Origin of the sequence: Actinacidiphila cocklensis (genome assembly GCF_907177275.1) — a bacterium.
GTDB classification, from domain to species: Bacteria; Actinomycetota; Actinomycetes; order Streptomycetales; family Streptomycetaceae; genus Actinacidiphila; species Actinacidiphila cocklensis.
In genome coordinates, this window is the sequence record NZ_CAJSLV010000093.1 from 1 (window position 1) to 40,534 (window position 40,534).

The 40,534-nt window shown below is 71.5% G+C and carries 30 protein-coding genes; 13 read left to right on the forward strand and 17 right to left on the reverse strand.

Annotated features, from left to right (window positions below):
* The coding region (locus tag NFU81_RS33580) for a DUF4349 domain-containing protein (protein ID WP_251498809.1) at window positions 1–1,002 on the forward strand (1,002 nt) is incomplete at its 5' end.
* A gap of 16 nt (window positions 1,003–1,018) precedes the next feature.
* Here NFU81_RS33580 and hemE read toward each other — a convergent pair.
* Window positions 1,019–2,068, reverse strand: coding sequence for a uroporphyrinogen decarboxylase (gene hemE, locus NFU81_RS33585; protein WP_251498812.1), 1,050 nt, complete (start codon window positions 2,066–2,068; stop codon window positions 1,019–1,021).
* 95 nt (window positions 2,069–2,163) lie between these two features.
* On the opposite strand from hemE, the gene NFU81_RS33590 reads away from it, so the two are divergent.
* From NFU81_RS33590 to NFU81_RS33610, 5 genes are all read left to right on the forward strand, one after another.
* Entirely contained in the window at window positions 2,164–2,793 is a 630-nt protein-coding gene (locus NFU81_RS33590; RefSeq protein WP_251498815.1) for a DUF3000 domain-containing protein, read from the forward strand.
* A gap of 191 nt (window positions 2,794–2,984) precedes the next feature.
* Window positions 2,985–3,653: a response regulator transcription factor gene (locus NFU81_RS33595; RefSeq protein ID WP_033177087.1), complete on the forward strand. Its 669-nt coding sequence runs from the start codon at window positions 2,985–2,987 to the stop codon at window positions 3,651–3,653.
* Window positions 3,654–3,803: 150 nt separating this feature from the next.
* Entirely contained in the window at window positions 3,804–5,057 is a 1,254-nt protein-coding gene (locus tag NFU81_RS33600) for an HRDC domain-containing protein (protein WP_251498818.1), read from the forward strand.
* A gap of 281 nt (window positions 5,058–5,338) precedes the next feature.
* A complete protein-coding gene (locus tag NFU81_RS33605; protein WP_251498821.1) occupies window positions 5,339–6,559 on the forward strand; it encodes a thiolase family protein in 1,221 nt (406 codons plus the stop codon).
* Entirely contained in the window at window positions 6,556–8,682 is a 2,127-nt protein-coding gene (locus NFU81_RS33610) for a 3-hydroxyacyl-CoA dehydrogenase NAD-binding domain-containing protein (RefSeq protein WP_251498823.1), read from the forward strand. Before NFU81_RS33605 ends, NFU81_RS33610 begins: the two co-directional genes overlap by 4 nt.
* Before the next feature lie 55 nt (window positions 8,683–8,737).
* On the opposite strand, the gene NFU81_RS33615 is transcribed toward NFU81_RS33610, so the two are convergent.
* From NFU81_RS33615 to acnA, 12 genes are all read right to left on the reverse strand, one after another.
* Window positions 8,738–9,886 (reverse strand): SPFH domain-containing protein, encoded by a 1,149-nt coding sequence (locus NFU81_RS33615; RefSeq protein ID WP_251498826.1) that lies wholly within the window; start codon window positions 9,884–9,886, stop codon window positions 8,738–8,740.
* Window positions 9,883–10,179, reverse strand: coding sequence for a hypothetical protein (locus tag NFU81_RS33620; RefSeq protein ID WP_251498829.1), 297 nt, complete (start codon window positions 10,177–10,179; stop codon window positions 9,883–9,885). The genes NFU81_RS33615 and NFU81_RS33620 overlap by 4 nt, the downstream gene beginning before the upstream one ends.
* 139 nt (window positions 10,180–10,318) lie before the next feature.
* Window positions 10,319–11,182 carry a thioredoxin domain-containing protein gene (locus NFU81_RS33625; protein WP_251498831.1) on the reverse strand — a complete coding sequence of 288 codons (864 nt, stop codon included), beginning with the start codon at window positions 11,180–11,182 and terminating at the stop codon, window positions 10,319–10,321.
* Between the two features lie 117 nt (window positions 11,183–11,299).
* The gene (gene dxs / locus NFU81_RS33630) at window positions 11,300–13,252 is read right to left on the reverse strand and encodes a 1-deoxy-D-xylulose-5-phosphate synthase (protein ID WP_251498833.1); all 1,953 of its coding nucleotides are present in this window, start codon (window positions 13,250–13,252) and stop codon (window positions 11,300–11,302) included.
* Window positions 13,253–13,485: 233 nt separating this feature from the next.
* On the reverse strand, window positions 13,486–14,751 hold the full coding sequence (locus NFU81_RS33635; RefSeq protein WP_251498891.1) for a sugar ABC transporter permease: 1,266 nt from the start codon (window positions 14,749–14,751) through the stop codon (window positions 13,486–13,488).
* Between the two features lie 14 nt (window positions 14,752–14,765).
* Window positions 14,766–15,554 carry an ATP-binding cassette domain-containing protein gene (locus tag NFU81_RS33640; RefSeq protein WP_251498835.1) on the reverse strand — a complete coding sequence of 263 codons (789 nt, stop codon included), beginning with the start codon at window positions 15,552–15,554 and terminating at the stop codon, window positions 14,766–14,768.
* 246 nt (window positions 15,555–15,800) lie between these two features.
* Window positions 15,801–16,898 (reverse strand): sugar ABC transporter substrate-binding protein, encoded by a 1,098-nt coding sequence (locus NFU81_RS33645; RefSeq protein WP_251498837.1) that lies wholly within the window; start codon window positions 16,896–16,898, stop codon window positions 15,801–15,803.
* A 138-nt stretch (window positions 16,899–17,036) separates the two neighbouring features.
* Complete coding sequence (locus NFU81_RS33650) at window positions 17,037–18,239, reverse strand: ROK family transcriptional regulator (protein ID WP_251498839.1); 1,203 nt, start codon at window positions 18,237–18,239, stop codon at window positions 17,037–17,039.
* A 282-nt stretch (window positions 18,240–18,521) separates the two neighbouring features.
* Entirely contained in the window at window positions 18,522–19,448 is a 927-nt protein-coding gene (locus tag NFU81_RS33655; protein WP_251498841.1) for a carbohydrate ABC transporter permease, read from the reverse strand.
* 10 nt (window positions 19,449–19,458) lie between these two features.
* Complete coding sequence (locus NFU81_RS33660) at window positions 19,459–20,379, reverse strand: carbohydrate ABC transporter permease (protein WP_251498844.1); 921 nt, start codon at window positions 20,377–20,379, stop codon at window positions 19,459–19,461.
* Between the two features lie 43 nt (window positions 20,380–20,422).
* Window positions 20,423–21,847 carry an N-acetylglucosamine/diacetylchitobiose ABC transporter substrate-binding protein gene (gene ngcE / locus NFU81_RS33665; protein WP_251498846.1) on the reverse strand — a complete coding sequence of 475 codons (1,425 nt, stop codon included), beginning with the start codon at window positions 21,845–21,847 and terminating at the stop codon, window positions 20,423–20,425.
* 416 nt (window positions 21,848–22,263) lie between these two features.
* Window positions 22,264–24,978: an aconitate hydratase AcnA gene (acnA, locus tag NFU81_RS33670; protein WP_251498849.1), complete on the reverse strand. Its 2,715-nt coding sequence runs from the start codon at window positions 24,976–24,978 to the stop codon at window positions 22,264–22,266.
* Window positions 24,979–25,361: 383 nt separating this feature from the next.
* Here acnA and NFU81_RS33675 point away from each other — a divergent pair, with 383 nt between their 5' ends.
* The 7 genes from NFU81_RS33675 (at window position 25,362) to NFU81_RS33705 (ending at window position 33,763) form a co-directional block, all read left to right on the forward strand.
* Window positions 25,362–26,177, forward strand: coding sequence for a class I SAM-dependent methyltransferase (locus NFU81_RS33675; RefSeq protein ID WP_251498852.1), 816 nt, complete (start codon window positions 25,362–25,364; stop codon window positions 26,175–26,177).
* The gene (locus tag NFU81_RS33680) at window positions 26,174–27,373 is read left to right on the forward strand and encodes a hypothetical protein (RefSeq protein ID WP_251498855.1); all 1,200 of its coding nucleotides are present in this window, start codon (window positions 26,174–26,176) and stop codon (window positions 27,371–27,373) included. The genes NFU81_RS33675 and NFU81_RS33680 overlap by 4 nt, the downstream gene beginning before the upstream one ends.
* Before the next feature lie 165 nt (window positions 27,374–27,538).
* Window positions 27,539–29,068, forward strand: a complete 1,530-nt coding sequence (locus NFU81_RS33685) for a helix-turn-helix domain-containing protein (RefSeq protein WP_251498858.1) — start codon at window positions 27,539–27,541, stop codon at window positions 29,066–29,068.
* A gap of 428 nt (window positions 29,069–29,496) precedes the next feature.
* Window positions 29,497–30,360 carry a LysR family transcriptional regulator gene (locus tag NFU81_RS33690; protein WP_251498861.1) on the forward strand — a complete coding sequence of 288 codons (864 nt, stop codon included), beginning with the start codon at window positions 29,497–29,499 and terminating at the stop codon, window positions 30,358–30,360.
* Complete coding sequence (locus tag NFU81_RS33695; protein WP_251498864.1) at window positions 30,357–31,271, forward strand: serine hydrolase; 915 nt, start codon at window positions 30,357–30,359, stop codon at window positions 31,269–31,271. Before NFU81_RS33690 ends, NFU81_RS33695 begins: the two co-directional genes overlap by 4 nt.
* A gap of 456 nt (window positions 31,272–31,727) precedes the next feature.
* Window positions 31,728–32,777, forward strand: coding sequence for a family 2 encapsulin nanocompartment cargo protein terpene cyclase (locus NFU81_RS33700; protein WP_251498866.1), 1,050 nt, complete (start codon window positions 31,728–31,730; stop codon window positions 32,775–32,777).
* A gap of 80 nt (window positions 32,778–32,857) precedes the next feature.
* Window positions 32,858–33,763 carry a geranyl diphosphate 2-C-methyltransferase gene (locus NFU81_RS33705; RefSeq protein ID WP_422665358.1) on the forward strand — a complete coding sequence of 302 codons (906 nt, stop codon included), beginning with the start codon at window positions 32,858–32,860 and terminating at the stop codon, window positions 33,761–33,763.
* A 67-nt stretch (window positions 33,764–33,830) separates the two neighbouring features.
* Here NFU81_RS33705 and argF read toward each other — a convergent pair whose 3' ends face one another.
* The 4 genes from argF to NFU81_RS33725 form a co-directional block, all read right to left on the reverse strand.
* On the reverse strand, window positions 33,831–34,844 hold the full coding sequence (argF, locus tag NFU81_RS33710) for an ornithine carbamoyltransferase (RefSeq protein WP_251498872.1): 1,014 nt from the start codon (window positions 34,842–34,844) through the stop codon (window positions 33,831–33,833).
* 140 nt (window positions 34,845–34,984) lie between these two features.
* A complete protein-coding gene (locus tag NFU81_RS33715) occupies window positions 34,985–36,208 on the reverse strand; it encodes an arginine deiminase (RefSeq protein ID WP_251498875.1) in 1,224 nt (407 codons plus the stop codon).
* Window positions 36,209–36,282: 74 nt separating this feature from the next.
* The gene (locus NFU81_RS33720) at window positions 36,283–38,856 is read right to left on the reverse strand and encodes a polynucleotide kinase-phosphatase (RefSeq protein ID WP_251498878.1); all 2,574 of its coding nucleotides are present in this window, start codon (window positions 38,854–38,856) and stop codon (window positions 36,283–36,285) included.
* A complete protein-coding gene (locus NFU81_RS33725; RefSeq protein ID WP_251498881.1) occupies window positions 38,853–40,370 on the reverse strand; it encodes a 3' terminal RNA ribose 2'-O-methyltransferase Hen1 in 1,518 nt (505 codons plus the stop codon). The genes NFU81_RS33720 and NFU81_RS33725 overlap by 4 nt, the downstream gene beginning before the upstream one ends.
* Between the last annotated feature and the right edge of the window lie 164 nt (window positions 40,371–40,534).

The window sequence follows — 40,534 nt, forward strand, 5'->3', positions numbered from 1 at the left end:
GGCTCGGACGGCGGCGCGGACGCCGGCGACGGCGCCGCCGCGGAGGGCAGCGGCGGTACGGCGCCGAGCGCGCCGTCCGCGGGGAGCGGGGGCAGCAGCAGCGGCGCGAAGACCCCGCGGCTGGCCCCGACGTATCTGGTGCGGACCGCGGAGCTGAGCGTCCGCACCCCGCACGTCGAGGACGCGCTGCTGCGGGCCAGGACGCTGGCGGCCGCCGCGGGCGGCTACGCGGGCGACGAGGACACGGCCGTGGACGCGCAGGGCCACGCCACGTCCACGATCCAGCTGCGGGTGCCGCCCGCGGCGTACGACGGGCTGCTCGACGACCTCGCCCGGCTCGGCACCCTGCTGGGGCGCAAGGTCAGCGTGGACGACGTCACCAGCCAGGTGGTGGACGCGCAGAGCCGGATCAAGTCGCAGCAGGCCAGCGTCGACCGGGTCCGCAAGCTGATGGACCAGGCCTCGGGGCTCAGCGACGTGGTGTCGCTGGAGAGCGAACTGAGCACCCGGGAGTCCGCGTTGGAGGCGCTGGAGGCCCAGCAGGCGTCGCTGCGGGCGCAGGCGGACCTGGCGACGGTGACGCTGCGGCTGAGCGAGCCGCCGGTGAAGGCCGCGGTGCACAAGGAGCCGGAGAAGAAGAAGGACGGTTTCTGGAAGACGGTCGGCGGCGCCCTGAGCGACGGCTGGCACGCCTTCTACGTGACGGTGCGGGCCGTGCTCGTGGCGGTCTCCGCGGTCCTGCCCTTCCTGGCGCTGGCGGCGATCGTCGTGGTGGCCTGGCGGCTGCTGCGCCGGTGGCGGCCACGGACCGTGCCGGCCGGGCGTCCGCCGGCGATGCCGCGGACGGCCGCCCCGCTGCCCAAGCACCCGTCGGTGCCGGGGCCGCGCGGCGGGGCGGACCTGCACCAGGATGCCGCGCAGGACCCGTGGACGGAGCCGCCCGCGGCGCCGCCCGTGCCTCCGGCGAAGCCGTCGGACGGCGAGCAGGGGCCGTCCGACTGACCCCGGGGCCGGAGCCTCAGACCGCCTCGGTGGAGCTGTGGACGAAGTCCACGAGGCGGCTGAGGGCGTCCGGGTCGGTGGTGGGCAGGACGCCGTGGCCGAGGTTGAAGATGTGGCCGGTGCCGGCCGCGGCCGCGGCGTCCAGCACCTCGCGGGTCTTCGCCTCGACGGCCGCGGTCGGGGCGAAGAGCACCGCGGGGTCGAGGTTGCCCTGCAGGGCCTTGCCGGGGCCGACCCGCCGGGCGGCCTCGTCCAGCGGCACCCGCCAGTCGACGCCCATGACGTCGGCGCCGGCCTCGCTCATCAGGCCGAGCAGCTCGCCGGTGCCGACGCCGAAGTGGATGCGGGGCACCCCGTAGCCGGCGACGGCGTCGAAGACCTTCGCGGAGGCCGGCATCACATACCGTCGGTAGTCGGCGGGCGACAGCGCGCCGACCCAGGAGTCGAACACCTGCACCGCGCTCGCGCCCGCCTCGATCTGCACCTTCAGGAAGGCGGTGGTGATGTCGGCGAGCCGGTCGAGCAGGTCGCGCCACAGCTCGGGGTCGCCGTACATCAGCGCCTTGGTGCGCTCGTGGTTGCGGGACGGCCCGCCCTCGACGAGGTAGCTGGCCAGGGTGAAGGGGGCGCCGGCGAAGCCGATCAGCGGGGTGCTGCCCAGCTCGGCGGTGAGCAGGCCGACGGCCTCGGTGACGTAGCCGACGTCGGAGGGGTCCAGGTCGCGCAGCCGGGCCAGGTCCTGCCGATTGCGGATCGGGTCGGCGACGACGGGGCCGACGCCCGGCTTGATCTCCACGTCGAGGCCGATGGCCTTGAGCGGCACCACGATGTCGCTGAAGTAGACGGCCGCGTCCACGCCGTGCCGCCTGACCGGCTGGAGGGTGATCTCGGTGATCAGCTCGGGCCGCATGCACGACTCCAGCATCGGGACGCCCTCGCGCAGCTTCAGGTACTCGGGCAGTGACCGCCCGGCCTGCCGCATGAACCACACGGGGGTGTGCTGCACCGGTTCGTTCCGGCAGGCACGGATGAAGGGGGAAGCAGCGGTCTGCTGGTGCGCACTCACATCGGGCATCCTCCCACGGCGGGACAGGGCACCAGTTCCGGGGCCTCGGGTGTTGTTGCGCACGCAACGGGCGTCAGCGGCCTAGTCTTCCGGGCATGGCAGCGGTGCATGGGCAGCTCGGCGAGGACGACGGGGTCCCCTTTCCCTTTCAGCATGCGGTGGACGCCCTGCGGGGGGCGCGGGTGCGGTCCGAGGTGCGGATCGAGGAGGTGACGGCGCCGCGCCGGCTGGCCTCGTACGCCTACGCGCTGGAGGCCACGGTGGTGGCCGACGGCGAGGAGCTGGCCGACGGGCGGGTGGTGCTGCTGCACGAGCCGGCCGGGCACGACGCCTGGCACGGCACCTTCCGGCTGGTGACGCTGGCCAGGGCCGACCTGGAGCCGGAGATGGCCGGCGACCCGCTGCTGCCCGAGGTGAGCTGGTCCTGGCTGACCGGGGCACTGGCCGCGCACGGCGCCGACCACGGCGAGCCGAGCGGTACGGTCTCGCGCGCGTCGTCGCACTTCTTCGGGGGCCTGGCCGACCGGCCGGACGAGACCAGGATCGAGCTGCGGGCCTCGTGGTCGCCGCGGGAGCGGCCCGGCGGGACGATCGACGTCGCGGCGCACCTGGCGGCCTGGTGCGACCTGCTGTGCACGTTCGCGGGCCTGCCGCCCGCCGAGGGTCCCGACGCCTCCCTGCGTGGCACGGCCGGCGTGGTGCCGCTGCCCAAGCGGCGCACCTGACGCTGCGACAGCACCGGGCACCGCACGGCGGTGTCCGGCGCACAGCCGTGCCCTGCCTGCTCTGGCGTTCGATCGGTCGTCCGATTTGCCGGAATTGATGCTCAATAAATCGTGATCTTTCCCTAAAGGCCGGAGCAATTGCTGCCGAAGGAGACTGTGACCGTTCCAGTCCCCTTTTCACAGGAGGCCCGGTGTCCGTTCTTCTCGAGCAGCCCACGAGCCTGGTCGCCTACCGCCCCAGCAAGCCGACGGCCATGGTCGTCGTAGCCGACCCCCGCGTCCGCTCCACTGTCACCCGACACCTGTGGGCTCTCGGGGTTCGCGATGTGATCGAGGCCTCGTCGATCGCCGAGGCCCGACCCCGGGTCGGTAATCCCCGCGACATCTGCGTCGCCGACGTCCATCTCCCCGACGGCTCCGGCCTGACCCTGCTCGCCGAGACCCGTGCGGCAGGCTGGCCCAACGGCCTGGCGCTCTCCGCCGCCGACGACATCGGCGCGGTGCGCAACGCCCTGGCGGGCGGCGTCAAGGGCTACGTCGTCACCGGCACCCGCAACAGCCCCGGCTCCATGGCGGGCCGTCCGGGGCTCGCCCCGCTCGGCGCCACCGCCGCCCGCATGCAGCGCCGCCCGCCAGGCGCGTCCGGCCACCCCGGAAGCGGCTACCGCGAGCTGTCGGGGCGCGAGGTGGAGGTGCTGCGCCTCGTCGCCGAGGGCCAGTCCAACAAGGCGATCGGCGTCTCGATGGGCCTGTCGGCCCTGACCGTCAAGAGCCACCTCGCCCGGATCGCCCGGAAGCTCGGCACAGGGGATCGCGCCGGCATGGTCGCCGTCGCGCTCCGCACCGGCATCATCCACTGATCCGCCTCCCGCGCGGCAGGGGGCGGAACGTTACGCCGCCTGCCGCAGCCGGGGTGTCGCGCCCCGGCCTCCCCCGACGGAGGCCGGGGCGCGGCACCCCGGCAGGGACGAGCGAACCCCCGGAGGGCCAGGCACGGCTACCCTTGACAGGTGACCGACGCCAGAGACACCGCAACCCCGGAAGATGACGTCACGGCGCCGGTCCCGCTGCTGGACCCGCGCGAGGGCATCCCGCCGGTGACCGCGGACCCCGAGGCCCTCAAGGAAGTCGTCGCGGCCTTCGCCGCGGGTTCGGGACCGGTCGCCGTCGACGCCGAGCGCGCCTCCGGCTACCGCTACGGGCAGCGGGCCTACCTGGTCCAGCTGCGCCGTGCCGGAGCAGGGACCGCGCTGATCGACCCCGTGGGGTGCCCCGACCTGTCCACCCTGGACGCCGCACTGAGCGGCACCGAGTGGGTACTGCACGCCGCCACCCAGGATCTTCCGTGCCTGACCGAGCTGGGCATGCGCCCGACCTCGCTGTTCGACACCGAGCTGGCCGGGCGGCTGGCCGGCTTCCCGCGGGTCGGGCTCGGGGCGATGGTCGAGCAGGTGCTCGGCTTCGCCCTGGAGAAGGGCCACTCCGCGGTCGACTGGTCCACCCGCCCGCTGCCCGAGCCCTGGCTGCGCTATGCCGCGCTGGACGTGGAGCTGCTGGTCGACCTGCGCGACGCGCTGGAGGAGGAGCTGCGCACCCAGGGCAAGCTGGAGTGGGCGCTGCAGGAGTTCGCGGCGATCGCCGCCGCCCCGCCGCCGGCCCCCCGGGTGGACCCGTGGCGCCGGACCTCGGGCATGCACAAGGTCCGCAGGCGGCGCCAGATCGGCGTGGTGCGCGAGCTGTGGCTGGCCCGCGACCGGGCCGCCCGGGAGCGGGACGTGTCGCCCGGCCGGGTGCTGAGCGACGCGGCGATCGTGACCGCCGCGCTGGAGAACCCGCCGAACGTGCACGCGCTGGCCGCGCTGCCCGGTTTCGGGCACCGCATGGGCCGCCGCCAGCTCGACCAGTGGCAGGCCGCCGTGGATCGGGCGCGCGCCCTTCCCGAGCGCGAGCTGCCGCAGCCGACGGCCGCGTACAACGGTCCGCCCCCGCCGCGCGCCTGGGCCGACAAGGACCCGGAAGCCGCCGCCCGCCTGTCGGCGGCCCGTGCCGCGGTCACCGGTCTCGCGGAGGAGCTGAACCTGCCGCAGGAGAACCTGATCACCCCGGACACCGTCCGCCGGGTCTGCTGGTCGCCGCCCGGCGACCGCTCCCCCGAGGCCGTCGCGGCCGCGCTGACGGAGCTGGGCGCCCGCCCGTGGCAGGTCGAGCTGGCCGCCCCGCTGCTGGCGAAGTCCCTCACGGCCGGTCCGGCGACCGAGGAGTGACCCCGGGTCCCATGTGACCTACGCCGCTTCCCCGAGTTGCACTGTCCCAGTCGGTTACCCATGAGTAGCATGGTGGGTGACGCCGTACTCGCTCTGCGCAGTGCGGTGCGCCTCCGTCCACCATCCCCCCGGTCACGCCGGTGAGCGAGCCGAAGGTCGCGCCGGTGCCGAAAGGCAGATCGCGCGGAGGTCCCGAGGAACGAGGGACCGAGCACGATCGACCGTCGGCACCGGATCCGAAGCGACCGGAGGCGAGTGAACACAGAAAAAGGGAGCTGCTCGTGCCCCGTACTGCGAGGGATGTCGTCTTCGTCGACGGCGTCCGTACCCCGTTCGGCAAGGCGGGCCCGAAGGGCATCTACCACGAGACCCGCGCCGACGACCTGGTGATCAAGTGCATCCGGGAGCTGCTGCGGCGCAACCCGGACCTCGACCCGGCCCGGGTCGACGAGGTCGCGGTCGCCGCGACGACGCAGATCGGCGACCAGGGGCTCACCCTGGGGCGTACCGCGGGGATTCTGGCGGGGCTGCCGACGACCGTGCCCGGCTTCTCGATCGACCGGATGTGCGCCGGCGCGATGACCGCGGTGACGACGACGGCCGGCGGTGTCGCGTTCGGCGCGTACGACGTGGTGGTCGCGGGCGGTGTCGAGCACATGGGGCGGCACCCGATGGGCGAGGGCGTGGACCCCAACCCGCGGTTCGTCTCGGAGAAGCTGGTCGACGAGTCCGCGATGTTCATGGGCATGACCGCGGAGAACCTGCACGACCGCTTCCCGCAGCTGACCAAGGCGCGGGCGGACGAGTTCGCGGTGCGCAGCCAGGAGAAGGCGGCGAAGGCGTACGCCGACGGCCGCATCCAGCAGGACCTGGTGCCGATCGCGATCCGCCGCACCAACCCCGACGCCGGCGAGACCGGCTGGGGCCTGGCGACCGCGGACGAGCCGATGCGCCCCGGCACCACGCTGGAGCAGCTGGCCGGGCTCAAGACGCCCTTCAGGGCGCACGGCCGGGTCACCGCGGGCAACGCGGCGGGCCTCAACGACGGTGCGACCGCCTCGCTGCTGGCCGCCGAGGACGTCGCGCGCGAGCTGGGCCTGCCGGTGAAGATGCGCCTGGTGTCGTACGCCTTCGCGGGCGTCGAGCCCGAGGTGATGGGCATCGGCCCGATCCCGGCCACCGAGAAGGCGCTCGCCAAGGCCGGTCTGGGCATCGAGGACATCGGCCTGTTCGAGGTCAACGAGGCCTTCGCCGTCCAGGTGCTGTCGCTGCTCGACCACTACGGCATCGCCGACGACGACCCGCGGGTCAACCAGTACGGCGGCGCCATCGCCTTCGGCCACCCGCTGGCCTCCTCCGGGGTGCGGCTGATGACGCAGCTGGCCCGGCAGTTCGAGGAGCAGCCGCACGTGCGCTACGGCATCACCACGATGTGCGTCGGCTTCGGCATGGGCGGCACGGTCGTCTGGGAGAACCCGAACTTCGACGGGAGCGGCAAGTGAGCACCACCACGGAACTCCTCAAGGGTGCGGCCGAGCTGTTCCCCGGCGAGGTCGTCACCCAGGCGCAGGTGCGGCACGTCGACCTGCCCGGCGCGGGCCGCTTCGCCCTGATCACGCTGGACAACGGCCTGGACCACACCAAGCCGACCACCTTCGGGCCGCAGTCGCTCGCCAACCTCGACGCGGCGATCGACCAGGTCGAGAAGGAGGCGGCGGACGGCGCGATCACCGGCGTCGGCATCACCGGCAAGCCCTTCATCTTCGCGGTCGGCGCCGACCTCAAGGGCGTGGAGCTGCTGGGGCGCCACGAGGACGCGCTCGCCATCGGCAAGGGCGGCCACGACGTCTTCCGGCGGCTGTCCTCGCTCGCGGTCCCGACCTTCGCCTACTACAACGGCGCGGCGATGGGCGGCGGCGTCGAGGTCGGCCTGCACTGCACGTACCGCACCGTCTCCGCGTCGATCCCGGCCTTCTCGCTGCCCGAGGTCTTCCTCGGCCTGGTACCCGGCTGGGGCGGCTGCGCGCTGCTGCCGAACCTGATCGGCGCGGACCGCGCGGTCACCGTGATCATCGAGAACTCGCTCAACCAGAACCGCCAGCTCAAGGGCGCCCAGGTCTTCGAGCTGGGCATCGCCGACGCGCTCTTCGAGGCGGCGGACTTCCTGGAGCAGTCGCTGGTGTGGACCGCGGCGGTGCTCAGGGGCGAGATCGAGGTCGCGCGCCCCGCGGTGGACCGCGGCGAGGCGTGGGACCGCGCCGTGGAGCGCGGGCGCTTCATCGCCGACGGCAAGGTGCACGGCGCGGCCCCGGCCGCCTACCGGGCGCTGGACATCATCGCGGCGGCCAAGGACGGCGACCTGGGGCGCGGCTTCGACGCCGAGGACGCGGCGCTGGCCGACCTGATCATGGGCGGCGAGCTGCGCAGCGGCATCTACGCCTTCAACCTGGTGCAGCGGCGCGGCAAGCGCCCGGTCGGCGCCCCGGACAAGGCGCTTGCCAGGCCGGTGTCCAAGGTCGGCGTGGTCGGCGCCGGGCTGATGGCCTCGCAGCTGGCGCTGCTGTTCGTACGCCGCCTCGAAGTGCCGGTGGTGCTGACCGACATCGACCAGGAGCGGATCGACAAGGGCGTGGGCTACGTCCACGGCGAGATCGACAAGCTGCTGGCCAAGGGCCGGCTGGGCCAGGACGCGGCGAACCGCTACAAGGCGCTGGTGACCGGGCACCTCGACAAGGCCACGGCCTTCGGTGACGCGGACTTCGTCATCGAGGCGGTCTTCGAGGAGCTGGGCGTCAAGCAGAAGGTCTTCGCCGAGCTGGAGGCGGTGGTGCGCCCGGACGCGATCCTGGCCACGAACACCTCCTCGCTCTCCGTGACCGAGATGGCCGCCAAGCTCGACCACCCCGAGCGGGTGGTGGGCTTCCACTTCTTCAACCCGGTGGCGATCCTGCCGCTGCTGGAGATCGTCCGCGGCGAGGGCACCGACGACGCGTCGCTGGCCACTGCCTTCGCGGTGGCCAAGAAGCTGCGCAAGACCGCGGTGCTGGTCAAGGACGCGCCGGCCTTCGTCGTCAACCGCATCCTGACCCGCTTCATGGGCGAGATCCAGAACGTCATCGACGAGGGCACCCCGGTGGCCGTGGCCGAGAAGGCCATCGAGCCGCTGGGCCTGCCGATGTCCCCGCTGGTGCTGCTCGAACTGGTCGGACCGGCCATCGGCCTGCACGTCTCGCAGACCCTGCACGGCGCCTTCCCCGACCGCTTCACGGTCTCGGAGAACCTGGCGGCGGTCGTCAAGGCCGGCAAGCGCGGCTTCTACGTCTACGACTCCGGCCGTCCCGAGCTGGACCCGGAGGTCGCCGCCCTGCTCAAGCAGGGCGACAGCGTGCTGACCGGTCAGCAGGTGCGCGACCGGGTGCTGGACGCGGTGGCGCAGGAGATCGGGCTGATGCTGGACGAGGGCGTGGTCGCCGAGGCGCAGGACATCGACCTCTGCCTGATCACCGGTGCGGGCTGGCCCTTCCACCTGGGCGGCGTCACCCCGTACCTGGACCGCGAGGGCGTCTCGCAGCGGGTGAACGGCAAGCCGTTCCTGGCCCCGGGCGTCGCGAGCGTCCCGGCCTGACGCGGCCGTAGGAGGGGGGCGGGGCCGGCCACGGCCCCGCCCCCCTCCGCTGCGTTCAGCCGCGGGGCCGGCTGCCCGCGGGGGCCGGCGTGGCGAGCAGCGCCACCGTCAGGTCGCGGACCAGCGACTTGCGTTCGTGGTCGTCCAGCTCCACCAGGCCGCGGTCGGTGATCCCGCGCAGGGTGTCGGCCACCGCGCCCAGGACGTCGTCGAGCACCGCCCTGCGCTGCCTGGCCTCCAGCGTCGCGATCCTGGCGCGGCGCATCACCGCGGCGACCTCGGGGGCGTACTCCAGCCGTACCGGGGTCACCGAGAAGACCTCCACGCCCGCCTCCCGCACCGCCGCGGCCACCAGGCGCCCCAGCTCGTCGCGGAGCCGGTCGCAGTCCCGCAGCGTCACCGCGTCGCCGCGCTCGCCGCCGAAGTCGTCGGCCGGGTGCCGGGAGACGGCGCGGGCGACCGCCGCCTCGACCTCCTCGCGCAGCAGCCGGGTGCAGTCGTCCACCGCGAAGGCGGCCCGTGCGGTCTCCCTGATCCGCCACACCAGCAGCACCGTGACCTGCACGGGGGTGCCGTGCGCGTCGACCGCGTCGATCGGGCGGCTGCGCCAGTGCCGCAGCGAGACGTCCATCCTCCGTCGCCTGAGCAGCGGGCTGATCCACAGCAGCCCGGTGCGGCGGACCGTGCCGCGGTAGCCGCCGTGCCGGGTGAGCACCCAGACGCTGCCGGGCCGGCCGCGTGCCAGCCCGCAGGCCGCGAGGGCGGCGACCGCGCCGATCACGACCAGGCCGCTCCACAGGCCGCTCCCCCGGGCCGCGTCCCGCGGCGGGTCGGGAAGCAGGCCGCCGGCCGGCGGGAGCGGCAGCAGCCCTGCCCGCCACAGCAGCCAGCCCGCCGCGGCGACGGCGGCCAGCAGCGCGGTGCCCGCCGTCCACCCGGGCAGGCACGGCCCCGCCCGCTCGGCGAGCGGGTCGGCGGGGGGCACGACCCGCGGCATGAGCAGCGTCTGCTCGGCGGCAGGACCCGCCTGCCCGGGCACCTCGGCCTGCCCGTAGGCCCCCGGCTCGACGGAGGGCTCCACGCGGTCCAGCCGGGCCGTGCGGTCGTAGGGCCCCTGGCCGTCGGCCGGTTCCGGCTGCCCCGGGCGGGGGGCGGGTTCGTACGGCCCCGGCTCTGCGGGCGGGGCCGTGTCGGGGGAAGTCACGAGAGCAGTCGCCTCCGCGTCTCGGGGCCGGGGTGTCCGTCGGCGCTGCGGCCCGACCAGCCCGTGGCGCGCTGGAGGGTGACCGTGGCCGCGGTTCCGCCGAGCGCGGTGCCCGCGGTGCCCGCGGCGGCGGCGGCGGCGGCGGCGGCGGCGGCGGCCAGTATCCGCGTGGCACCGGTGCTGGTGAGGCCCCAGCTGTCGCGGGCCATGGACTCGGCGAGGCGCTGCCGTGCGCAGCCCTCGCAGCCGCACGCGGGCGGCGGCTCGACGTCGTAGAACAGCGGCATCGACATGCGCGCACCACTCCTCCGTGATCGGGCGTCACATGCCCTTACTACCCGATTTGCCCGGAAAGTTGACGATTCCGGAGAGATCGGCACAGGAAGGGTGAATCGCCCGACCGCGGAGGAGTGGTGGAGGACCGGAAGGGCGTCAGCCGGCCAGCGCGGGGGTGTTCGTCGGGACGGCCTGCAGGGCGATGACCCGCTTGGCCTCCTTGAGGATCTGGGCACGCAGCGCCGCCGGGGTCAGCGAGGAGTGCACGTCCTTGACCACGACGCCGTTGATCTCCACGACGGGGACCGTGCCGTAGCCGGCGGCCGCGAAGTCCTGCTGCGACTTGTCCACCCAGCCCTCGTGGTCGCGCTGCTCGATGCACGGGTCGAAGCCGGCGGTCTTGATCTTGCCCGCCTTGGCGGCCAGCTTCTTCATCAGGTTCTCGCTGGCCAGCGCGTCGTCCTTGGGGTCGGTGGGCTGGTGCTTCCAGACCTCGCCGACGAAGGCGGTGAAGCGGCTCTGGTCCTGCGCGCAGGCCGCGGCGTTGGCCGCCACCAGGGCGCCCGAGCCGCCGTACTGCTTGTCGGAGGCGGTCACCAGGCGGTACTGGAACTGCACCTGGCCGGTGGCCAGCAGCTGCTGGAAGGTCGCCTCGTACTCCTCGTGGAAAGCCTTCGAGTCGGGGCTGCGCAGGTCCTCGTAGACCGTGACGGTCACCGGGACCGTGGGGTGCACAGGAATGCCGAGCTTGGGGCCGGCCGGGGTGGTGGGGCTGGGCGACGCGCCGTCCGTCGGGGCTGCCGCGGGCGGCTGGGCCGCGGCCACCGCGCCACTGGGCTCGGAGACCTTGGTGTCCTTGTTGCCGCGGACATGGGCGCCGATCACCGCCGACACGCCGAAGACCACGACCATCGCCGTCGCGCCGACCGCATACGGGCGCAGCCGGTCGAGAAGGGTCTTGCGCTTCTTCTTCGGGGCCGCCGAACCGCCGGGAGTGTCGGGTCCCTTGGACTCCGTCATTGCTACGCCACCTCGATCATCCGCACTGCTCTCGCGCATTTCTACCATCGGTACCGGGAGCCCCGTTAACGGGGCTCCCGGGCCGCGGTACGCGGGGGCGCGGTCCGCGCGGTGCGGTCAGTCCTTGGCGAGCTCGGCGGCAGTGCCCGCGCCGTCGCCGGCCGCGGCGTCGGCGGCATCGTCGGCGAACCTGCCGTCGATGGTGGCGACGACCCCGGTGACCTGGCGGGCGATGTCAGGGGCCGTCAGGCCGATCGCGGCCATCACGTCCTTGCGCGAGCCGTGCGCGAGGAACTGCGGCGGGATGCCGAAGTCGCGCAGCGGCACGTCCACCTCGGTGTCGCGCAGCGCCTGGGCGACGGCCGAGCCGACGCCGCCGGCCCTGCCGTTGTCCTCGACGGTGACGACCAGCCGGTGCCGGGCGGCGAGGCCGGGCAGCTCGGCGTCCACCGGCTTGACCCAGCGCGGGTCGACCACGGTGCTGGTGATGCCCTGGGCGTCGAGCAGCGCGGCGATCTCCAGGCACATCGGGGCCAGCGCGCCCACCGACACCAGCAGCACGTCCGGCTGCCCGGCGCCGGCCGGCTCGCGCAGCACGTCCATGCCGCCGATCCGCCCGACGGCGGCGACGGCCGGGCCGACCGCGCCCTTGGAGTAGCGGACCACGGTGGGGGCGTCCTCGACCTCGACGGCCTCCCGCAGCTGCGCCCTGACCTGGTCGGCGTCGCGCGGCGCGGCGATCCGCAGGCCCGGGACGACCTGCAGGATCGACATGTCCCACATGCCGTTGTGCGAGGGGCCGTCGCTGCCGGTCACGCCGGCCCGGTCCAGGACGAAGGTGACACCGCACTTGTGCAGGGCGACGTCCATCAGGACCTGGTCGAAGGCCCGGTTGAGGAAGGTCGCGTAGACCGCGAAGACCGGGTGCAGGCCGCCGGTGGCCAGGCCCGCGGCCGAGACGGCGCCGTGCTGCTCTGCGATGCCGACGTCGAAGACCCGGTGGGGGAAGGCGGCGGCGAACTTGGTCAGGCCGACCGGGTGCAGCATCGCCGCGGTGATGGCCACGATGTCGGACCGCTCCTTGCCCAGCTCCAGCATCTCGTCACCGAAGACCGAGGTCCAGTCCGCGCCGCCCGCGGAGATGGGCAGCCCGGTGTCGGGGTGGATCGGGCCGATGCCGTGGAAGCGGTCGGTCTCGTCGCGCTCGGCCGGGGTGTAGCCGCGGCCCTTCTCGGTGATGCAGTGCACGATGACCGGCCCGCCGAAGCGCCGGGCGCGCTGCAGCGCGGACTCCACGGCCTCGATGTCGTGGCCGTCGATCGGGCCGACGTACTTCAGGCCCAGGTCCTCGAACATCCCCTGCGGGGTGATGAAGTCCTTGAGGCCCTTCTTGGCGCCGTGCAGCGTCTCGTAGAGGGGCCGGCCGATGAGCGGGGTGCGCTCCAGCACCTCCTTGGTGCGGGCCAGGAACTGCTCGTAGCCGTCGGTGGTGCGCAGGGTCGCCAGGTGGTTGGCGAGGCCGCCGATGGTCGGCGAGTACGACCACTCGTTGTCGTTGACGACGATGACCAGCGGGCGGTCCTTGGCGGCGGCGATGTTGTTCAGCGCCTCCCAGGCCATGCCGCCGGTCAGTGCACCGTCGCCGATGACGGCGACGACGTGGTCGTCGCGGTCCAGCAGCTCGTTGGCCTTGGCCAGGCCGTCGGCCCAGCCCAGCACCGTCGAGGCGTGGCTGTTCTCGATGACGTCGTGCTCGGACTCGGCGCGCGAGGGGTAACCCGACAGGCCCCCGGTGCTCTTGAGCCGGGCGAAGTCCTGGCGTCCGGTCAGCAGTTTGTGCACGTAGGCCTGGTGGCCGGTGTCGAAGAGGATGCGATCGGCGGGCGAGTGGAAGACGCGGTGCAGCGCGATCGTCAGCTCCACCACCCCGAGGTTCGGTCCGAGGTGTCCGCCGGTCTTGGAGACCGCTTCGACGAGGAAGGAGCGGATCTCGGCGGCCAGCTGCACGAGCTGCTGCTGGTCGAGCCGGTCGAGGTCGCGGGGTCCGTTGATACGGGTCAGCACTGCCACCCGATCCTCCTCTGCCTGTCGCTCCGGGCCGATCTGGCCTTCGACGAGTCTAATGTTCCGGTTACCGGCGCGTCGGCCGCCCCATGCGATGTCGGTCACGGCGCTGCCTTGCCCTCTTCCCGTGCGCCCGCGCACGCCAAACCGCCGGGCGGTCCTGGAGGCCAGGTCCGTCCGGCGGTTCGGGAGGTGCGGTACGGGCGCGCGGCGGTGACCCGCCGCGCGCCTGCGGGGTGTTACGCGCGGCCCGAGGACCGCTGGGTGCGGCGCGAGACCGAGTCGACCACGACGGCGGCGAGCAGCACCGCGCCGGTGATCATGTACTGGATCGACTGGTCCATGTTCAGCAGGTCGAGACCGGTCTGGATGGACTGGATGACCAGCATGCCGAGCAGGGCCGACCAGACGTTGCCGCGACCGCCGAACAGGCTCGTACCGCCGATGACAGCGGCGGCGATGGCGAGCATCAGCAGGTTGCCGGTACCGGCCTGCAGGGTGGCGGTGTAGGTCTGGCCGGCCAGGAACAGGCCGCCGATGGCCGCGAAGCCGCCGGAGATCGCGAAGACCTGGATACGGATCATGGCCACGTTGATACCGGCGCGGCGGGCCGCCTCGATGCTGCCGCCGACCGCGAAGACCTTGCGGCCGAAGGTGGTGCGGCGCAGCACGAAGTCGCAGACCACCAGGGTGGCCAGGAAGATCACCAGGGCGTTGGGCACACCGGCGGACTTGTTGAGCACGTACGCGGCCGTGTAGGCCACGATGGCCAGCGCGACGGTGCGCACGAGGATCTCGCTGGTGGGCCGGAAGGGCACACCGGCGGACCGGCGGCGGCCCTGGTCGATCAGCGAGCCGATCAGCAGGGCGGCGACGCCCAGGGTGGCCAGGACGTAGGCGCCGGCGATGCTCTGGTTCATGAAGAAGGAGCGCTGGCCCAGGACGTGCAGCAGGCCCTTGTCCTGGATCGTGAGGCTGCCCGTGCCGCGCAGCAGCCACTGCATCAGACCGGTCCAGCCCAGGAAGCCCGCCAGGGTGACGACGAACGCCGGCACGCCGATCTTGGCGAAGAAGAAGCCGTGTATCGCGCCGATGGCGATACCGGTGAGGACGGTCAGCACGACCGCGAGCCACGAGTTCAGGCCGTGGGTGACGCTCAGGCTGGCGAAGACCGCCGACGCCAGACCGCTGACCGAGGCGACCGACAGGTCGATCTCGCCGAGCAGCAGCACGAACACCAGGCCGACCGCGAGCATGCCGGTACCGGCCATGAAGTAGCAGATGTTGACCATGTTCGCGGAGCTGAGGAACAGGCTGTCCTTCAGCTGGAAGATGGTCCAGATGATCACCAGCGCGAGGATGACCGGGAGCGAGCCCAGCTCGCCGCCCTTGAGCTTGCGCTTGAACTCGGTGAGGTAGCCCTTGAAGCCTTCCTCACGGATGAGCAGCCGGGGGTCCAGCGGCGCGACGGCCGGCGGCGGCACCTCGTCCAGCGGCTGGTGCATCGTCGTCTTGTCGCTCACTGGGTCGCCTCCGCGTTGCGCGCCAGCCGGCGGGTCACGGCGTTGTCCGTGGCTCCGGTGATCGCGGCGATGATCTGTTCGTTGGTGGTGCCCTTGACCGGGAAGGCACCGTTGTTCTTGCCGAGGCGCAGCACGTGGACGGTGTCCGCGACAGCCGTGACGTCGGCCATGTTGTGGCTGATCAGAATCACGCCGAGGCGGCGCTCGCGCAGCCGCTCGACCAGGTCGAGGACCTGGGCGGTCTGCTCGACACCGAGGGCGGCGGTCGGCTCGTCGAGGATGACGACCTTGGGGTCACCGATCAGCGCACGGGCGATGGCCACCACCTGGCGCTGGCCACCGGAGAGGCTGGCGATCGGAATTCTGACGCTGGGAATGCGGATCGACAGCGTGTTCAGAAGTTCGCGGGAGCGCTTTTCCATCGTGACCTCGTCGAGGCTGCCGTAACGCAGCAGCTCCCGCCCGAGGTAGAGGTTGCCGACCACGTCGAGGTTGTCGCACAGTGCGAGGTCCTGGTAGACGGTGGCGATACCGAGACCCTGGGCGTCCTGCGGCCGGTTGATGTGCACCGGCCGGCCTTCCCACTCGATGACGCCCTCGTCGACGGGGTGAACACCCGCGATTGTCTTGACCAGGGTGGACTTGCCGGCTCCGTTGTCACCTACGAGGGCGACTACTTCTCCGGCATGGACCTCCAGCTCTACATCGGTGAGGGCCTGGACCGCACCGAATCGCTTGGAGACTCCGCGCAACGCCAGCACGGGCGTAGCGGACACGTGAACCATCTCCTTCGCCGCCTGACCGGCGGGGATGCCGCGTGCTGAACTGAACAGCCGCGGAGGGAGTGCACAAAGCACAGGATTACAAAGTGAACGGGGAAGGGGTAGTACCCCTGCCCCGAATCGTTCTCCCGCAAGCGTTTCCGTCCGGCGCCCCGCCCCTAGCGGGGTGTTTGGTCGGGGCGGGGCGCCGGACAGGCCTGCGGTGTGCGGTGCGGAGCCGGGGAACCGGTCCGAACCGCGGGGTACGGACTAGGAGATGCCGGCGGCGGCGCACGCCGCGGCGAAGTCCGAGGTGCAGATCTGGTCCTTGGTGTACAGACCGTCCTTGACGACCGTGTCCTTGATGTTGGCCTTGGTCACGGAGAAGGCGGGCAGCAGCTTCGCCGGGATCTCGGCGCCGCCGTTCTGCTTCGCGGTGGTGTCGGCGACGGTCTTGAAGTCCTTGCCGTTCAGCAGGTCGACCGCGATCTCGGCGGTGGCGTCAGCCTCGGGCTTGTAGGGCTTGTAGATCGTGCTGGTCTGGGTACCGGCCAGCAGGCGCTGCACGCCCGCGAGTTCCGCGTCCTGACCGGTCAGCGGCGGGTTGACGCCGGCACCCTTGAGCGAGGTCGCGATACCGCCGGCCATACCGTCGTTGGCGGAGTAGACGCCGGCGATGTTCTTCCCGCCGAGCTGGGTGATCGCCGCGGACATCTTCTGCGCCGCGACGGTGTCCTTCCACAGACCCGACTGCTCGTAGGCGATCTTCACCTTGCCGTCGAGGATCTTGTGGGCGCCGGCCTTGAACATGGCGGCGTTCGGGTCGGCCGGGTCACCGTTGATCATGACGACGGGGGCGGTCGGCGTGGCCTTCGGACCCATGGCGTCGAGCAGCGCCTGACCCTGCAGCTCGCCGATCTTCTCGTTGTCGTAGCTGACGTACGCGGAGATCGGACCCTCGGCGAGGCGGTCGTACGCAACGACCTTGATGCCCTTGTCAACAGCGGCCTGGACGGAGGACTTGATGCCGGTCGAATCCTGGGCGTCCAGGATGAGGACCTTCACACCCTTGGCGATCATGCTGCTGACCTGCTGCGCCTGCTTGGCCGGGTCACCGGCGGCGTTGTCGTACTGCACGCTGCAGTCCGGGCACAGCTCCTTGATCTTGTTCACGATCAGCGGCTTGTCGAACTTCTCGTACCGGGTGGTCGCGTTCTCCGGCAGCAGCAGGCCGATCGACTTGTTCTTGCTGTCGCTGCTGCTGCCGCTGGAGCCCTTGTCGTCACCGGCCTTACCACAGGCGGCCATGGTGAGCGCGATCGAAACCGCAGCCGTCCCGACGACGATTCGACGCGTCATTGCGTTCATGTGAGGTGCCTCCCTGACAGGGCCGCAACACCGCGGCCGAGGTGCTGGTGAGTCAACTCCGGCTGACACCCTGTCGTCAAGAAGTAAACACTTAACGAGATGGCAACGGCGCGTTTCGTTAGCTGTGTGAACGCTCAGTTATGCCGAAAAGGCCGGTGTGTCAACGGGTTGATTTCCGTCCAAAAGGGTCGAATCGCCCATCTCACTCAGAACCAGGGCAAGCGCTCCCAGAACCTCCGCCCGCGCACCGAGCGCCCCGGGCACCACGGACAGCCGCTGGGCGGCGCTGGGGATCGCGTAGCGTGACACCGACTCCCTTATCGGGCCGAGCACCAGCTCCCCCGCCTCGGCCAGGTCGCCGCCCAGCACGATGCGGCTGGGGTTGAGCAGGTTGCACAGGCTGGCCACGCCCATCCCTATGTGGCGCCCGACGTCCCCGGTCACCCGGCGGCAGCCCGGGTCGCCCTCGCGGGCCAGCTGCACCATGCGCGGCACGGTCAGCCCCTCGCCGTGGCTGCCGCGCAGCAGCTCAAGCACGTAGCGGGCCGCGGTGAAGGTCTCCAGGCAGCCGCGGTTGCCGCAGCGGCAGACAGGACCCGACTCGTCCAGCGTGATGTGACCGATCTCGCCCGCCGTGCCGCCCGGGCCGCGATAGATCCGGCCGTCGATCACCAGGCCGGCGCCGACGCCGCTCGCCACCTTGATGTAGGCCAGGTCCTTGACCCCGCGGCCGCCGCCCCAGACCAGCTCGCCGAGCGCGCCGAGGTTGGCGTCGTTGTCCACCTGGACCGGGACGCCGAGCCGGTCGGACATCTCCTGGCGCGGGTTGACACCGCTCCAGCCCGGCAGAATCGCGGTCGAGCCGAGCGCCCCGGTCTCCACGTCGATCGGCCCGGGCACCCCGAGCCCCACGCCGAGCACCTTCTCGGGGCTGATGCCGGTGGACTCCACGAGCCGGGCCACCAGCTGCTCGGCCCGGTCGAAGCCCTGCGAGGCCGACGCGTCCACGTCGATCGGCTCCGACTGCTCGGCCAGCACCTGGTGTGCCAGGTTGCCGACCGCGACCCGCAGGTGGGAGTGGCCGAAGTCGACGCCGACCACGATGCCGGCGTCCCCGGACAGCGCCACGCTGCGCGCCCGCCGACCCCCCGAGGAGGTCGGCGTGACCTGCACCGTTCCGTTGTCCCGCAGCTCGCGTACGATATTGGACACGGTCGCAGCCGACAGACCGGTACTGCGCGCGATCTCCGCCTGGGTGAGCGATCCGGCCAGTCGTACGGCACGCACCACGCGTTCCAGATTGGCCCGGTGCAGCGACGACTGCGATCCCGGAGTCTCCACGACATCCACTCCTGCCCGGCAGGCGGCCCGTGTCCGTCTGCCCGCATGGGACGGGGCCGACTCTGATGCCGGATGCAGCACACCAGCGAGACCCCGTCGTCTACAACATGTGAACTCTAAGTTGAGTGTTTGGGGTGATGTCCCGTCAAGGGGGAGAACCACACCGTTATGCGATTCGGCTCGGCGAACGCCGATCAGCGGCTCCGCTGAGAGCGGAGCCGCCGAGCGTCGGCCGACCGTGCGCGGGTGTGGCGACGGGTGCCTGGGGGTGTCGGAGTGGGCCTACTTGAGCGCCCCCGCGGTGAGTCCGGCCTGCACCTGGCGCTGGAAGACGATGTACACGGCCAGTACCGGGAGCATGGCGATCGACAGTCCCGCGAAGAGCCCGCCCCAGTCGCCCTGGTAGCCCTGCTGCACCGCGAGGTCGGCCAGACCCTGGGTGAGCACCCACTTGCTGGTGTCGCCCTGGTTCAGCACCAGCGGCAGCAGGTACTGGTTCCACTGCCCCAGCACGTTGAAGATCCCGATGCTGATGATGCCGGGCTTGGCCATCGGCACCATGATCTGGAAGAACGTCCTGGTGTGCGAGGCGCCGTCCACCAGCGCCGCCTCCGCCACCGACGTCGGCAGGGTGCGGAAGAACGACGCCATGAAGAAGACGGTGAAGGGCAGCGAGTAGGCGATGTAGACCAGGATCAGCCCCGGCAGGGTGTTGATGATGCCGAGGTTGGTGGTCACGAAGAACAGCGGCACCAGCACCATGACCACCGGGAAGGCCATGCCGCCCACGAAGGTGAAGTAGATCAGCCGGTTGCCGGGGAACTCGAAGCGGGCCAGCACGTAGGCCGCCATCGACCCGAAGAGCATGGTGCCGAGGGTCGAGAAGCCGACCACGATGACGGTGTTGATGAAGTACTGGCCCATGTTCGCCTTCGACCAGGCGTGGGACCAGTTCTCGAAGTGGAAGTGGGTCGGCAGCGACAGCGGGTGGCTGAGGATGTCGCCCGAGCTCTTGAAGGAGCTCCACAGCGCCCACAGCAGGGGCAGGCCCACCATCAGTCCCCATACGGCCAGGAAGACGTGGCTGAAGGCGTTCAGCACGCCGCCCTCGCTGCGCCGCCACTTCCAGCGGGCCGCGTTCGAGGCGGGTGTGCCGGACTTGCGGGGCGGGGAGCCGGGGGTGGCGTCCTCGATCGTGTCGGTTGTCATAGCGGCACCCCTAGAACTCGATACGCTCGCGGCGCGACAGCCGCAGCGTCAGTACGGCGAACAGCAGCGTCACGAGCAGCATGGCGACACCCATGGCCGCCGCCAGGCCGTACTGGCTGTTGTCCCGGAAGGCCGTCTTGAACAGCAGCAGCGGCACCACGTCGGTCTTCTCGTTGGGACCGCCGTTGTTGACCGACATCAGCTGCACGTAGGCGAAGGCGTCCATCGCGATGATGCCCATGTAGACCCAGCCGGTGGCGACGGTGTCGGACAGCAGCGGCAGGGTGACCCTGAAGAAGGTGGTCGACCGGTTGGCGCCGTCCAGCAGCGAGGCCTCGTAGATCTCGGTGGGGATGGAGGACATCCCGGCCGAGAAGAGCACCACGTAGAAGCCGACGTTCGCCCAGACCATCACCGCCATGATGCAGGCCAGTGCGAGCTTCGGGTCGCCCAGCCAGGTCTGCGAGCCGATCCCGACCGCCCCCAGCACGACGTTGAGCACGCCCTCGTCGGGGTCGGGGTTGTAGACCTGCTGCCACAGGATGGCGATCACCGCGACCGACAGCACCTGCGGGAAGAAGAAGATGATCTTGTAGGCGCCCGACCCCCTCACACCGGCGACCGACGCACTGCCTTTGCGCCGGCCGCCGACGTTGAGCATGAAAGCGAAGAACAGACCGAGCGCCAGCGTCACCACGGGCACGATCAGCAGCAGCAGGATGTTGTGCCACAGGGACTGCCAGAAGAGGTGGTCATGAATGATCTTCCGGTAGTTCCCGAACCCGATGTAGTGCTTGTCGGGGGTGAGCCCGGTCCAGTCCGTCAGGGAGATCTGGAAATCCTGTACGAAGGGCGAGATCACAAGGACCCCGTACAGCGCCAGGGGGATCGCCAGAAATCCGATGATGAACCGGTACTTGCCGTGTCGCATGTCGCCGGTCGCTCTCGTCTCAGCCGTTAGAGGGGAATACGGATCAGGCGCCGTGCTTGAACTTCGGCACGGACGAGTCCTTCTTCGTGGCGTCCGACGCCTTCTGGGCGCCCTCGATCCACTTGGCGGCCGTGATGTCCCCGGTGAGGAGCTGGGCGGTCAGGTTGCCGATGGTCTCGTTGTTGAGCTTCTTGTACCAGTCCTGGATGCGCGCGTTGAGCACGTTGGTGCCCGCGGCCTTGAGCACCACGCCGGCCGAGGTCAGGCCGGGGGTGAGGGTCAGGCCGTCGGCCGCGCCGCTGACGCAGGTGAGGGACTTGACGGCGTTGGTGAAGTTGGTGGTCTGCTTCTTGCTGAGCATGATGCGCAGCAGTTCCATGCCGCCGGCCGGGTTCTTGCCGTTCGCCGCGACGATGTACGGCTCGCCCGCGGCCGCGTAGATGGTGCCGAAGGGCATCTTGTCGCTGTCGCCGGCGCCGACCAGCGGGCCGACCGCCAGGTCGAAGTCCTTGGGCATGGTCGGGGCGGCCTCGTTCTCCACCCACGAACCGTCCGCCACCAGGGCGGCCTTGCCCTTGGTCCAGTCGGTCTGCATCTGGATGTGGGTCTTGCCCTCGGAACCGGCCAGGAAGTACTTCTTGGCCGCCAGCTCCTCGTAGTAGGCGAGGACCTGCTTGACCGCGTCGACCTGGAAGGCGCCGTCCTCCAGGTCGTCGATGGCGTTGAGCACCTCCCGGCCGCCGACCTTGCCGATCTGGGCGAGGAGGTCGAAGTGCACGTAGTACGGGTACTTGCCGGGGTAGGTGAACAGCGCGATGCCGGCGGCCTTGGTCTTGGCGCCGAGCGCGATCATCTCGTCGAAGGTCTTGGGGTACGTCCAGCCCTTCTCCTGGAAGAGCTTGTTGGAGTACCAGCTGCCGTACACGGTGAAGGCGTAGTTGAGCGCGTACATCGCCTGCGAGCCGAACTGGCCCTGCTCGACGGTGCCGGCGATCAGTATGTCGCGGACCTTCTTCGACGGGTCGTCGATGGTCGGGGCGTCCAGCAGGGCCGTGAGGTCCTGCAGCTTCCCCTCCTTGGCCAGGGCCGCGGTGTCGAGGTTGTCGGCACCGGAGTTGTCCATGAAGTCCGGCGGCGTGTTGTTGGCGAAACGCGGCTGCAACTTCGGGCCGATGCCCTGGGTACCGGTGTGCTTGGTGGTGACGCCGAAGGCCTTGTTGTAGTCGGCCTCGGCCGCCTTGACATAGTCGTCGCCGAATCCGCCCTTGAAGACGAACACCTCAAGCGGCGCACCGTTCTTGACACCGAGGGGGTTCGCCGCGGACTTGGTACCGGTCGCCACCGGCTTGTTCTTGTCCCCGCCACTGGACGACGCGCACGCCGACAGCAGCGAGGCCGACGGAATCGCCACCACGCCGATCGCCATTGCCCGCTTGATTGCATCGCGCCGGTTGAACTCGGATCCCATGCTCAAGTCCTCGCCTTCTCCAGGACTCATGCGGTGCAGCGGAATCCGCCGTCGACCGCGAACAGTTGAAGCTTGAGTGATGCCGTGCATCCAGTGAGGCAGGGAACGATATCCGACGACCGGCGGTGACACCCCGCCGATTGACCCGCCTGACCCCGCGCTCCAGCAGGTTCCCTGGACGCCGACAGGTATAGTCCACTTCTCTCCGGCAGGGCAAGATCAAGAGAGCGTTTGGCGGGCAAGCTTTCCCGAGTTGAGACCTGTCCGAAATGCGGGACGACAAAACCGCAGGTCAGAGCGTTCCCTGTGTGGCGATGGAGGACGATCGACGGATCCACTTGCACAAAACGGACGGACCGCGTCCCCCCTGCCAGGGGAACGCGGTCCGCGCTACTCGTGAGTTAACCTGCCAGCGGCTACTGCCGGATGAGCGACCGGAGCACGTACTGCATGATGCCGCCGTTGCGGTAATAGTCCGCTTCGCCGGGAGTGTCGATACGGACCACGGCGTCGAACTCCACGCCGGTGTCGGTGCTGACCTTCACCGTGCCCGGGGTGCTGCCCTCGTTGAGCACGGTGACGCCCGTGAAGGAGTACGTCTCCTCACCCGTCAGGCCCAGCGTGGCCGCTGTGGCGCCCTCGGGGAACTGCAGCGGCAGCACACCCATGCCGATCAGGTTCGAGCGGTGGATGCGCTCGTAGGACTCCGCGATGACCGCCTTGACGCCGAGCAGCGCGGTGCCCTTGGCGGCCCAGTCGCGGGACGAGCCGGAGCCGTACTCCTTGCCCGCCAGGACGACCAGCGGGGTGCCCTGCTCGATGTAGTTGCGCGAGGCGTCGTAGATGAACGCCACCGGCGCGTCCGGCTGGGTGAAGTCGCGCGTGAAGCCGCCCTCGGTACCCGGGGCGATCTGGTTGCGCAGCCGGATGTTGGCGAAGGTGCCGCGGATCATGACCTCGTGGTTGCCGCGGCGCGAGCCGTAGCTGTTGAAGTCCCGGCGCTCCACGCCGTGCTCGGTCAGGTACTGGCCCGCCGGGGTGTCGGCCTTGATCGCGCCGGCCGGCGAGATGTGGTCGGTGGTGACCGAGTCGCCGAGCTTGGCCAGCACCCGGGCGCCGCTGATGTCGGTGACCGGCTCCGGGTCCATGCCCATGCCCTCGAAGTACGGGGGCTTGCGCACGTAGGTGGACTGCGGGTCCCACTCGAAGGTGTTGCCGGTCGGGATCGGCAGCGCCTGCCACTGGGCGTCGCCGGCGAAGACGTCGCTGTAGGAGGTGCGGAACATGTCCTCGCCGATCGCGGACGCGACGACGTCGTTGACCTCGGCCTCGGTCGGCCAGATGTCGTCGAGGTGGACCGGCTTGCCGTCCTGGTCGACGCCCAGCGCGTCCCTGGTGATGTCCAGCTTCATCGAGCCCGCGATGGCGTACGCGACGACCAGCGGCGGCGACGCCAGGTAGTTCATCTTGACGTCCGGGTTGATCCGGCCCTCGAAGTTGCGGTTGCCGGAGAGCACCGCGGCGACCGCCAGGTCGGCCTCGTTGACCGCCTTGGAGACCTCCTCGGGCAGCGGGCCCGAGTTGCCGATGCAGGTGGTGCAGCCGTAGCCGACCAGGTTGAAGCCCAGCTTGTCCAGGTACGGCGTCAGGCCGGCCTTGTCGAAGTAGTCGGTGACGACCTTCGAACCGGGGGCCAGCGTGGTCTTGACCCAGGGCTTGCGGGTCAGGCCCCGCTCGACCGCCTTCTTGGCCACCAGCGCGGCGGCCACCATCACGTACGGGTTCGAGGTGTTCGTGCAAGAAGTGATGGCGGCGACGGTGACGGCGCCGTGGTCCAGCTCGTACGTGCTGCCGTCCTCGGCGGTGACCGGCGTCGGCTTGGCCGGCACGCCGTTGTGGGTCGCCGGGGAGTCGGAGGCCGGGAAGGACTCCTTGCCCGCCTCCTCGTCGTCGGTGACGTAGTTGCGCACGTCGACGGCGAACTGCTCGGCGGCGTTCGCCAGCACGATCCGGTCCTGCGGGCGCTTGGGCCCCGCGATGGACGGCACGACCGTGGACAGGTCGAGCTCCAGCTTCTCGGAGTAGTCCGGCTCGGCGGCCGGGTCGAGCCACAGGCCCTGCTCCTTGGCGTACGCCTCGACGAGCGCCACCTGCTGCTCGGAGCGGCCGGTCAGCTTCAGGTAGCTGATGGTCTCCGCGTCGATCGGGAAGATCGCGGCGGTGGAGCCGAACTCCGGCGACATGTTGCCGATGGTGGCCCGGTTGGCCAGCGACGTGGCGCTGACGCCCTCGCCGTAGAACTCCACGAACTTGCCGACCACGCCGTGGCTGCGCAGCATCTCGGTGATCGTGAGCACCAGGTCGGTGGCGGTGGTGCCGGTCGGGAGCTCGCCGGTCAGCTTGAAGCCGACCACCCGCGGGATGAGCATGGAGACCGGCTGGCCGAGCATCGCGGCCTCGGCCTCGATGCCGCCGACGCCCCAGCCGAGCACGCCCAGGCCGTTGACCATGGTGGTGTGGGAGTCGGTGCCGACCAGCGTGTCGGGGTAGGCCTGGCCGTTCCTGACCATGACCGTACGGGCCAGGTGCTCGATGTTCACCTGGTGGACGATGCCGGTGCCGGGCGGGACGACCTTGAACTCGTCGAAGGCGGTCTGGCCCCAGCGCAGGAACTGGTAGCGCTCCTTGTTGCGCCCGTACTCCAGCTCGACGTTCTGCGCGAACGAGTCGGGGGTACCGAAGCGGTCGGCGATCACCGAGTGGTCGATGACCAGCTCGGCCGGCGCCAGCGGGTTGATGCGGGCCGGGTCGCCGCCCAGCTCCTTGACCGCCTCGCGCATGGTGGCCAGGTCCACCACGCACGGCACGCCGGTGAAGTCCTGCATGATCACCCGGGCCGGCGTGAACTGGATCTCCTGGCTGGGCTGCGCCTGCGAGTCCCAGCCGCCGACGGCCCTGATGTGCCCGGCGGTGATGTTCGCGCCGTCCTCGGTGCGGAGCAGATTCTCCAGCAGCACCTTCAGGCTGTACGGCAGCCGGGCTGAGCCCTCGACCTTGTCCAGCCGGAAGATCTCGTACGACTCGTCGCCCACCTGCAGTGTGCTGCGGGCGTCGAAGCTGTTCGCCGACACGGCAGTCTCCTTCGTGTGTCGTCCTGCGTCCTTGCGCGCGCATCTCCGCGGCCACGCTCCCAGCGCTGTCGCGGTACGCCTCGGCATTTATCTCGATGTCGAGATAACTCTAGTACATGACGGCGGAAGGTTCATGTGCGGCCGCCGTGTCCCTGCGAGCGGGGGGCGGGAGGGGCGCCAGGCGGGGCCGGCAGGCGGGGCGGGCACGGGGGCCTCGGGGGCCGGCCGGGGCGTGCCTCGGGGGGCGACGCCGGGGCGGGGAGCAGGACCGGCTGGGGCCGGGGCGGGCGGCACTTGCGCCGAGGCGGTGGGCCGATGGTACGAAGGGGGGTGACGGGATGTCATTTCCGTCAACTTCGGTCCGCTACGGGGGTTTTCGCACCATGCACGGTGGAGTCGCACTCACCGCCTATCTCGTCAACGAATCACGCGCCCGGCGGCCTGAGCTGGCCGCCGACCCGCTGGCCGCCGCCTGGATACCGGACGCCGACAGGGCCGGGGTCACCGAGCTGTGGCAGGGGTACGCCGACGCCGTCTACCCGCACGACGACCTGGTCGTCGCGCTGCGCGGCCGGTTCATCGCGGACGTGCTGGCCGAGACGCTCGCCAAGGACCCCGAGACCGTGCTGGTGGTGTGCGGCGCGGGCTTCTCCTCCTATCCCTGGCTGCTGGACTTCCCCGCCGCGCTGGAGGTGGACCTGCCGGATATGGCCGAGGCCAAGCGGCGGCGGGCGGCGGAGCTGACGGCGGCCGGGACGCTGCCGCCGCGCGACGTCCGGCACCTGGGGGCCGACCTGGGCAGCGCGGCCGACCGGGACCGGGTGGCGCAGGCCGTGCGCGAGCTGGCCGGCGGGCGGCCGGTGGCGTACGTGGCGGAGGGCGTGCTGTTCTATCTGCCGCCGGAGGACGCCCGGGCGGTGGTGGCGCTGGGTGCCGCCTTCGGCGGTGCGGCCCTGACCGCGGTCAGCTACTGGCCCGCCGCCGCGTCGGGCAGCAGGGTGCTCGCCGGGCAGCGCGACTGGTTCCGCAGCCGCGCGGTGCCGCCGGAGGCCTCGTATCTGACCCACGCCGAGCTGGTGGCGCTGCTGGACGGCCCGCTGCTCGACCTGGGTCCCGAGGACCTTCAGCGCCGCTACCTGGGCGGCGTGACGGTGCCCGAGTCCGAGCTGATCCCCGAGTACGTGGCGGTGGCCGGATGACCCGTGGCACGCAGGAGGTGCTGCACCTGCAGAGCCGGGCGTACCCGCTGCACCACCGCTCCCCCGGTACGGCCCTGGAGCTGGTGGCGGTGCCAGGGCACGGCGAGCTGCAGCCGGTCGTCGGCGGCCTGAAGTCGCTGGCGTACAACCCGGACAGCACCATCGAGATCGACCTGACCGCGGTCATCGGCCGCTCGGTCTCGCTGCCGGGCGCCGAGATCCTGGCCTGCCACGCCCGGATCCTGACCGCGGGCACCGTCCTGGTGGTCTACGCCCTGCGGCACGAGCGGGACCTGCGGGAGCTGGCGCTGCCGGAGCTGGACGCGCTGGACTCGCAGGTCAACCGGACGCTGCGGGAGGCCGACGCGACGATCCTCACCGCCGTGCTCGCCGCCTCGGTGAGCAGCGGCCTGGTGCAGGGCATCGCGCTGCGGCCCGACCTGGCGCTCAGCGGCGGGCAGTCGCCGATCGACCGCCAGTCGGCACGCTACAACTGCCACTTCGTCACCCAGGACCCGCCGTGGGCGTCCGACGCCCGGGTGCCCGAGCTGATCTCGGGTCCCGACTGCCGGATACTTCTGCCGTACACCTACGCCTGGGACTGCGACCCGGCGACGCCGCTGGACGAGCTGCTGACCATGACCGAGCCCACGGACATCGCGGTGGCCCAGCAGTCGCTGCTGGTCGGCGCGCTGATCGCCGGCCGCTGGGTGCTCGCCGACCTGGCGCACGGCCATCCGGAGAGCACCGACGTGCACGCCTTCCGGCGCTTCCTGGACGGCCTGTGGGCCGACTTCCACCATCTCGACGCCTACCGGATCGAGTCGACCCAGACGCACCGGGCCAGCTACCTGTCGGCCCGCCAGGTGATCGGGCTCGACGACACCCAGGAGCGGGCCGACAAGCTGCTCGGCTACGTCAGCAACTCGCTGCTGGCCGCCTCCTCGCAGCGCGCCGAGGCGCTGGACGCCCGGCTCAACCGGGTGGCGGCGGCGCTGACCGTGGTGAGCGCGGCGTCGTTCGGCCTGGACATCGCCGTCTTCGTGCTGCCGCAGGTGTCGCTGGCGACCAAGCTGGGCGTCGTCGTCGGCCTGGTCGGGATGGCGGTGTCCTGCCTGATGGCGGTGATCGTGCCGCGGGTCCGGCGGGCTCCCGGCGAGGTTCCGCGCCGTCGGTACTGGTCACCGCGGGTGTGACCTGTGTGGCAGGGGTTGCGCAACGTGCCTCAGTAGGTACGGTGAGGGCGTCGGCGCAGCACCTGCGGACGGCCCTGCAACGGGGCCATCCGGGTCACGGTCACACACGCCACGGATGGCGGTACCCGCGTTGCCTCATCTCACATATGAGATAGGGTCACCCACATGACCGACGACTACCTCGCACGTATCGGCAGGCTCATCAGGGACGCCAGGCAGCATCGGGGCTGGACACAGACCCATCTCGCGGACGCACTCGGCACCAGCCAGAGCGCGGTGAACCGGATCGAGCGGGGCAACCAGAACATCAGCCTTGAGATGATCGCCAGGATCGGCGAGGCCCTGGACAGCGAGATCGTCTCGCTGGGCTACGCAGGCCCGATGCATCTGCGGGTGGTCGGCGGCCGCCGGCTGTCCGGCGCCATAGACGTCAAGACCAGCAAGAACGCCTGCGTGGCGCTGCTGTGCGCGACGCTGCTGAACGCCGGCCGCACCACCCTGCGGCGGGTCGCCAGGATCGAGGAGGTCTACCGCATCCTCGAAGTCCTCGGCAGCATCGGCGTGCGCACCCGGTGGATCAACGACGGCAACGACCTGGAGATCGTGCCGCCCGCCACCCTGGACCTGGCCGCCATGGACACCGAGGCGGCCCGCCGCACCCGCAGCGTCATCATGTTCCTCGGCCCGCTGCTGCACCGCACCGACCGCTTCAGGATCCCGTACGCCGGCGGCTGCGACCTGGGCACCCGTACGGTCCAGCCGCACATGAACGCGCTGCGGCACTTCGGCCTCGACGTCACCGCCACCGACGGCTCGTACCACGCCGAGGTGACCGGCGGTATCGCCCCGAACCGCCCGATCGTGCTGACCGAGCGCGGCGACACCGTGACCGAGAACGCGCTGCTGGCCGCCGCCCGCTACGAGGGCGTCACCGTCATCCGCAACGCCAGCTCCAACTACATGGTCCAGGACCTGTGCTTCTTCCTCGAAGAGCTGGGCGTACGGGTCGAGGGCATCGGCACCACCACCCTGACCGTGCACGGCGTGGCGCACATCGACCGCGACGTCGACTACGCGCCCTCCGAGGACCCGGTCGAGGCGATGAGCCTGCTGGCCGCGGCCGTGGTCACCGAGTCCGAACTGACCATCCGCCGGGCGCCGGTCGAGTTCCTGGAGATCGAACTCGCGGTGCTGGAGGAGATGGGCCTGGACTTCGAGCTGACCCCGGAGTACCGCGCGGACAACGGCCGCACCCGGCTGGTCGACCTCACCGTCCGGCCGTCCAAGCTGCGCTCGCCGATCGACAAGATCCACCCGATGCCGTTCCCGGGCCTGAACATCGACAACGTGCCCTTCTTCGCGGCCATCGCCGCCACCGCCCAGGGCTCGACCCTCATCCACGACTGGGTCTACGACAACCGGGCGATCTACCTCACCGAGCTGACCCGCCTCGGCGCGGACGTCAAACTCCTCGACCCGCACCGGATCATCGTCGAGGGACCGACCCGCTGGCGCGCCTCGGAGATGATGTGCCCGCCCGCCCTGCGCCCCGCGGTGGTCATCCTGCTGGCCATGATGGCGGCCGAGGGCACCTCGGTGCTGCGCAACGTCTACGTCATCAACCGCGGTTACGAGGACCTCGCGGAGCGGCTGAACACGATCGGCGCGCAGATCGAGATCTTCCGCGACATCTGACCGGCCTTCGGAAACGGTGCGGCCAAGCCCATCCTGACCTGGCTGCCTGCCAGGCGGGATGGCGCTCCGACAGCCCAGGAGGCCGGCAGCACCGGTGACCACTGGCCTTGGCAGACCTACCGGGGTCAGCCGTACAGCAGCGGCAGCCCCTTCACCACGGCCAACAGCCACTACGACGGACCCGGCTACCGGATACGCGTCTGCGGTGCGCAGCTTCGGCTACGGCGACCCGTTCGGCAGCCCGCAGCGGGGCTGCAACATCGCGTGCACGCAGTGGAACTGACTGCCGGGTGAGGGCTGGGCGCCTAGGCGCCCAGCCCGGCTGCCCGCAGTGGGCAACCCGCCGCCCCCGCGTGCTCGGCATGTCGAATATGCTCTGGGCCACCCCACTGATTCGCGTGTCCTATCACCCCGCTTCAGGAGGCCCGTTGCTCACCGAGAGGCACCTGGAAATCTTCGTCGCGCTGGCGGAGGAGGAGCACTTCGGGGCCGCCGCGCAGCGGGTGGGCATCACGCAGCCGCCGCTGTCGCAGGGGCTGCGCCGGCTGGAGGCGCTGCTCGGGGTCCGGTTGTTCGACCGCGGCCGGGGAGTCGCCCTCACGGAGGAGGGCGAGCTGCTGCTCCCCCATGCCCGTGCGGCGCTCGCCTCGCTCACCGAGCTGCGGGCGGCCGGCGTGCGCGAGCGGGCGGGGAGCCGGCGGATCAGGCTCGGCCTGGCCCCTGAAGTGCCCAGGTGGCTGGTGGCCGACCTGGCCGCCGCGCCGGCCCGGGCGGGCGTCCCGTGCCGGGTCGGCGTGGTGACGGCCCCGACCGCCACGCTGCTCTCCCAGATCGCGGTGGGCCGGCTCGACCTGGCCGTGACCGTGCACCCGACGGTGCTGGACGGGCTGTCCGCCGGACGGGTCGGGCTCTTCCCGACCTGGGTCCTGTCCCCCGCGGGCCAGGCACCCGAGGCGTTCCGGCGCCTTCCCTTCGCGGTGCGTCCGCGGGAGGAGGCACCCGCGGCGTACGACCTGTTCGTCGACACCCTGGCCAGCCGCGGGCGGCGGGTGGAGACCGTCGTGGTGCCCGACGAGCGCGCCGGGCTGGCACTCGTGGCGGCCGGGCAGGCTGTCCTGGTCACCGCCGACCACACCCTGACCGCGGCGGGCATCGAACGGCGGGCGGCGACCGACCCGGCCCTGCCGCTGCGCCTGCGGGTGGTGTGGGACGACCGGGCGCCCGGCTCACGCGAAGCCGGCGACACCGCGCGGCTGTTGACGGAGACCCTCCTGCGGAAGGCGGCCGGATGAGCACGGTACGACCCGGCAGGGGTGTGGAGCGGGCCATCCGCGCCATGTTCGCCGACGCCGGGGTACGCGGCTGGCTCCATGTGGCCGACGTGCACCGGCCGTCGGCCCACGTGGCGATCGACGCGGACGAACCCGCGCCGGTGGGCTCCCTGTACAAGGTGCCGGTGATGGCGGCGTTCTGCCGGCTCGCGGACGACGGGACGATCGACCCGCACCGGCGGGTGACCCTGGACCCCGCGGACCACGTCCCGGGGCCGACCGGGATCTCGCTCCTGCAGGACCCCGTCTCCATCTCGCTGCGCGACCTGGTCGCCCTGATGATGACCATCTCCGACAACACGGCGGGCGACACCGTCCTTCGGCATGTCGGTGCCGCGGCGGTCGAGGGGCTCTGCCGCGACCTCGGCATGTCCGGCACCCGTATCCCGGGGGGCGCGGCGCGGACCCTGGCCCAGATGGTGGTGGAGACCGAGGCGGCGTCGCTGGACGACGCGGTCGCGCGCATCTCGGACAACGACGCCGCCCTCCCCTCGGGCGTCTACAGCCCCCGGTCGAAGGCGTCCAGCACGCCCGCGGACCTGGCACGGCTGCTGCGCGCGATCTGGACCGGCGAGGCGGCCTCCGCCGAGCGCTGCGCCTTCATGCGCGACGTCATGGGCCGGCAGGCGTGGGGCCACCGGCTGGCCTCCGGATTCCCCCACGACGACGTGACCGTGTCGGGGAAGACGGGCACCTTCGGTGCGATGCGGCACGAGGCGGGAGTCGTCGAACTGGCCGACGGCAGCACGTACACCGCGGTGGTGTTCACCCACGCCGCCCGCGCCGACCGCAGGCTGCCGCGCGCCGACGCCGTCATCGGCATGGCGGCCCGGGCCGCCGTCGAGGAGCTGCGGGCGAGCCGGGACACCTGACCGGCACGCGGCGGCAGGTGCTGCCGCGTGCCCGTCACACCCCGCGCGGCCGTAGCGGCAGGTGTACATACCGGTCGGGTCGCTCCGGGTGACGGGGTTCGCAGCCGGCGAGCGACTACCGGGTCCGCGGTGGTCACGAGGGTGCCGGCGCTGACGAAGCGGCCGGTGGCGGGGGCGTGGTCGCGGGCGCCGGGGCGGGGCGTGCGCCCTTCGCGCGCGCCCCGGGCTCTGCCTCAGGTGGACGTTTGCGCGCACCAGTGCGCGAAGCGCCCCCTTTCGCGCCATACCAGGCCGCAGCGCCCGCTGGTTGGCTTGGTGGCGCAGCCGGGTCGTCGGTTCCTCTGCGACCGGGCCGCGCACCTGTGTCCAACCGCGGGGAGGAACCGTGTCCACACCGGCAGGCGGCCGCCCCCGTCCCGATCGGCCGCGCGGCCGAGTGACCGAGTGGAGTACGCCATGAGCGCTCCCGTGAACGCCGGCCCTCAACGCCGGCTGCCCGGGCCGCCGACACTCACCCGCCCCAGGCGCGGCGGGGCGATCCCCGGGCTCAGATACCGGCCCGCCGTCCCCGCGGACCCGCAGAAGGTCAAGGAGGTCGACCGCAGACTGGAGGCCTGGGCGCGGGAGCTGGACCTCTTCCCGCCGGCCTGGAAAGGGGACTTCGCCGGCTTCCAGTTCGGGCGGGCCGTGGTGCTCCAGCACCCGCGCGCCCTCGACCTGGACCGCCTGACCCTCGCGGGGGAGCTGCTGCTCGCCGAGAACCTGGTCGACAGCTGCTACTGCGAGGAGGACGAGGGCAGGGGCGGCTCGCACCGCGGGCTCGGCGGCCCGCTGATCATGGCCCAGTCGGCTATCGACCCCTTCCATGCCACGCCGGCGCTGGAGGCCGAGTGGCAGCAGGGAGTGCAGGCCGACGGCCCGCTGCGCTCCTACCACTGGGCCATGAAGGACTACGCCGCCTTCGCCACCCCCAGCCAGGCCGACCGCTTCGTGCACGACATGGCCCGCCTCCACCTGGGCTACCTCGCCGAAGCCGCCTGGGCCGAGACCCGGTACGTGCCGGGGGTGTGGGAGTACCTGGTGATGCGGCAGTTCAACAACTTCCGCCCGTGCCTGTCGATCGTCGACGCGGTCGACGGCTACGAGCTGCCCGAGATCGTCTACGCCCGCCCGGAGATCCAGCGGATCACGGCGCTTGCCTGCAACGCGACCACCATCGTCAACGACCTGTACTCCTTCACCAGGGAGTTGGAGAGCGACCCCGACCATCTCAACCTGCCGCAGGTGGTGGCCGCCGACCAGGGGCGCGGTCTGAAGGCCGCCTACCTCAGGAGCGTCGAGATCCACAACGAGGTCATGGCCGCCTTCGAGGAGGAGGCCGCGGCGCTGTCCGCGACCTCGCCCGTCGTCGAGCGGTACGCCCTCGGCCTGTCCGACTGGGTGGCCGGCAACCACGAGTGGCACGCGACCAACAGCCACCGCTACCACCTGCCCAACTACTGGTGACCCCGGCCGGCCGCCAGGGCACCGGCGTCCCCGCGACGTCCTCACGACCATCCGCCCAGCACGGGAACACGCACCAGCACATGTACACGCACCAGCACCATGAGGAGTTACCGTTGGCCATCTCCCAGTCCGGCGCCACTGCATCGCTGCCCGCACAGTCCACGTACCAGTCCCGCATCGCGGACTACTGGAACGCCGAGAAGAACCCGGTCAACCTCGAACTCGGCGGGATCGACGACCTCTACCACCACCACTACGGCGTCGGTGACGTCAAGTGGTCCGTACTCGACGAGGCCGATCCCGCACGGCGGGCGGAGCGGGTCACCGCGGAACTGCACCGGCTGGAGCAGGCCCAGGCCGAACTGCTGGCCTCGCACCTCGGACCGCTCTCCCCCGCCGACCGGGTCTTCGACGCCGGCTGCGGGCGCGGCGGCGGCAGCGTGGTGGCGCACCAGCGGTACGGCTGCCATGCCGACGGCGTGACGCTGTCCACCACGCAGGCCGACTTCGCCAACGGCCAGGCCCGCGCCCGCGGGATCGACGGCAAGGTGCGCTACCACCACCGCAACATGCTGGACACCGGCTTCAGCACCGGTGCGTACGCGGCCTCCTGGAACAACGAGTCCACGATGTACGTGGAACTGGACCTGCTGTTCGCCGAGCACGCCCGGCTGCTGCGCCGCGGCGGGCGCTATGTCACGATCACCGGCTGCTACAACGACACCTACGGGCAGGCCTCACGTGAGGTGTCCCTCATCAACGCCCACTACATCTGCGACATCCACCCGCGCTCGGCGTACTTCCGCGCGATGGCCCGCCACCGCCTCGTACCGGTCCACGTCGAGGACCTCACGCAGGCGACCATCCCGTACTGGGAGCTGCGCAAGACCGCGGAGCACCTGGTCACCGGGATCGAGGACACCTTCCTGACCGCTTACAAGAACGGCAGTTTCCAGTACCTGATGATCGTCGCCGACCGGGTCTGACCGGAGGGCCTGCGGCCTGGCACCGGCTCCCGCGCGGGACCGGTGCCAGGCTCGCGGCATGTCCGGGTCAGGCCAGGGTCGCGACCAGGACGGCCTTGATCGTGTGCATGCGGTTCTCCGCCTGGTCGAAGACCACCGAGTGCTTCGACTCGAAGACCTCGTCGGTGACCTCAAGCTCGCTCAGGCCGTACTGCTCGTGGATCAGCCGGCCGACCTCGGTGCCGAGGTCGTGGTAGGCGGGCAGGCAGTGCAGGAACTTCACGTCCGGCTTGCCGGTGGCCCGCAGCACGTCCATGGTCACCGCGTACGGCGCGAGCGCGGCGATCCGCTCGGCCCACACCTCCTTGGGCTCGCCCATCGAGACCCACACGTCGGTCACCACGAAGTCGCAGTCCAGGACGCCCTCGGCGATGTCCTCGGTGAGCAGGATCGTCGCGCCGGTGGCCTCGGCGAGCTTCCTGGCGCGGGCGACGACGTCCTCGCTCGGCCAGTACGCGCGCGGCGCGACGATGCGCACGTCGAGTCCCAGCAGCGCGCCGGTGATCAGGTAGGAGTTGCCCATGTTGAACCGGGCGTCGCCGAGGTAGGCGAAGACCACGCCGCCGGGGACGAGGTCCGCGACCCCGCCGCCGCTGTGCTCGACCATCGTGAGCACGTCGGCGAGCATCTGGGTGGGGTGCCAGTCGTCGGTGAGCCCGTTGTAGACCGGCACACCGGCATGCACGGCGAGCTCCTCGACCGCGGTCTGGCTGGCGCCGCGGTATTCGATGGCGTCGAACATCCGGCCCAGCACCCGGGCGGTGTCCTTGACCGACTCCTTGTGCCCGATCTGCGAACCGGCCGGGTCCAGATACGTGGTGGCGGCGCCCTGGTCGGCCGCGGCGACCTCGAAGGAGCAGCGGGTCCTGGTGGAGGTCTTCTCGAAGATCAGCGCGATGTTGCGGCCGCGCAGCCGCGGCTCCTCCACGCCAGCCCGCTTGGCCGCCTTGAGGTCGGCGGCCAGCTCGATCAGACCGAGGAACTCCTCGGGCGTGAAGTCCAGCTCCTTGACGAAGGGGCGGCCCTTGAGATCGACGGCCATGCGGGACTCCTCGGTCGGTGGTTGATCGGCAACCATGGAAGTCTATACGAGGATAGGCATTCTTATACAGACCCTTCTCGTGGCTCCCGCGGCGCTGCTGCGACTCCCCCTGTCACCGGGATTCCCGTCAGCGGCGCAGCTCACACCGCATCCCGCTCGATCGGGCAACTCATGCAGCGCGGCCCGCCGCGCCCCCGGCCCAGTTCGCTGCCCGGGATCTCGATCACCTCGATACCCCGCTTGCGCAGGAAGGTGTTGGTGGTCGCGTTGCGCTCGTACGCCACCACCACGCCCGGCTCCACCGCCAGCACGTTGCAGCCGTCGTCCCACTGCTCGCGCTCGGCCGCGTGCACGTCCTGCGTCGCGGTCAGCACCTTGACCGCGTCCAGGCCGAGGGCCGCCGCGATGGCCCGGTGCATGTGCTCGGGGGCGTGGTCGGTGACCTTCAGCTCGCCCTCCTCGCCGCCCGGTTCGATGGTGTACGACGGCAGCATCCCCAGGCCCGCGTACTGCGTGAAGGTGTCCCCGTCGACCATCGTCATCACCGTGTCCAGGTGCATGAAAGCCCGGCGCTTGGGCATGTCGAGCGCCACGATGGTCTGCGCGGAACCCGCCGCGAACATCCCGCGGGCCAGCATCTCCACGGCCTGCGGGGTGGTGCGCTCGCTCATCCCGATCAGCACCGCGCCGGCGCCGATCACCAGCACGTCGCCGCCCTCGATCGTCGAGGGGTACGCGTTCTGGCCCTCCGACCAGATGTGGAAGCCGCCGTCCGCGAAGAGCGGGTGGTGCCGGTAGATGGCCTCGAAGTGCACGGTCTCGCGCTGCCTGGCCGGCCAGCGCATCGCGTTGATGCTGACCCCGTCGTAGACCCAGGCCGAGGTGTCCCGGGTGAAGATGTGGTTGGGCAGCGGTGCCAGCAGGAAGTCGTCCAGGTCCATGGCGTGGAAGCGGACCGAGACCGGCTCGGCGAAGCGGTCGAGGAACTCGCGCTTCGTCATCCCGCCGACCAGCGCCTCGGTCAGCTCCGCCGCGGGAAGCGCGTCGAACGCCTCCCGCAGCGGGCCGGTGGCCAGCGGACCGTACTCCTTCTCGTCGAAGACCCGGTCCAGCACGAGCGCCTTCGCCGCGGGCACCTCCAGCGACTCGGTCAGCAGGTCGCCGAACAGGTGCACCTCGACTCCGCGGTCGCGGAGCACGTCGGCGAAACCGTCGTGCTCCGCGCGCGCCCTGCGCACCCACAGGACGTCGTCGAACAGCAGCGCGTCCTTGTTCGTGGGCGTGAGCCGTTTCAGCTCCAGGTCGGGCCGGTGCAGTATGACGCGGCGCAGCCGCCCGGTCTCGGAGTCCACGTGAAATCCCATAACAGCCAGTATTGCCGCTGTAACCCCCTGCTCCCCTGGTGGGGGGCTGCACACGCGGGGCTACAGACGCGGGGCTACAGACGCGGGTCCACCGGCTCCGACTCCAGGGCCAGGACGGCGAACACGGCCTCGTGGACACGCCACAGGGGCGCACCCGCGGCGACGCGGTCCAGCGCCTCCATGCCGAGCGCGTACTCGCGCAGGGCGAGCGACCGCTTGTGGCCGAGCGCCCGCTGCCGCAGCCGGGCCAGGTGGCCCGGGCGCGTGTACTCCGCGCCGTAGATGATGCGCAGGTACTCGCGGCCCCGGCACTTGACGCCCGGCTGGACGAGGCGGCCGTCGCCGTCGCGGGCCTGGGCCGCGAGCGGCTTGACCACCATGCCCTCGCCGCCGGCCGCGGTCAGGGCGAGCCACCAGTCCGTACCGGCCGCGACCGACGCCTCGTCGCCGGTGTCGACGACCAGCCGGCGCGTGGTGCGCAGCAGCCCGGAGACGTCGGCGTCGACCAGCCGGTCGATGAGCGCGAGCTGCCGGTCCTGCGGCAGCTCGCCCGCCAGATTGCGGTCGCGGGCGGCGAGCAGCTGGAAGGGCGCGAGGTGGACGCCGTCCAGCCCGTCGGTGGTCCAGCAGTAGCGGCGGTACGCCTCGGTGAACGCCTGCGCGTCCGCGGCCCGCTCGTGCTGCCGGGCCAGCAGTTCGCCGACGTCCGCGCCCCGGGCCGCCGCCGCTTCCAGCGCGGCCACGGCCGGTGGGAAGGCGGCGCCTGCGGCCGCGCCGACCGCCGCGTACTGCTTGCGGAGCAGCCCGGACGCCTTGAGCGACCAGGGCAGCAGCTCGGCGTCGAGCAGCAGCCAGTCGGTGTCCAGCTCTTCCCACAGGCCGGCCGCCGCGACGGCGGAGCGCACCCGGTCGAGCACCGCCTCGGTGACGCCGGCGTCGTCGAAGAACGGCCGTCCGGTGCGGGTGTGCAGCGTCCCGGTCACCCCGGCTCCGGCGCCGAACCGCTCGGCGGCGGCCGCCTCGTCGCGGCAGACCAGGGCGACGGCCCGGGAGCCCATGTGCTTCTCCTCGCACACCACCTGCCGCACCCCGTCGGCACGGTAGGAGGCGAAGGCCTCCGCGGGGTGTTCGAGGTAGCCGTCCTCGGTGGAGGTGGCGCAGGGCGCCATGGTCGGCGGCAGGTAGGCCAGCAGCCGCGGGTCGACGGCGAAGCGGCTCATCACCTCGAGCGCCGCCGCCGCGTTCTGCTCGCGCACCGCGAGCCGTCCCATCAGGGCCGTCTCGACGATCCTGCGGCCTGCGACGTCGTCCAGGTCCAGCGGGCGGCCCTCGCGCCCGCCGGGCGCCTCGGACACCAGCGGCCTGACCGGCTCGTACCAGACCCGCTCGGCCGGCACGTCCACGATCTCGCGCTCGGGCCAGCGCAGGGCGGTCAGCCGGCCGCCGAAGACGGCGCCGGTGTCCAGGCACAGGGTGTTGTTGATCCAGGAGGTGGCGGGGACGGGCGTGTGGCCGTAGACCACGGCGGCGGCGCCGCGGTAGTCCTCGGCCCACGGGTAGCGGACCGGCAGGCCGAACTCGTCGGTCTCACCGGTGGTGTCGCCGTACATCGCGTGCGAGCGGACCCGGCCCGAGGTGCGGCCGTGGTACTTCTCCGGCAGGCCCGCGTGGCAGACCACCAGCCGGCCGCCGTCCAGGACGTAGTGGCTGATCAGGTCGCGGACGAAGGTGGCGGTACGGCCGCGGAACTCCGGGTCGTGCTCGTCCTCGCGGGCGAGCTGCTCGACCGTCTCGGCCAGCCCGTGGGTGAGCTGGACGCGGCGGCCCCGCAGGTGCCGGCTCAGCTTGTTCTCGTGGTTGCCCGACACGCACAGGGCGGTGCCCGCTTCGACCATGTCCATGACGCGGCGCAGCACGCCGGGGCTGTCCGGGCCGCGGTCGACCAGGTCGCCGACGAAGACCGCGGTACGGCCTGCCGGGTGCCGGCCGTCGTCGTAACCCAGCTTGGCCAGCAGCGACTCCAGCTCGGAGCTGCAGCCGTGGACGTCGCCGATGATGTCGAACGGCCCGGTCAGGTGCCTCAGGTCGTTGTAGCGGCGCTCGGTGACGATCTCGGCGGCGTCGATCTCCGCGGTGCCGCGCAGGATGTGCACCTTGCGGAAGCCCTCGCGCTCCAGGCCGCGCAGCGAGCGCCGCAGCTCGCGCTGGTGCCGCTGGATGACGTGCAGGGGCAGGGAGGCCCGGTCCGGGCGGGCCGCGTTGCGCTCCGCGCACACCTGCTCGGGGACGTCGAGCACGATGGCGATCGGCAGCACGTCGTGCTCCCGGGCCAGGTTCACCAGCTGCCTGCGGGCCTCCGGCTGCACGCTGGTGGCGTCCACCACGGTGCGGCGGCCGGCGGCGAGCCGCTTGCCCGCGATGTAGTGCAGCACGTCGAAGGCGTCGCGGGACGCGCTCTGGTCGTTCTCGTCGTCGCTGACCAGGCCGCGGCAGAAGTCGGAGGAGAGCACCTCCGTGCGCGCGAAGTGCCGGGCGGCGAAGGTGGACTTGCCCGAGCCGGTGGCGCCGATCAGCACCACGAGGGAGAGGTCGGTGACGGCGAGCGTGCGGGGCGCAGCGGTGATGCCGTCCGGGTCGTTGCCGGTCATGCCGCGTCCTCCTTCTTTCTGTCGTTCGTGTCGTTCGGGCCGTTCTTGCCGTGGGTCTTCTTCTCTTCGGTACCGCCGCCGGTGAAGTGCGCGAGCTGGGTCGGCGGCCCCACCTCGGGGTCGTCCGGGCCGACCGGCAGGAACTCCACGGAGTAGCCGTAGCGGTCGGCCACCGCCTGCGCCCAGTCGCGGAACTCCTGCCGGGTCCACTCGAAGCGGTGGTCGGCGTGCCGCCGGTGGCCGGCCGGCAGCGTCTCCCAGCGCACGTTGTACTCGACGTTCGGCGTCGTCACGATCACCGTCCGAGGGCGGGCGGCGCCGAAGACGGCGTGTTCGAGCGCAGGCAGCCGCGGCGGGTCCAGGTGCTCGACGACCTCGCTGAGCACCGCCGCGTCATAGCCCTTGAGCCGCTTGTCGGTGTACGCCAGCGACCCCTGCAGCAGCGTCAGGCGGGCGGACTGCCGCTCGCCCATCCGGTCCGTGTGCAGCCGGCGGGCGGCCATCTCCAGCGCGCGCACGGACACGTCGACGCCGACGACCTCGGTGAAGCGCGGCTCCTTGAGCAGCGCGGCCACCAACTGGCCCTGGCCGCACCCCAGGTCGAGCACCCGGGCGGCGCCAGCCGCACGCAACCCGGCGAGGATCGCCTCCCGGCGCTGCACCGCAAGCGGCGTCGGGCGCTCCTGCTCGCCCTCCGGCTGCTCCGCCTCGACGGCGTTGTCGATCTCCTCGACCTCCACGTCGTCGGCGTCGGCCAGCCGCACCAGCTCAAGGCGCTCGTTGGCCTCCCGGGTGAGCGACCAGCGGCGGGCCAGGTAGCGCCGGGTGATCAGCTGCTGCTCGGGGTGCCCGGCCAGCCAGCCCTCGCCGAACCGCAGCAGCTTGTCGACCTCGTCGGCCGACACCCAGTAGTGCTTCGCGTCGTCCAGCACCGGCAGCAGGACGTACAGGTGCCGCAGCGCGTCGGACAGCCGCAGCTCGCCCTCCAGCACCAGCCGCACGTAGCGCGAGTCGCCCCACTCGGGGAACTGCCCGTCCAGTTGCACCGGCTCGGCCGTCACCTGCCAGCCCAGCGGCTCGAACAGCCGGGCCACCAGCGCCGGTCCGCCGCGGGCGGGCAGCGCCGGCACCTCGATCCGCAGCGGCAGCGGCGCCGCGGCCCGCTCCGGCAGCGCGCGGCAGTCGCCGCGCATCGCGCTGGCGAACACCGTCCGCAGCGCCACCGCGAGCAGCGACGAGGCGGCATAGGGCCGGTCGTTGACGTACTGCGCGAGCGCCGCGTCGGGCGCCCCGCCCCTGCTCTTGCCCCGCCCGCGCCGCACGAGCGCGGGCGGATCGACTTCGAGCAGCAGCGCGGCCGTGCAGCGCTCCGCCTCCGCCTCGGGGTAGAAGACGTGCGCGTCGCCGTAGGAGGTCGAGAACACCTGGGCCTTGTCCGGGTGCTTGTGCAGCAGGAACCCGAGGTCGGTTGCCGGACCCGCGGCGCTGCCTGTGGTGGAGATCGTCAGGAACACCTGAACGAGTATCCCTGCCTGATCTCCCCCGGCCCAGGCCTTTTCCGCGCGCACCCGCCGGCGGCGGCCGCCTCGAGTGCCCAGGTCACGGTACGTCGGGGAGCGCGGCCCGCACCGCTGTGACGGTGGACGGTCCGACGCGGCAGCAACCGCCGATCAGGCGG

Coding starts and splice junctions, on each gene's coding strand:
- NFU81_RS33590 (WP_251498815.1), top strand. CDS start 2,164: ATGGCAGCGGTGCATGGGCAGCTCGGCGAGGACGACGGGGTCCCCTTT.
- NFU81_RS33620 (WP_251498829.1), bottom strand. CDS start 10,179: ATGTCGATGCCGCTGTTCTACGACGTCGAGCCGCCGCCCGCGTGCGGC.
- NFU81_RS33625 (WP_251498831.1), bottom strand. CDS start 11,182: ATGACGGAGTCCAAGGGACCCGACACTCCCGGCGGTTCGGCGGCCCCG.
- NFU81_RS33635 (WP_251498891.1), bottom strand. CDS start 14,751: ATGCACCAGCCGCTGGACGAGGTGCCGCCGCCGGCCGTCGCGCCGCTG.
- NFU81_RS33640 (WP_251498835.1), bottom strand. CDS start 15,554: ATGGTTCACGTGTCCGCTACGCCCGTGCTGGCGTTGCGCGGAGTCTCC.
- NFU81_RS33645 (WP_251498837.1), bottom strand. CDS start 16,898: ATGAACGCAATGACGCGTCGAATCGTCGTCGGGACGGCTGCGGTTTCG.
- NFU81_RS33655 (WP_251498841.1), bottom strand. CDS start 19,448: ATGACAACCGACACGATCGAGGACGCCACCCCCGGCTCCCCGCCCCGC.
- NFU81_RS33660 (WP_251498844.1), bottom strand. CDS start 20,379: ATGCGACACGGCAAGTACCGGTTCATCATCGGATTTCTGGCGATCCCC.
- ngcE (WP_251498846.1), bottom strand. CDS start 21,847: ATGGGATCCGAGTTCAACCGGCGCGATGCAATCAAGCGGGCAATGGCG.
- NFU81_RS33675 (WP_251498852.1), top strand. CDS start 25,362: ATGCACGGTGGAGTCGCACTCACCGCCTATCTCGTCAACGAATCACGC.
- NFU81_RS33680 (WP_251498855.1), top strand. CDS start 26,174: ATGACCCGTGGCACGCAGGAGGTGCTGCACCTGCAGAGCCGGGCGTAC.
- NFU81_RS33685 (WP_251498858.1), top strand. CDS start 27,539: ATGACCGACGACTACCTCGCACGTATCGGCAGGCTCATCAGGGACGCC.
- NFU81_RS33695 (WP_251498864.1), top strand. CDS start 30,357: ATGAGCACGGTACGACCCGGCAGGGGTGTGGAGCGGGCCATCCGCGCC.
- NFU81_RS33700 (WP_251498866.1), top strand. CDS start 31,728: ATGAGCGCTCCCGTGAACGCCGGCCCTCAACGCCGGCTGCCCGGGCCG.
- NFU81_RS33705 (WP_422665358.1), top strand. CDS start 32,858: ATGTACACGCACCAGCACCATGAGGAGTTACCGTTGGCCATCTCCCAG.
- argF (WP_251498872.1), bottom strand. CDS start 34,844: ATGGCCGTCGATCTCAAGGGCCGCCCCTTCGTCAAGGAGCTGGACTTC.
- NFU81_RS33715 (WP_251498875.1), bottom strand. CDS start 36,208: ATGGGATTTCACGTGGACTCCGAGACCGGGCGGCTGCGCCGCGTCATA.
- NFU81_RS33720 (WP_251498878.1), bottom strand. CDS start 38,856: ATGACCGGCAACGACCCGGACGGCATCACCGCTGCGCCCCGCACGCTC.